This is a genomic window from Geodermatophilus sp. SYSU D01045 (assembly GCF_054050295.1).
The window spans coordinates 1-42,924 of the sequence record NZ_JBJGZB010000033.1; the positions used below are offsets into that span (position 1 = coordinate 1).

Below are 42,924 nucleotides of genomic sequence, written 5' to 3' on the forward strand. Positions count from 1 at the left end.
GAGGCGGGCCGGCCGCGCCACCGGCCCGCCCCCCCGGGGTCGCCGTGGGGGGCAAGCCCCCCCGGGCCTCCCCGCGTGGGGTGAGTGACGGGGCTCGAACCCGCGAGTGAGGCCGGTCCCGGGCCTGGTGGCCCGGCGGATGCGCAGGCTACGCGTGCGCTCGGACGTCGTGGAGCGGTCCTGAGCGGCCTGCAGCGGTCCTGAGCGGTCAGTTGCCCCCGATCTACCCCCCAGGTCATCGGCGGTCCCCGGTTGCTCCTGGGGCAGCCTGCAGGCGGACCTGGCCCGCTCGCCTCCCAGGGCACCCGGGGCGGATCCGCGGCATGCCGACGGTCACGGCCGATCCGCGACGCGTCGAACGCTCTCCGGGTAGGCGCGGCGGCCTGCGGCGAGCACGACGAGCACGACGAGGGAGACGGCCGGTGCCAGGAGCATCGCGGTGGGCAGGCCCAGGCGGTCGGCGAGCACTCCCACGACCAGCGGCCCGGTGGAGAGACCGAGCAGGTTGTAGGCCAGGGCGAGCACGCCGAGCGCGCTGGCCCGCACCTGCGCGGGGGCCAGGCCGGCCACCAGAGCCCCGGCCGGGCCGGTGGTGCCGGCGGCGAAGAAGGCGCCGGCCCCGATGAGAGCGAGCTGCGCCGGGCCAGGCGGCAGAGCGAAACCGACGCCGAGCAGCAGCAGTGATGCCGCCGCATAGGTCATCGCCGTGGTCCAGGTGCGGATGGGTGCGCCACGGGCGAGGCGGTCGGTGAGCAGCCCGCAGCCGATCATGCCGACGGCCATGCCCAGGAGCAGCAGCGAGGCGAGCCCCGCCGCGGCGCCGAGGGGCAGGTCGTAGGCCCGGTGCAGGTAGCTGGGCAGCCAGGCGAGCAGGGTGCCCGCGACGAACAGTTGCAGCCCGCCGCCGAGGTAGGCCCACAGCAGGGCGGGCGGGGACAGGAGGGGGGTCAGCCGTGGTCGAACGGTCGTGGCGGGGCGGGTGCCGGGCTCGGGGCAGGCGTGCCGGGCGAGCTCTGCGTCGGTGACCATCTGCCGGTAGAGCACGGTCAGGGCGAGCCCGATCACGGCCATCGCGGCGACCGACCAGCGCCAGCCGTAGCGGGCGGCCAGCGCGCCGCCGAGCGCGACGCCGAGCACGGAGCCGAACGAGCCGCCGGCGCTGAACGCCCCGGACAGTGCCGCCCGGCGATGCGCGGGGAAGACCGACAGCACCACGGCCAGGCCGACGCTGCCGTAGGCGGCCTCGCCGACCCCGATGAACACGCGCGCGGTGAGCAGCTGGGCGTAGCCGGCGGCCAGCGCCGAGGCGAGTGTCGCCAGGCTCCACACCACGGCCATGCCCACGATCGCCCGGCGGCGCCCGAAGCGGTCGGCGAGCATCGACAGAGGCACCGTCAGCACGCCCACGGTCAGGGCGACGACGCTCGAGAGCGTGCCGAGCTGGGTGTCCGAGAGCGCCCACTGGACCTTGAGGGACGGGAAGACCGCGACCAGCACCTGCCGGCACATGTAGTCCGACAGCAGCAGCGCGAACGACAGGCCCAGCACCAGCCACGGGAAGAGCCGACGGCCTCCGGTCGGCGGAGCCGGGACGGTGGGAGGCGCTGAGCCGGCCGGCTCTCGCTCACCCACCCCGGCCGACCTCGACCTCCGACCGGTCCTCGACCGCGGGCACGGTGCGGATGCGGGTGCGGGCGCGCCACTCCCTGGCGCTGGTGCCGAAGTGCTGGCGGAACCACGCGGAGAAGGCGCTGGGCGTGGCGAAGCCGAGCAGGCCGGAGATCTCGGTGACCGAGTACCGCTCGTTGGCCAGGTGGTGCGCGGCGAGCCGGACGCGAGTGGTCTGCACTATCGCTGAGAAGCTCCGCCCCTCGGCGATCAGACGCCGGTGCAGGGTGCGTGGCTGCACGCCGAGCTCACGGCTGACGTGGGCCATCGAGCAGCGGCCGAGCGGCAGCAGGAACTCCACGAGCGAGCCGACCTCGTCGGCCGTGGTCGCGGTGCGGGGAGCCGGCAGCGACCGCAACAACTGCCTCGCGTAGGGCCGGAACTCCGGGTCGGCGGTCACCGTCGCGGTGTCCAGGTCGCCGGTGGGGAAGACCACGCCGGTGAACTCGTGGTCGAACCGCAGTGCACCCCCGAACACCTGGTGGAACGCGGTGAGGTCGGCCGGGGCGGGATGGGAGAAGCAGACGACCCGGGGCTCCCAGTCGGCTCGCATGAGCGCGCGGATGGTGGACAGCAGCGTCCCGGTGGTGAGATCCAGGCACTGCCGGAGGGGGACCGGCCGGCCGATCTCCAGCCACACCTGCACCGTGGCGAGGTCATCGGCCTCCACCAGCCGCAGGTCGATGACGCCGTTGTAGGCGTACTGGTAGCGGATCAGGAGATCCAGTGCGCTGCGCAGGTCGGGCTCCTCCCGGAGCACCAGGCCGATCGGACCGAGACCGGAGAACCGGCGCCACCTGTTCAGCCGGACGGCGAAGTCCTCGCAGCCCGACTCGGCCGCCGCCCGCTCCAGCACCAGGGCGACCGGAGCGGCGGGGATCCACCTGTCCTGGTCGGCGAGTTCCCCGATGCGCAGGCCCACCTCCGCGAGCAGCCGTTCCGCGTCCAGGCCGAGGGACCGAGCCAGTTCCGGGAAGCCGATCAGCGCCGCACAGCGCACGAACCGGTCCATCGACGTCTCCCAGCGGTGTCCGCAGACCGCAAGTGAATCGTCCGAAACCGAAAAGCGGGGACTCCCTTCCGGACCTACTGTCGTGACACCCCGGCGCGCCACGACGAAGGGTCCCATCCGTCTGGCGGGGCGTGACCGATCCGCCGAATCGAGGCGGCGGCGCCGGATCCTCGACGGGCCCCGAGGAGGGGGCGACATGCCCAGACCGCCACCGCCGGCGACGACGACCGGTGCTCCCACCTCGGTGTCGCTGACCGGGCGCGACCTCGAGCTGCTGCACCACCTCGCCTCCGGTCGGTCCACCGCAACCATCGCCGCGGCCATGTCCATCTCGACCAACACGGTCCGCACCCGCATCCACCGCCTGCAGAACATGCTCGGCGCGCCTGCCCGGGCCGACGTGGTTCCTCGGGCCCGCTTGCTCGGGCTGCTTCACGGGCGGGAGGACCCCGCGGGATGCGGCGGCGCGATCCCTCGGCAGCGTGGAGGGGAGCACGCCTCCTGATCCCCCGCTCCACGTCTCAGCTCGGTTCCTCACTCGTCCCCCGACACCAGCACCACGAAGAGGTCACCCTCAGAGCCCGCGCCGCCGGCTGCGGGCGAGGAAGGAAGGGCCCCATGTCCGAGCTGCTCACCGCGCCCGGCGAGCAGGGCAGGGCCGCAGCGGCAGGTGCTCCCACCCGCTTCCACGCCGTCGTGCTGGAGACGAAGCTGGCCCCGCCGCCGCTGGGATTCCCCCCGGTGCCCCGGCCGCGGCTGCTGACCCTGCTCTCCCGTGGCGTGGCCACCACACCGGTGACGCTGCTCAGCGGGCCGGCCGGCGCGGGGAAGACGGTGCTCGCCGCGTCCTGGCTACGCGCGCAGGACGGTCGGCAACGCCAGGACGATCGGCAACGCGTCGCCTGGCTGTCCCTGGAGGAGGCCGACGACGTCCCGGCCGCCTTCTGGGCCCAGGTCACCGCGGCGCTGCGCCGGACCGGGGTCGAGCTGCCCGAGCCGGCCGGACCGGGGCAGGCGGCCCCCACCCGCCTGGCCGCGGCCCTGCTCGCGCTGCCCGCGCCGGTCGTGCTGGTCCTCGACAACGCCGACTGCCTGACCCGCCGGGACCTCCTCGACGCGCTCGACCGGCTCATCCGCTACGCCGGGACGCGGCTGCGGCTGGTGCTGTGCGCCCGCTCCGACCCGCTGCTGCCGCTGCACCGGTACCGCCTCACCGACGCGCTGACCGAGATCCGCGCCGACCGGTTGGCGTTCACCGCCGAGGAGGCCGGCGCCCTGTTCGCCGCGCTCGGTGCCCCCGTCTCCGCGGACGTCGCCGCCGCACTGTGCGCCGCCACGGAGGGCTGGGCGGTCGCGCTGCGGCTGGCCGCGGCACCGCTCACCCAGGGCACCCCGCCGGAGGAGCTGCTCACCGCCCTCGCCGCCGACGACGGCAGCGTCGCCCAGTACCTGTCCGCGGAGGTGCTGGGGCGCCAGTCCGCGGCGGTGCGCCGGTTCCTGCTGCGGATCAGCGTCACCGACCAGCTGTGGCCCGACCTGCTGGAGCGGCTGACCGGCCGGCCCGACGGCCGCCGGGTGCTGGCGTCGCTGACCGCCGCGAACGCCTTCGTCGAGCGTGCCGCCGGCGCGGCCGGTGGCTACCGGATCCACGCCCTCTTCCGCGAGATCCTGCAGGCCCAGCTGGCCTACGACCACCCCGGCGACGTCGCCGCCCTGCACCGGACCTGCGCCGCCTGGTATGCCGCCGCCGGGGACCTGCCGCGGGCGATCGCGCACGCGGACACCGCGGGCGACCGGCAGCTCAACGCCCGCCTGCTGATCGACGACCTGGCCGTCGCCGGGTTGCTGGCGGACGGGACCGCCGCCGGTCCCGTGCCGGCCGGGGCGGACGGGGTGGACGGGGCGGTGCTGCGCGCCGCGGCGACGCTCGGCTCCGGAGCCGCGGCAAGCCCGGCCGACCTGACTCTGACCGCAGCCGCCGCCGCCGACGCCGGGAACCGCCCCGCACTGCGCGTCGCCGCCGCAGCCACCTGTGCCGCCGCCGCGGCCGCCGGCCCGACCGGCGAGGACGTGCGGGCCGCTGCTGCCGACGCGGAGCCCCTCCTGGCCGACCTGCGAGGGGCCCCGGAGCCGCGGCGGGCTGTGCTGGCTGCCGTCCTCGCCGCCGCCGGAGCGGCCGCGCTGCTGCACACCGACGCTTCTGACGACACGCTGCTCGACGCCGTCCGGGGCGCGCTGACCACGGCCACCGCCACGGACGCCGCCCCTCGGCTGCGCGCCCACTGCCTGGCCGACCTCGCACTGCTGGAAGCGCTGGCCGGACGGCTGCGGCACGCCGCGGACCTGGTGGAGGACCACGAGGAGCTCGCCGAGCAACTCCGGCTGCCTCAGAACCGGCGGGCGGCTGCCGCGGCGACCGCCGCCGCCTGGACGTGCCTCGAACGCCACGAGCCCGGCGAGGCCTGCCGCTGGCTCACCCGCGCCGAGGAACGGCAGCAGGACGCCGCCGTCACCGGCCCGCTCCAGGCCGTGCTGCACGGCCGGCTGCGGCGAGCACGCGGGAAACCCGACGCCGCCGACCAGGCGCTGCGACCCGTCCTCGACATCGTCGCCCTGCCGCGCTGGGTGCGGGAGCAGGTCGTCGCCGAGGCCGCGCGCATCCGTCTCGCCCGCCGCGACGGGCCCGGCTACCGGCGACTGCTCGACCGGCTGCCCGCCGCCTCACCCCGGTCCGCGCTGCTGCGTGCCACCGCCGGTGCCCTCGGCCTCGACGAGGACCCGCCCGAGTCGGTCGCCACCACGAGCGGCCCGCTGCTGCCGGTGCTCGCCATCGAGGACGCCGTCGTCCGGGCCTGCCTGCGCGCCCGGGTCGCGGACACCTCCGGCGCCGTCACCGTCCTCGAGCGGGCGCTGCGCCTGGCCGCCCCCGAGCGGCTGCGTCGCCCCTTCCTCGACGCGCCACCGCAGTTGCGTCCGCTGCTGCGCACCGACCCGGTACTGGCCGCCGCCGGTGCCTGGCTGAGCCCGACCGCGCCGCCGGTGCCTCCCGTGCCGGCACCACGGCGGTCCGTTGCGGCGCCCGATGCCCCATCGGCGGGCACTCCCGCCCCGGTGGTCATCGGCGCGCTCAGCCCTCGGGAGAGGGAGGTCCTGCGGCACCTCACGGAGATGCTCTCCACGACCGAGATCGCCGCGGCGATGTTCGTCTCCATCAACACCGTGAGGACCCACGTCCGGAGCATCCTCCGCAAGCTCGGGGCCACCCGACGCAACGAGGCGGTTCGCCGGGCCCGCGAGCTCGGGATCCTCTGATGGCCGCGGCGATGACGCCGGTTCTCGCGGCGCCCCGAGTGTCCCGCTGGCAGGACCTCGTCACCGGCAGCAGGCGGGCTCCGGCTCGCGGGCAGGCGCGGTGGTCCTCCGGTGCGGTGCGGACGGCGATCGCCTCGCCGGACCGGGAGTCTCGCGGGGGTCCGCTGCAGCCGTCGCCCGACGAGCCCACGCGCCGGCCGTTCCCGGGCGCAGGACCGGAGTGGGACCACCGGAAACCGGGCGACCCATGACGCAGGGCGCCTGGGCGCGCCGCTCCTGGCCGGTGCCCGGCTCCGATACACACCTGGTCGGCCGATGGGAACCGGCCACCCCCGCTGAGCTGACCGTGCACCGGCGGGAACTAGCCGCCGCTCTGCACGACGGTGGCCGCCCGTCTGACGCCGACGAGGGAGCCGTCGAGCGGCTGGTGCTGGTCTTCGAGGAACTGGTGAGCAACGCACTGCGCCACGGCAGTCTGCCGGTCTGCGTGGAGATCACCGCCTTCGGCCACTTCTGGCTGCTCGACGTCAGTGACGCCGCCGTCGCCCGGCCACCGGCAGTCGCCGTCGGCCGCGACGCCGCACACGGTGGCCTGGGTCTCCACCTGGTCGCGAGCCTGTGCGGAGCTCATGGCTGGACAGTCGCCCACAACCGCAAGCACGTCTGGGCGCGGATCGACTACACCCACCCGGAAGCACGCGAGGCGGATCCCCGAGTCCGACACGGCTGAACGGTTCTCCCCCCGATGGAGGGGTGGTCACCACTCGGTGCATCCCTCATCAGCGCGGTGGCCACCCAGACGGCGCACTCCCACCCGGGGCGCTCGGTCGTCAGGTGGGAGGCCCTGGTCGTCGTGGTGCTACTGACGTGGTGGCCGTCGGGAGCTGTCTGGGGTGCGCAGTCGCCCCGCCACTGCCCCCCGATCCTGCCCCGATCGAGGGGCAAGCGGATGCCGATTGCCGTCGCGAACGGCGCCCGAACGGATGGAGGCCCTGGTCAGTCGCCTGGCCAGGGCCTCCACCGCGTGGGGTGAGTGACGGGGCTCGAACCCGCGACACCCAGGATCACAACCTGGTGCTCTACCAGCTGAGCTACACCCACCGCGTGCGCCCCGGCGGCGTGCTCGCGCCGGAGGCAGGGACGAGGATACCGGAGCCGGTCAGCTCCCCGACGCAGCCGGGGGTGTGCCGTCCTCCACGGGCGCCACGGGCGGGGTGGCGTCGGCCGCGGAGAGCACGTCGGCGAAGCCGGCGACGACCTCCCCGGCGGCCCGCTGCGCCTGCGACGTCGACGGGCCGGGGGTGTCGACGAACAGGGTCCGACGGTAGTAGGCCAGCTCGCGGATCGACTCGACGATGTCGGCCAGGGCGCGGTGGGCCAGGCCCTTGGGCGGCTGGGCGAAGTAGACCCGCGGGAACCAGCGGCGGGCCAGCTCCTTGATCGAGCTGACGTCGACCATCCGGTAGTGCAGGTGGTCGTCGAGCTCGGGCATGTCGCGGGCGAGGAAGCCGCGGTCGGTGCCGATCGAGTTGCCGCACAGCGGAGCGGTCCGCCGCTCGGGCACCCACCGCTTCACGTAGGCCAGCAGCTGCTGCTCGGCCTCGGCCACGGTGAGCGTCGAGGCGCGCACCGCGTCGGTCAGCCCCGACTTCGCGTGCATCTCGGTGACGACGTCGGCCATGTCCTCCAGGTCGGCGTCGTCGGCGGAGATCACGAGGTCCAGGCCGGGGTCGAGGACCCGCAGCTCCGAGTCGGTCACGACGACGGCGACCTCGATGAGCTTGTCCCGGGTGAGGTCCAGCCCGGTCATCTCGCAGTCGATCCAGACCAGGTGCCCGCCGTTGTCCGCCACGTCGGCCGACCCTACGTCCCGTCCGTCCCGCACGCCTCGCGTGTCGGCCCACTACTCCATGCGCCACACCGGCGCCACTCGAGGGGTCGGCTTCGGCGACCTGCGCCGTTACGGTGGGTCCATCCCGTCAGCGAGACCAGGGAGTCCTCCCGTGCCCCACCCCGCCCCCGCCGCTCCCGCCCGAGCGGTCCCCCCGGCACCGGGCTCGCTGGCGGCCGGGCTGCGGCACCCCGTCGCGCTGCTGCGCTGGCTGTGGCTGGCGTACACGACGCCGGGCCGGCCCGGGCGCCCGACGGGGGAGACCGAGCTGCGCTGGATCTACGGCGCCTGGCTCGGGGCCTTCCTGCTCAAGATGCTCGGCTCGTCCTGGGACGTCTCCTGGCACTTCAAGTGGCTGCGCGACGACCTGGCGCCCCCGCACCTGCTCAACTCGGCCGGCACCGCGGTGGTGATCGCGCTGGTGGTCTTCCACAGCTACAGCGGCTACGGCGTCGACCGCCGGGCGCTGCGCCTCATGCAGTGGGGGATCGGCACCTTCCTCGTCGCCGTCCCGGTCGACATCGTCAACCACCGGATCAACGGGCTGGACATCACCAGCTGGAGCCCGAGCCACGCGCTGCTCTACGTCGGGACGGCGGTCATGCTGGCCGGCGCGATCCGCGGCTGGTGGCTGTACGCCGCGCCCGGCCGGATCCGCACGCTCGTCTCGCTGGGCCTGTGGCTGTTCTTCGTCGAGAACGTGGTCTTCCCCAACCAGCACCAGGAGTACGGCGTCCTGTCGCTGCGGGCCTACGAGGCCGGGCGGACGACGGCGGAGCCGCAGCTGCTGGACTTCGCCGCCTCGCAGGGGCAGACGCCCACGATGTTCATGCTGCCGGTGCCCTCCTGGGTGCACCCGGCGTGGCTGGTCTGCGCCGGCCTGCTCTCCCTGGTCGTGGCGCGCAAGGTCGTCGGATTCCGCTGGACCGCGACCGTCGTCGCCGGCACCTACCTCGCCTACCGCGCCGTGATGTGGGCGGGGCTGGTGGCGATCGGCTTCCCGCCGTCGGTGCTGCCGCTGGTGCTGCTGGCCGGCGCTGTCTGCGTCGACCTCGCGGTCACCCGCGGGCTGCCCGGCTGGAGCGCCGCGCCCGCCACCGCCGTCGTGGTCTACGCCGCCGGGTGGGTGCAGGACGCCGCGGGGGTCCTGCCGCCGTGGAACTGGTCCTGGTGGTCGATCGTGCTGGTCGTCGCGGCGTTCACCGGCCTGTGGTCGGCGGTCGACCTGGTCGGCCGCAGCGCCCGGTTCGCCGCCTGGCGCCGTCCCGTCGAGCCGGGCCGCCCGGCCGGCGCCGTCCCGGCCGGCGTGGCCGACGGCGGCGCGTCGACCCGCTGAGGAGCGGGACCGGCCCGTCACCTGACGTAACGTCGGACGGGCCGCCCGCCCGGATCGCGCTGCCGGGCCCCCCGCGCCCTCGCGCGCGTCCGGCCCACCCCTGACCCCCACCCGCCCCCGGAGGACGACGTGCTGGCCCTGACGCCCGTGCCGCCGCAGACGGCGGGGGAGCGTGCGCTCTTCGCCGAGCTGACCCGCTGGGACCGCGGCGGAGCCGTCCGGGGCGCCGTCGTGGCCTCCCTCCCGGTCGTCGACGGCCCCATGGAGCGGCGCCTGTCCGACGCCGTGGTCTTTGTCCCCGAGGGCCTGGCCGTCGTCCGCGTGGTCGAGGTGGTCCGGCAGACCGGCGTCGTCACCGCGACCCCGGAGGGCTCCTGGACCATCGGCCCGGGCGCCGGTCCCGGCGAGGTGCTGCAGCTGGCCGGCGGCGGCTCGACGCCGCTGGACGGTCTCATGCGGGCCGGCATGGACGCCGCGGTCCGGCTGCGCCGGGCCGGCCTGGAGCCCGGCCGCATCGCCCGGCTCACCGTCCTGGCCGGCGACCTCACCGGCCTGGTCCCGGCCGACGGCGACCTCGGCGACGGCGACCAGGTCGCGCTGCTGGAACCCCGCTCGCTGCTGCTCGGCATCTCGCGGGCAGCCCGCTACGCCGGGGTGGACAACCCGCGGCTGTGGACCACTGCCGACGTCCGCGCCGCGCTGACCGCGCTCGGCCTCGAGGGCCGCGGGCCCGCGGTCGAGGAGCTCAACGGCGAGGGCTTCCCGTACTCGCCCTACGTGCTGAGGAGGCGGGAGCTGCTCGCGCCCGCGGCGATGGCCGCCTCGGCCGCCCCCGCGGCGCCGCCCGCCCCGCCGGTCCCGGCACCGCCCCCCGTGGCCGTCCCGCCGCCCACCCCGGCCCCGGCCGGCCCGCTGGTCGACCCGGTCGCGGCCGCCGCCGTCGCCGCCGCCGCGATCCGGGCGGACGAGGAGGCCGCGGCGCGTGCCGCGGCCGCCGGCCCGGCCGTCCCCGTCGCGCCCGTCCCCGTCGCGCCCGTCCCCGTCGCGCCCGTCCCCGTCGTCGCGCCCGTCCCCGTCGAACCCGCGTTCGCGGCGCCCGCCCCGGCGCACAGGGCCACCGCGCGTTTCGAGGCGCCCGCCGTCCAGTCCGGGGGCGGTGCCCCGGACGCCCCGGCCGAGGAGACCGGCGGCATCGGCGGGCTGTTCGGCGACGCCGACACCGACGCCGGCACCGACGCCGGGCACGAGCCGCCGCCGGCCGCCCCGCCGGTCGTGCCGCCGGCCGCGGCCCCCGTCCCGCCGGTGCCGTCGATCCCCCTGGTGGGCCCGCGCCGCCGCTCGCCGGCCGCGCGGCGCCGGCTGGCACTGCTGACCGCCGCCGCGCTGGCCGTGGTCGTCGTCGCGGTGGTCGCGCTGGTGAGCCTCACCGGCGGCGGGGGCGACGCCTCCGCGGCCGCGCCGCCGAGCACCAGCGCCCCGGCCTCCGCCCCGGGGGCGCAGGAGGCCGGCCCGCAGCCGGGCGAGCGCACGGTCCTCGACGGCCGGGAGTTCGTCCTGCAGCGGGTGCAGGTCGAGGACACCTGCGTCGGCAACTCCTACGGGGACGTCGCGGACTCCTTCGAGCGGGCCGACTGCACGGGCCTGGCGCGGGCGCTGTGGTCGACCGACGTGGACGGCCGGGCGGTGGTGGTCTCGGTCTCCACCGTGGACATGGGCGACACCACCGCGGCCCGCGGCCTGCGCGACCTGGCCGACCGCAACGGCAGCGGCAACGTCAGCGACCTGCTGCGCGAGGGCGTGACCTACCCGGGGGCGCCCGCGGAGCTGTCCGGCGCGGAGTACGCCAGCGCCGTCCGGGGCTCGGTGGTCACCATCGTGGAGACCGCCTGGACCGGTCCCGGCGACGGCGGCACCGCCGACCTCGACCTGGTCGCCGGCACCGGCCTGAGCCTGCCGATGCCGGACCCGTCCGCCGGCTGAGGGCGCCGCGTCAGGCGGTCGCGGCGGCCTCGGCCATCGCGGCCAGCAGCGCGGCCGTCCGCGCGCGCGGAAGCCGGCCGGCGCTGTGCGGCGTGGAGTTGACCAGCCCGAACACGGCGTGGGCGCGGGCCCGGCTGGCGTCGGTGCCCTCCTCGGGCCGCAGCCGGGCCAGCACGTCCACCCACACCTCGACGTAGCGGCGCTGCAGCCGGCGCACCGCGGCCGCGTCGTCCGGCGGCAGGGAGCCGAGGTCGCGGTCCTGCACGGTGATCAGCGCGGGGTTGTCCAGCGCGAAGTCCACCTGGAAGGCGATCAGCGCCCGCAGCTGCGCGGCGGGGTCGGGACCGGCGGCGGCCACCTGCTCGCGCGCGCCGGCCAGCAGCCGCTGGCTGATGCCCTCGAGCATCTCGGCCAGCATCGCGTCCTTGCTGGCGAAGTGCCGGTAAATGGCCGGGCCGGTCACCCCGACCGCGGCGCCGACGTCGTCGACGCCGACCGCCCGCGAGCCGCGCTCGGCGAACAGCTGCGCGGCCGCCCGCAGGATCTGCTCCCGCCGGGAGGGCCGGGCGGCGTCCGCCGTCAGCGCCGAGTCGGGCTGGCTGGCGGTCACGCCGCGGATGCTAGCCGCCGCCGTCTGGACCCTGATGTGAACCGTCGTTAACATCGGGCGGGAGCGGCCGGCCGACCGGTGCGGCCGCAGGCGGGCCCCGGGGAGGACCCCACCGGCGCCCCGGCACCAGGGAGCACACCGTGCTGGACTACCGGCTCGACGACGAGACCGAGGCCCTGCGGAGGACCGTCCGCGAGTTCGCGCTCGAGGTGGTGGCCCCCCAGATCGGCGGCTTCTACGAGCGCGACGAGTTCCCCACCGCGATCGTGCGGCAGATGGGCGACCTCGGGCTGTTCGGCCTGCCCTTCCCCGAGGAGTACGGCGGCTCGGGCGGGACCTACTTCGACCTGTGTGTGGCGATCGAGGAGCTGGCCCGGGTGGACAGCTCGGTGGCCATCACGCTGGAGGCCGGCGTCTCGCTGGGCGCCATGCCGCTCTACCGGTTCGGCAGCGAGGAGCAGAAGAAGCGCTGGCTGCCGCGGCTGTGCACGGGCGAGGCGCTGGCCGCCTTCGGCCTGACCGAGCCCGGCGGCGGCTCCGACGCCGGCGCCACCCGCACCACCGCGCGCCTGGAGGACGGCCACTGGGTGGTCAACGGCTCCAAGGCCTTCATCACCAACTCCGGCACCGACCTCACCGAGCTGGTCACCGTCACCGCCGTCACCGGCACCCGGCCCGACGGCGGCAAGGAGATCTCCGCGATCGCGATCCCGTCGGGGACGCCCGGGTTCGGCGTGGGCCCGCGGTACTCGAAGGTCGGCTGGAACGCCTCGGACACCCGCGAGCTGTCCTTCAGCGACTGCCGGGTGCCGGAGGACTCGCTGGTGGGGGAGCGCGGCCGCGGCTACGCGCAGTTCCTGTCGATCCTCGACGAGGGGCGGGTCGCCATCTCCGCGCTGGCCACCGGCCTCGCGCAGGGCTGCGTGGACGAGTCGGTGCGCTACGCCGGCACGCGCGAGGCGTTCGGCCGGCCGATCGGCCGCAACCAGGCGGTCCAGTTCATGATCGCCGACATGGAGGTGCGGGCCTCCACCGCGCGGCTGGCCTACTACCGCGCCGCCGAGAAGATGCTGCGCGGCGAGCCGTTCCGCCGCGAGGCCTCGATCGCCAAGCTCTACAGCTCCGAGGTCGCGATGGACAACGCCCGTGCGGCCACCCAGGTGCACGGCGGGTACGGCTTCATGAACGAGACGCCGGTCGGGCGCTTCTACCGCGACGCGAAGATCCTCGAGATCGGCGAGGGCACCAGCGAGGTGCAGCGGATGCTCATCGCCAAGGACCTCGGCGTCGGCTAGGCCGTCACGTCGACCAGCACCTTGCCGACGGCGCCGTCCTGCACGGCCCGGTGCGCCTGCGCGGTCTCCGCCAGCGGGAAGACGTGCAGCGGCAGGCCGGCGTCCTCGCCCACGCGCAGCGCGCCGTCGAGCAGGGCGGCGTCGACGTCCTCGACGCCGAGGACCTTGGCCCGCTCGGGCTGGGTGTAGACGAGCACGAAGTTCCAGCGGGCGTTGGGGCTCATCTGCGCGCGCACCGGGATGGTGAGCTCGGCGCCGCCGTCGTCGGCGTACACCGCGACCGCGCCGTGCATGCCGACGACCTGCGCGTCGACGGCGGCGTTGCGGGCCGCGGACACCTCCACGACCGTGTCGACGCCCTCCGGCGCGATCTTCCGGACCTCGGCGACGACGTCCTGCTGCCGGTAGTCGACGACGTGCGAGGCGCCCGCCGCCGCGGCCAGCTGCGCCTTGCGCGGGCTGCTCACCGTGGCGATCACCGTGGCGTCGGCCCAGCGCGCCAGCTGGATCGCCGCGTTGCCCACGGCGCCGGCGCCGCCCTGCACGAGCACGGTGCGCCCGGTCAGCGAGCCGGGGCCCATCCGGTCGGGCACGGACTCGCCGAGGGTGAGGCAGCGGTGCGCGGTGAGGAACGGGATGCCCAGCGCCGCGCCGAGCTCGAACGAGGGCTTCGGGCCCATGGGCACCGCCTGGCGCGCGGGCACGACGGTGTACTCCGCCGCCGTCCCCCAGGGACGCTGCCAGGCCGCCTCCCACACCCACACCCGCTCGCCGCGGATCGCGGGGTCCACGCCCTGCCCGACCGCCTCCACCGTGCCGGCGCCGTCCTGGCCGGGCACCTGGCCGCCGGGTCCGGGCTGCGCGTTGCTGCGGGACTTCCAGTCGGTCGGGTTGACGCCGGCCAGCGCGAGCCGGACGAGGACCTCGCCGGGGCCGGGGTCGGGGGTGGGCCGGTCGGTCAGCTGCAGGACCTCGGGGCCGCCGGGCCGGGTGTAGGTGATGGCACGCACGCCGCGGCCCTACCCCGTCCGGCGGGCCCGTTGCGCACGGAGCCGTTCCGGTCGGCGCAGGTTCGGCCTCACCCCCCGGGGTGACCGCCGCGGAACGGAACTGATCCGAAACGGATACGCGGCCGAAGAGGGCTCCATGGAGCTCCCCGTCATCGGCAGACTCCGCCGCGCGCTGCCCGAGGGGCGGCCCCTGCCGGACGAGGTGTGGCAGCGGCGGCACGCGCTGCTGCTGCGGCTGGCCGCGGTGCAGGCCGTGGTGATCGCCGTCCTCGCGGTGGCCCGGGGCTGGGCTCCGGCCGCGGCGGGCGGCGCCGCCCTCGCCGTCGTCTACCCGCTGTCGTTCAGCCTGCTGCCGAACGCCGGCCGCACGCTGCGGGCCGCGGGGGTGACCGGGAGCCTGCTGGCCGCCTCGGTGCTGCTCGTGCACGTCTGCGACGGGCTGACCGAGGCGCACTTCCACTTCTTCGTCGTCGTCGGCCTGGTGTCGCTCTACCAGGACTGGGTGCCCTTCGGGCTGGCCCTCGTGGTCGTCATCGGGCACCACGGCGCCGTCGGGACGCTCTTCCCGCACTCGGTGTTCGACCACGAGGCCGCCTACCGCGACCCCTGGCTGTGGGCGCTCGTGCACGGCGGGTTCGTGCTGGCCGCGAGCCTGGCGCACCTGTCCTCCTGGCGGCTCAACGAGCGGCAGGGGCTGCACGACCCGCTCACGGGGCTGGCCAACCGCACCCGCCTGCTGCAGACCACCGCCGCGCTGCTGGCCCGCCGCACCGGCCCGGTCAGCGTGCTGTTCCTGGACCTGGACGACTTCAAGGACGTCAACGACACCCGCGGGCACGCGGCCGGCGACGTCCTGCTCACCACGGTGGGCGACCGGCTGCGGGCCTGCGTCCGGGAGGGCGACGAGGTGGGCCGGCTGGGCGGCGACGAGTTCGCCGTCGTGGTCGACGGCGACGCCGACGAGGCGGCGGCCGTCGGCGAGCGGGTCCTGGCCGCGCTCGCCGAGCCGGTCGACGTCGGCGGGCGTCCGCTGGCCGTGCACGTCAGCATCGGCGTCGCGGACACCGCGACCGCCGGCGACCGGCGGCCCGGGACGCTGCTGCGCAACGCCGACCTGGCCATGTACCGCGCCAAGGCGCTGGGGAAGAACCGGCTGGTCTGCTACGCGCCGGGCATGGCCGAGGCGGCGGAGGACGAGGTCACCCTGCTGCAGGACCTGGCCGCCGCGGTCCGGGCCGGCCAGCTGGAGGTCCACTACCAGCCCACCGTCGACCTGGCCGACGGCCGCACCACCGGCTACGAGGCGCTGCTGCGCTGGCACCACCCGGAGCGCGGGCTGGTGCCGCCGGCGGAGTTCGTGCCCCTGGCGGAGCAGAGCGGCGCGATCCTCGAGATCGGCCGCTGGGTGCTCGAGCAGGCGGTCGGGCAGGCGGCGGCGTGGACGGCGGAGGCCGGCCGGCCGGTCGGCATCGCGGTCAACCTCTCCCCGCGCCAGCTGACCGACGACGACGTCGTCGCCATGGTGTCCGCCGTCCTCGCCGGGACCGGCCTGCCGGCGGCGCAGCTCACGCTGGAGGTCACCGAGGGGGTGCTGCTGCGCGACGTCGACCGGGTGGCCGGCCAGCTGCACGCGCTCCGGGGGCTCGGCGTGCGGATCGCGATCGACGACTTCGGCACCGGTTACGCGACCCTGTCCTACCTGCGCCGGCTGCCCGCGGACGTCCTCAAGATCGACCGCAGCTTCGTGCAGGAGCTCGGCAGCGACGGCCGCTCGACCGCGCTGGTGGCCTCGATGATCGAGCTGGCGCACAACCTGCGGCTGGAGGTCGTCGCGGAGGGCGTGGAGACCAGCGAGCAGCACGCCGTCCTCGACGGCCTGGCCTGCTCGCACGCCCAGGGCTTCCTCTTCGGCCGCCCGCTGCCCGCGCCCGCGCACGACCCCGCGCAGCCGGCGGCCGTGGCCGTCGTCCCCGCGCCGCGGGAGCCGGTCGCCACCGCCTGACCTGCGCGGGCGCCCGGGGTGGGTGCGAGTGGAACGGATCGGTCCCCTAACCTGTGAGCGCTCCGTGACAGCAGTCACACCGTGCGCATCCCCCTCGACGATGAGGACGTCCGTGCAGCCAGCCTCCCTCCCCGCCGCCCGCCGCCGTCTCGGCGCCGCGCTCGCCGTCGCGACCGCCCTGTCCGTCTCCCCCCTCGCGGTGGGCGCGGCCTCCGCCGCCCCGCCGCCCGCCACCGACCCGACCGCGCCGGACCTCGGCGTGAACGTCACCGTCTTCGACCCGTCCATGCCGGTCAGCGAGATCCAGGCCGAACTCGACGCGACCTTCGCCGCCCAGCGCGACGACGAGATGGGCAGCGAGCGGTACGCCTACCTCTTCAGGCCGGGCACCTACGGCACCGACGCGCAGCCGCTGCAGATCAAGGTCGGCTACTACACCGAGGTCACCGGCCTCGGCGACTCGCCGTCCGACGTGGTCATCAACGGCAAGGTCGAGAGCTACAACCGCTGCCTCGGCGACGGCGGCACGAGCAACTGCATCGCGCTGAACAACTTCTGGCGGACCGTCTCCAACCTGACGATCGACGTCAACGCCGCCGGCCAGGACGGCTGCCGGCAGAGCGCCAACTTCTGGGCCGTGTCCCAGGCGGTCTCGCTGCGCCGGGTGGACGTCACCGGCGGCAACCTGTCGCTGATGGACTACTGCACCGCCGGACCGCAGTACGCCAGCGGCGGGTTCATCGCCGACTCCCGGGCGGGCACGGTCGTCAACGGCTCGCAGCAGCAGTGGCTGATCCGCGACAGCACCATCGGCAGCTGGTCCAACGGCGTGTGGAACCAGGTGTTCTCCGGCGTCGAGGGCGCGCCGTCGGAGGGCGGGTTCCCGAACCCGCCCTACACCACGCTGGACACCACCCCGGTCAGCCGGGAGAAGCCGTTCCTGTACCTCGACGACGCCGGCCACTGGACCGTCCGGGTGCCCGCGGCGCAGCAGGACTCCCGCGGGGTCAGCTGGGACGGCGGGCTCACGCCGGGCCGCAGCATCCCGATCAGCGAGTTCCTCGTCGCGACGCCGTCGACGCCGGTGCAGCAGATCAACAACCACCTCGCCCGTGGCGGGCACCTGCTGCTCACGCCGGGGGTGTACGACGTCGCGCGCAGCATCGACGTCAAGCGCGCCGGCACCGTGGTGCTCGGCCTCGGGCACGCCACGCTCACCGCGGTCGGCGGGGCGGTCCCGGTGACCGTCGCCGACGTCCCCGGCGTCGTGGTCGCCGGCGTGACGATCGACGCGGGCGCCGTCGAGTCGCCCGCGCTGCTGCAGGTGGGCAAGCCCCACGGCGACGGCGGCCGCTCGGACGCCGCGGACCCGACGACGCTGTCGGACGTCTACTTCCGCGTCGGCGGCCCGCACGTCGGCAAGGTGGACACCGCGCTCGAGGTCAACAGCGACGACGTGCTCGTCGACCACACCTGGGTGTGGCGGGCCGACCACGGCCTCGAGCCCTTCACCGAGGGGTACCTGGGCGACACCGACCGCTGGCGGACCAACACCGGCCGCGTGGGCGCGGAGGTCAACGGCGACCGGGTGACCGCGACCGGCCTGTTCGTCGAGCACTTCCAGACCCACAACACGATCTGGAACGGGGAGCAGGGGACGACGGTGCTCTACCAGAACGAGCTGCCCTACGACCCGCCGTCGCAGGCCGACTGGCAGCAGCCCGACGGCACCCTCGGCTGGGCCGGCTACAAGGTCGCCGACGACGTGCAGCAGCACCGCCTCCACGGCGGCGGCGTGTACGGCTACCAGCGCAACGCCGGCCCGATCGTCACCGAGAGCGGCTTCGAGGTGCCGACGACGCCGGGCGTGCGGCTGCACCACGTGCTGACCGTGCACCTGGACGAGGCGGCCCCGGGGGTCATCGAGCACGTGGTCAACGACGTGGGCGGCCGGTCCGACCCGACCACGGCCGGCACGGCGCAGTACGTCGTCGACTACCCGACGGCCTGACCCAGCGAGCCCGGTGGGCCGTCGCGGGACTCCCGCGGTGGCCCACCGGTACGTCCGGTCGCCGGCGGTGCTGGTTCACCCGAGGCGACAGGGAACGGCGCGACGGTCGACGGGGCGCCGTGGCATCACAGGCAGTAGGGACAGCCCGTGCCGCCGACGGCGACCGTGCGCACGCAGCGGAGCAGCGCGTGGAGACGGGTGCCCTTCGGCACCAGCGCGTGGGCACCGGCGGCCCGGGCCTCGAGTCGTGCCTCGCGGGCTTCCGCGGTCAGCACGACGACCCGGGCCTCGGGTTGAGCGGCACGCAGCGCTGCCGTGGCCGCCAACCCGTCCATCACCGGCATGGACAGGTCCATGCACACGACGTCAGGACGCAGGCGTGCAGCGGCCTCCACCACCTGTGACCCGTCCTCGCACTCGCCGACGACGACGAGGTCGCCCTCCTCGGACAGTGCTTCCGACAGGGTCCTGCGCAGGTGCGGGTGGTCGTCGACGAGGAGCACGCGGATCTCGGCGGGGACGTCACCGCCGTGCTTCGCTCCGGTCATCCGTGTACCTCCTGACCGTGCGGCGAGGGCCCTGCGGTGACCTGGTCGCCGTGACACCCCGAACGGTGAGGCGATGATCCTGGGAGACGTCGGCGCTCACGGCAAGACCGACGGGCTCGCCTCCCCGGGCGGCGGCCGGTGCGTCCTCGACGGGCCCGTCCGACGGCCGTGACCCGGTCAGTCGTCCCGGGCGGCCCGCCGCGCCACCCGGCGGCGGTGCCGGCGCAGCACACCGAGTCCGAGCCACAGGATCGCTCCCAGGAACGCGTCCACCAGGGTGAACAGCCACAGCGGCCACGTGAAGCTCCAGAAGAGGAACTCCAGCGTGACGTCCTGCCGGTTCTGCAGCATGAACACGAGCAGCAGCCCCCCGCCGGCGAGGGCCGCGACGACCCCGCCGCTGAGACGGGCGCTGCCGGGTGCACCGCCGGTCCCGCCGGTGCTCGCGGGGCCGGGGCTCTGCTGCTGGACCATGACCGCCTCCTCCGCCGCGACCGGACCGTAGGTGCCGTCGGTGCGGACGCGGATCACCCCGCGGGGACGATCCGCCGGCGGGGGGCTCAGACGGGGGTGATCGAGAGGGTCAGCGCGCGGCGGCCGGCCTCGGACCGGGCCGTGGCCAGCCTCTCCTCCGAGGGTGTGCCGTAGTCGGTGGTGCGCTGCCGGGCCGGCCGGCCGATCGCCGCGGCCACGGCCTCGAGCTCGGCGATCGTCTTCAGCGAGCCGTTCTCGCTGCCGGCCATCCGGCTGATGGTCTCCTCCATCAGCGTGCCGCCGAGGTCGTTGGCCCCGCCCTGCAGCACCGCCTGGGTGCCGGCGTCGCCGAGCTTCACCCACGAGGTCTGGACGTTCGGGATGCGGCCGTGCAGCAGCAGCCGGGCGACGGCGTGCACCGCCCGGTTCTCCCGCACCGTCGGGCCCGGCCGCGCGACGCCGGCCAGGTAGATCGGCGCGTTGTGGTGGACGAACGGCAGCAGCACGAACTCGGTGAACCCGCCGGTCTCGTCCTGCTGGCGGGCGATCGTGCGCAGGTGCGCCACCCAGTGCGCCGGGGTGTCGACGTGGCCGTACATCATCGTCGACGTCGTCGGGAGGCCCACCCGGTGCGCGGTGCCGATGATCTCCAGCCAGGTCGCCGCGGGCAGCTTGCCCTTGGTCAGCACCCAGCGGACGTCGTCGTCGAGGATCTCCGCCGCCGTGCCGGGGACCGAGTCGAGCCCGGCCTCCTTCGCGGCGGTCAGGAAGTCCGCGAACGACAGCCCGGTCCGCGCGGCGGCGTTGACGATCTCCATGGGGCTGAACGCGTGCAGGTGGATGCCGGGCTGCCGGCGCTTCACCTCACCGATCAGGTCGAGGTAGGCCGAGCCCGGCAGGTCGGGGTGGATGCCGCCCTGCATGCAGATCTCGGTGGCGCCGGCGGCCCACGCGCGGTCGACCCGGTCGCCGACCTCGGTCAGCGACAGCGTGTAGGCGTCGGCGTCGGTGCGCCGCTGGGCGAAGGCGCAGAACCGGCAGCCGGTGTAGCAGACGTTGGTGAAGTTGACGTTCCGGTTGACGACGTAGGTGACGTCGTCGCCGGTGACGTCGCGGCGGACGGCGTCGGCCAGGGCGCACAGCGCCTCGAGGTCGGGGCCGTCGGCGCCGAGCAGCGCCAGGTACTCCGCGTCGGACAGGCCGGCGGGGTCGCGCTCGGCGGCGCGCAGGGCGGCGTGCACCTCGGGGTCGCCCACGGCCAGGGCGGTGGAGGAGCCGTCGCGGGCGGACTCGGTGCGCGCCCGCAGGTCGGCCCAGTCGCCGTAGACGGCGTCGAAGTCGCCGCGCCGGTCGCCGGTGCGCCCGACGGTGTCCACCTCGACGTGCAGGTCGGTGCGGCCGGAGGACACCCACGCCTCGTCGGGCTCCTGCCACGGCAGCCCGGCGGGGACCCGCTCCTCGACGGCGAGGCCGTCGGGCCCGGCCAGCGCGGCCACGTGCGGGCGCACCCGCGGGTCGAGCCACGGCTCGGGCTCGAGCACGTAGCGGGGCTGGGCGGCCAGCCGCTCGCGCAGGGTGAACCCGCCCTCGGCGGTGAGGGCGGCGAGCTTGTCGGTGTTGGGCCAGGGGCGCTCGGGGTTGACGTGGTCGGGCGTCAGCGGGGAGACCCCGCCCCAGTCGTCGACGCCGGCGCGCAGCAGCAGCCCGAGCTCGGTGGAGTCGGACAGGTTCGGCGGCGCCTGCACCCGGGCCCGCGGGCCGAGCAGCAGCCGGGTGACGGCGACGGCGGCCACGTACTCCTGCAGCGCGAGGTCGTCGTGGGCGGCCATCGCGGTGCGCGGCTTGGCGCGGAAGTTCTGGACGATGACCTCCTGCACGTGCCCGTGCCGTTGGTGCGCGGCGCGGATCCGCAGGACGGCGTCGACCCGCTCGGCCGGCGTCTCGCCGATGCCGAGCAGCACGCCGGTGGTGAACGGGACCGCGGAGCGGCCGGCGTCCTCGAGCACCCGCAGCCGCACCGCCGGCTCCTTGTCGGGGGAGCCGTAGTGCGGGCCGCCGCGCTCGGACCACAGCCGGGTCGCCGTCGTCTCGAGCATCATCCCCATCGACGCCGCGACCGGCTTGAGCCGCTGGACCTCCTCCCAGGTCATCACCCCGGGGTTGAGGTGCGGCAGCAGCCCGGTCTCCTCCAGCACCCGGATCGCCATCGCGCGCAGGTAGGCCAGGGTCGAGTCGAAGCCGTGCGCCTCCAGCCACCCCGCGGCGACCGGCCAGCGGTCCTCGGGCCGGTCGCCGAGGGTGAACAGCGCCTCCTTGCAGCCCAGCGCCGCGCCGGCCCGGGCGATCTCGAGCACCTCGTCGGGGGAGAGGAACGGCGCCTTCCCCTGGGCGCGCAGCTGCCCGGGCGTCGTCACGAACGTGCAGTAGTGGCAGCGGTCGCGGCACAGGTGGGTGAGCGGGATGAACACCTTGCGGCTGTAGGTGACCACGCCGGGGCGGCCGGCCGAGGCCAGGCCGGCGTCGCGGACCCGCGCGGCGGCGGTGAGCAGGCGGTCCAGCGGCTCGCCGTCGCCCAGCCCGCGGGCCGACAGCAGGGTCTCGGCCTCGCCGGCGTCGAGGGTCACGCCCCGCTCGGCGCGGGCGAGGGCCCGGCGCAGCGCGGACGGCACGGGGGTCTGCGGCTCGGTCATCACCCCGAACGCTAGACCCGGACCCTGCGCGGGGTGCCGATCCGTCCGTCAGGGGGCGTCGACGTAGCGGCCGCGCAGCCGGAGCAGCGGCGTGGCGCCGTCGCGCAGCACCGGCACGTCCTCGACGGCGAGCAGCGCCAGCACGTGGTCGCCGGCCGGCACCAGCCGGTCGAGCCGGCAGTCCAGCGCGACGACGCCGCCGTCGAGCACGATCGCGCCGCTTCCGGCCGCCCGCGACCACGGCACCGACTCGAGCAGGTGCCGCGCCGAGGGCCGGCCCGCGGAGGAGAACCGGCTGGCGAGGATCGCCTGCCCGGCGGAGAGCACGCTGAGCCCGCAGGTGCCCACGGTCTCCAGCACCTCGGCCGGGTAACCGTCGGCGGTCAGCCCGACGGCGACCAGCGGCGGGTCGGCCGACACGCTCATGACCGAGGTGACCGTCGTCCCGACGTCGTCGATGTCGTCCCGGACGGTCAGCAGCGCCACCCCCGCGGCGTACTGCCGCAGGGCGGCGCTGAACTCGGAGGGTGACACCGGCATGGCGGCCAGTCGACCACACCGCCAGGATGGCCCGGTGAGCAGCGCAGACGAGAAGACCTACGACGTCGTCGTGGTGGGAGCCGGCTCGACCGGGGAGAACGTCGCCGACGTCGTCGTCCGGGGCGGGCTGTCGGCGGCGCTGGTCGAGGAGCACCTCGTCGGCGGGGAGTGCTCGTACTACGCGTGCATGCCGAGCAAGGCGCTGCTGCGCGGCACGGAGGCGATCGGGGAGGCGCGCGCGGTCAGGGGTGCCGCGGCCGCGGTCACCGGCGAGCAGGACGTCGCCGCCACCCTCGAGCGCCGCGACTCCTTCGCGAGCCACTGGGACGACGCGGGCCAGGTGCGCTGGGTCGAGGGCGCCGGCATCGACCTGGTCCGCGGCACCGCCCGGCTCGACGGGGAGCGCACCGTCGTCGTCACCCGGCCCGACGGTGGGGAGACGCGGCTGACCGCGCGGCACGCCGTCGCCGTCTGCACCGGGTCGGAGCCGGCGGTGCCGCCGGTCGAGGGCCTGCCCGACGTCGAGCCGTGGACCCCGCGCGAGGCCACGAGCGGGAAGGAGCCCCCGCGCCGGCTGCTGGTGGTCGGCGGCGGCTACGTCGGCTGCGAGATGTCCTTCGCCTGGAACGCCCTGGGCTCGCAGGTGACGCTCCTCCAGCAGGGCGACCGGCTGCTGCCCGGCGCCGAGCCGCAGGCCGGCGACGCGGTGCTCGCCTCGCTGCGCGACCGCGGCGTCGACGTCCGCCTCGGCGCCGAGGTCCGCACGGCCCGCCGCGAGCACGACGAGGTGGTGCTCACGACCGCCGAGGGCGAGGTCCGCGGCGACGAGGTCCTCGTCGCCGCCGGGCGGCAGGCGCGGACTACGGCCATCGGCGTGGACACCGTCGGCCTCGAGCCGGGGGAGTACCTCGACGTCGACGACACCCTGCAGGTGCGCGGGCTGCCGTGGCTCTACGGCGTCGGCGACGTCAACGGCCGCCGGCAGCTCACCCACATGGGCAAGTACCAGGCCCGCCAGGCCGGGGCGGCGATCGTCGCCCGCGCCCGCGGCGAGGAGGTGCGGGTCGAGGACTGGTCGCCGCACACGGCCACCGCCGACCGCGCCGCCACGCCGTCGGTCGTGTTCACCGACCCGCAGGTGGCCAGCGTCGGGCTGACCGGCGCCCAGGCGGAGGAGCGCGGCCTGCCGCACCGCGTCGTCGAGTACCCGATCGGCTCGGTCGCCGGCGCGAAGCTGTTCGCCGACGGCTACGAGGGGACGGCGGTCGCCGTCGTCGACACCGAGCGCGAGGTGCTGCTCGGGGTGACCTTCGTCGGCCCGGCGGTGGCCGAGCTGCTGCACGCGGCGACGGTCGCCGTCGTCGGGGAGGTGCCGATCGCGCGGCTGTGGCACGCGGTCCCGGCCTACCCGACGGTCAGCGAGGTCTGGCTGCGGCTGCTCGAGACCTGGCGCGGCTGACGCGGGCGGCCCGTGCTGAGGTGGGACCCGTGCCCGCCTCGTCCCGCACCTCCTGGCGCCGCTACGTCGCCCTCGGCGACTCCTTCACCGAGGGGCTCAGCGACCCCGACCCGGCCCGCCCCGGCGAGTACCGCGGCTGGGCCGACCGGCTGGCCGAGCACCTCGCCGCAGCCTCGCCGGGCGCCGACGTCGAGTACGCCAACCTCGCCGTCCGCGGCCGGCTGCTGCCGCAGGTGCTCGCCGAGCAGGTCCCGGTCGCCCGCGCGGCGCGGCCGGACCTGGTGAGCCTGGTGGCCGGCGGCAACGACCTGCTCCGCCCCGGCGCCGATCCCGACGTGCTGGCCGCCGCGCTGGAGGAGGCGGTGGCCGGCTTCCGCGCCGACGGCGCCGACGTGCTGCTCGCCACCGGCGTGGACCCGCGGCTGACGCCGATCATCCGGCGCACCCGCGGCCGGGTCGCGGTGTTCAACGCCTCGCTGTGGTCGATCGCCGCGCGGCACGGCGCCGTCGTCCTCGACCAGTGGGGCGCGGACTGGCTGCTGGACTGGCGGCTGTGGGACAGCGACCGCATCCACCTCACCGCCGAGGGGCACCGGCGGATGGCGCTGGCCGCGGCCGACGCGCTCGGCGTCCCGGTGCCCGGCGACGGCGAGTGGCGCACCCCGCTGCCGCCGGCGCCGCCGCGGGCGCTGCGCGCGGCGCTGGCCGAGGAGGCCGCGTGGGTGCGCGGGTTCGTCGCGCCGTGGATCGCCCGCCGCCTGCGCGGCCGGTCCTCCGGTGACGGCCGGGCCCCGAAGCGGCCGGTGCCGCTGGCGCTGCCCCGCGCCTGAGTCGCCCCTCAGTCCCGGGGGGTGTCCCCGTCGTCCGCCCGCGCGGCGTCGTCCCCGTCCTCGTCGTCGTCGGCGCGGTCCTCGACGACCACGAGGAACGGCCGCGGGGCCGGGGGCTCCTCGGCGTCCTCCAGCGGGAACAGGTCGACGCCGTCGCCGCCGGCCGGGTCCGGCACCGGGGGCAGCTCGCCGGTGACCGCCTCGAGTTCGCCGGTCACCGCCTCGAGGACGGCGGCGGCCTCCTCGGCGGCCTGCTCGACGAGCACCTCGGCCATCAGCGCCTCCGCGCGGCTGGGCAGCGGCGCGGGCCGGCCGAACGCGTACCCCTGCGCCATCGCGCAGCCGTGCCGGCGCAGCCACTCGGCCTGCTCGAGGTCCTCGATGCCCTCGGCGATCACCTGCAGGCCCATGCCCTGCCCGAGCTGCAGCAGGCCCTGGACCAGGGCGGCGGTGGAGGGCCGGGTGACGACGTCGGAGACGAACGACCGGTCGATCTTCACGGTGTGGATCGGCAGCCGGTGCAGCGCGGTGATGGCCGAGTAGCCGGTGCCGAAGTCGTCGAGCGCCAGCGTCACCCCGCGCGCGGTCACCTCCGACACCGCCTGGAGCGTGGCCTCGGCGGCGAACAGCGCCGTCGACTCGGTGATCTCCAGCTCCAGCCGCTCGGGCGGCAGGCCGGACTCCTCCAGCGCGGCGGCGACCAGGTCGCTGAACCCCTCCTCGGCCAGGTGGCGCGCGGAGACGTTGACGTGCACCCGCAGCCCGGCCGGCCACCCGGCGGCGTCGGTGCACGCCTGCCGCAGCACCCAGGCGCCCAGGCGGGAGGTGAGCCGGTTGTTCTCCGCGGCGTCGAGGAAGGCGCCCGGCGGCAGCAGCCCGCGGGTGGGGTGCTGCCAGCGGATGAGCGCCTCGTAGCCGAGCAGCGTCTCGTCGGCCAGGGAGACGATCGGCTGGTAGAACAGCCGCAGCTCGTCGCCGTCCAGCGCGCGCCGCAGGTCGGTCTCCAGCTGCAGCAGGTCGACCTCGTCCTCGGTCAGGCCGCCGTCGTGCACCTCGATCCGCGCGCGGCTGCCGTCCCGCTTGGCGCGGGTGAGCGCGCTGTGCGCCTGGCGCAGCAGGTCGTCGGGGGCGACGTCGGAGCCCATGGTCAGCCCGACGCTCGCCGACAGCACGATCTCGCGGTTGCCGAGCTGGAACGGGTCGTCGAGCACCGACAGCAGCCGGTCGGCCAGGGCCCGCAGGCCGTCGAGGTCCTCGACGTCCTCGGCGAGGATGAGGAACTCGTCGGCGCCGAGCCGGACCGCGGTGTCCTCCACGCGGGTGCTCCAGCGCAGCCGGTCGGCGACCTGGCTGAGCAGCTGGTCGCCGGCCTCGGTGCCGAGGGTGTCGTTGACCGCCTGGAACCGGTCGAGGTCCAGGTGCACCAGGCCCACCTGCAGCCCGCGGCGGCGGGACAGCGCGAGGGCGTGCGCGAGCCGGTCGGTCAGCGCGCGGCGGTTGGGCAGCCCGGTGAGCTGGTCGGTGAAGGCCCGGCGGACCAGGTCCTCCTCGGCGCGGCGCCGGTCGGTGACGTCGACCAGCGACAGGACGACGAAGTGCGGCTCGCCGGTGGTCCGGTGGACGACGGTGTGCGACTGCTGCACCCACAGCTCGGTGCCGTCGGCGCGGCGCAGGCGGCGCTCGCCGTCCCGGCGCAGCCACGGGTCCAGGCCGGCCTCGCCGCCGTCGCCGTCGGGGATCGGGGCCTCGTCGGGGTGGGCGAGCAGGTCGACGTGACGGCCGACCACGTCGTCGATGCCGCGGCCGGACAGCGCGCACAGCGCGTCGTTGACGACGAGCAGGTGGCCGTCGAGTCCGACGAGGGCCTTGGGCACCGGCGAGTTGAGGAACAGGGCGCGGAACACCTGGCCGCGGTCGGCCAGCAGCGTGTCGATGGCCCGCAGCCTCGTCCCCGCCGGTGCGCCGCTCGGCTCGCCGGGCTGGTCGGCCCGGGGCCGGGGCACGTGGGCGGCGCTGAGAGTCACCTGCACAGGGTGGCCGACCGGATGCCCGGAGCCGGGGAACCCGCACACGGAGAGTCGTGGTCGGTCGCTCACCGTGTGTCACGGTTCGAGGCTGCCGTGTCGTCCGGTGCGCGTGGGGCGGTGCCGTGAGCAGCGCCTCTGCCCGACGCCACGGCGTCCGGACGTCCGGGCCTCCGCCACGGGCGCCCGGGAGGGGTGCCCGCGCACCCCTCCCGGGAGCAGGGTGGGCACCCCGAGCGGAGGAGCGCGTCATGGACTGGAAGCTCGAGCTGGTCGCCGTGCCGGTGAGCGACGTCGACCGGGCGATCGCCTTCTACACCGAGGGCGCCGGGTTCCACCTCGACCACGACCACCGGGTGAGCGACGAGGTCCGGTTCGTCCAGCTCACCCCGCCGGGCTCGGCGTGCTCGATCGCGATCGGCACCGGCCTGCTCGACGTGCCGCCCGGAGCCGCGCAGGGGCTGCAGCTCGTCGTCGACGACGTCGAGGTCGCGCACAAGGAGCTGACCGAGCGCGGCGTGGAGGTCAGCGAGGTCCAGCACCTGCCCTGGGGGTCGTTCGTGTTCTTCAGCGACCCCGACGGCAACGGCTGGGCGGTCCAGCAGCTGCCACCGCGCTGACCGCCGGGAATCCCGCGCCCCGCGCGTGCGCTGTGCCGGACATGGACGCCGGCAAGCGCATCGGGTTCCTGTCGTTCGGTCACGGGCAGCCTCTGCCCGGCTCGCAGGTGCGCACGGCGCGGGACGCGCTGGTGCAGACCGTCGAGCTCGCCGTCGCCGCCGAGGAGCTCGGCCTGGACGGCGCGTTCGTCCGGGTGCACCACTTCGCGCGGCAGCTCGCCTCGCCGTTCCCGCTGTTGGCCGCCATGGCCGCGCGGACCTCGCGGATCGAGCTCGGCACCGGCGTCATCGACATGCGCTACGAGAACCCGCTGTACATGGCCGAGGAGGCCGCGGCCACCGACCTGCTCGCCGGCGGCCGGCTGCAGCTCGGCGTGAGCCGGGGCTCACCGGAGACGGCGCTGCGCGCCTCGGAGGCGTTCGGGTACGTCCCGCCGGAGGGGTCCTCGGACGCCGACCTGGCGCGGGAGAAGACGGCGCTGTTCCTCGCCGCGGCCCGGGGCGCGACCGTCGTCGACGCCGACCCCGGGATGACCGGCGGCGCGCGCGGCCGGCTCGCCGTGCAGCCGCAGTCGCCGGGGCTGGCCGACCGGATCTGGTGGGGCGCCGGCACCCGGGCGACGGGGGAGTGGGCCGCCCGCCAGGGGCTGAACCTCATGAGCTCGACGCTGCTGTCCGAGGACACCGGGGTGCCGTTCGACGAGCTGCAGGCCGAGCAGATCGCCCGCTACCGCGCCGCCTGGGCCGAGGCCGGGTGGGACCGCGAGCCGCGGGTGTCGGTGAGCCGCAGCGTCATCCCGATCGTGTCCGACCTCGACCGCGCCTACTTCGGCGACGAGCGCCGCTCGTCCGACCAGGTCGGCCTGCTCGAGGGCGTGCGGGCCCGCTTCGGCCGCAGCTACGCCGGCGAGCCCGACCAGGTCGCCGAGGAGCTGGCCAAGGACGCCGCCGTCCGCGAGGCCGACACCCTGCTGCTCACGGTGCCGAACATGCTCGGCGTCGAGTACAACGCCCGGCTGCTGGAGAACGTCGCGCGCCACGTCGCGCCGGCGCTGGGCTGGACGCCCGCCGCCGCACGCTGACGCGCGCACGCGAGAGGCCCGGGACCGCAGCGGTCCCGGGCCTCTCGCGTGTGGTGGGGTCAGTTCTCCAGGAAGGTGACGTTGCCCTCGGCGTCGATCTCGGCGACGACCTCGCCGTTCTGGCTCGGGTCGTCGACCAGCGCGACGGTGCAGACCAGCTGCAGGCCGTCCTCGGCGACGAGCACGGAGCGGTCGCCGCCGTCGCAGGTGGCGGTGATGTCGAAACCGCCGTCGAGGGCGAACTGGCTGACCAGCGCCGACTCGACGTCGGCCACGTGCACGTAGACCTGGTCGCTGTCGATGGTCACGTTGCCCTCGTCGTCGGTCTGCTCGACGGTGAAGGTGACCTCCTGGCCCTCCAGCTGCGCGGTGCAGGTGGTGACCGTGCCGGCGGCGAGCTCGACGTCGTCGGGGCAGGTCACGTCGGTGACGGTGACGCCGGCCTGCTCCTCGGCGATGGCGGCGATCTGCCGCTCGGCCTCGGCGGTGTCGAGGACCTTGCTGCCGAGGAGGAAGAAGGCGCCGACGCCGAGCCCGGCGACCACGAGCACCGCGAGGATGCTGCCGACGATGGCGCCGGTGCGCTTCTTCGGGGGCTGCTGGCCGTAGGGGGCGCCCGGGGTGGAGCCGGGGCCGTCCCAGCCGGTGGGGGCGGGGAAGGGCGCCGGCGCGTAGGGGCCCTGCGGGGCGTACGGCTGGGCGTTGCGGGGGTCGTGGACCTGGGTCACGGGGCGCTCCTCGGTGCGGTCCCGGGGCCGTCCCCGGGTGCTCGGGAGCACCGTGCCGCCGCCCGCTTGCAGCGCCCTTCGATCGCACTTGCAGCGCGGTGCCAGCGCCGGTGACACGGGCATCGACCCGCGCCGTCGGCGTCTGGTGGGAGACGAGGGTCGGGGCGCAGGCCGCGCGGCGGTGTCACCCGGGACGGGCGCTCGTCGTCGCCGAGGTCATCCGGTCGACCCGGCGCCTCCTCTCCCCGGATGCCAGAATGGCCGTACCGACGTCGGACCAGCCGACAGCCGGACGCGGCCGAGACAGCAGCTGCCTTGCGCCAGCGATCGCACGCCGCACGCTGCACCCCCAGCCTGCCGGCGCGTTCCACGGCGCCTCCGTGATGGGCGACAGGGACTGCCATGACAACCCCACGACAAGAAGCGCCCGCTCTCGACCGTCGGTCGCTGCGCAAGCTCATGGCCGCAGGGCTCATCGGGAGCTCGATCGAGTGGTACGACTTCTTCATCTACGCCACTGCGGCGGCATTGGTGTTCGGTGAGCTGTTCTTCCCCAACGCCTCTCCGCTCGTCGGCACGTTGCTGGCCTTCAGCACCTTCTGGGCCGGCTTCATCGCCCGTCCCATCGGCGGCCTGGTCTTCGGCCACTTCGGGGACAAGGTCGGCCGCAAGCCCGCCCTGGTCACGTGCCTGATCCTGATGGGGTCGGCGACCTTCCTCATCGGCTTGCTGCCGACGGCCGACTCGATCGGCGTGCTCGCCCCGATCGCGCTCGTCGCGCTGCGCTTCCTGCAGGGCATCGCGGTCGGCGGACAGTGGGGCGGGGTCATCCTCCTGCTCACCGAGAACGCCGGGCGGGACCACCAGGGGCGCGCGGGCACCTTCGGGCAGATGGGCGTCCCCATCGGCGTCATCCTGGGCAACGTCGTCTTCCTGGCGGTGAGCGCCGCGGTGAGCCCCGAGGCCTTCGTCTCCTGGGGCTGGCGCATCCCGTTCCTGGCCAGCGCCGTGCTGCTCCCCGTGGTCATGTTCATCCAGTTGCGGGTCGAGGACACCCCGGTCTTCCGTCAGCTCCAGGACCGCCACGACCACGCTGCCGGGGCCCAGGTGGCGCAGGCACCGCTCAAGGAGGTCGTGCGCAAGCACCGCCGGCCGGTGCTGCTCGGCGCGGGGCTGCTGTTCGGCACCAACGCGATCTTCTACATCAGCATCGCCGGAGTCCTGGACTACGCCACCCGCGAGCTCGGCGTCGACCGCGACGACCTGCTCTCCATCACGCTCGCCGCCTCGGCGATCTCCGTGTTCGTCATCTACTTCAGCGGAGCGGCGTCGGACCGGATAGGCCGCCGGCCCCCCATCCTGCTGGGCGCCGCGGTCATCGCCCTGTGGGCGTTCCCGTTCTTCTGGCTCATCGACACCGGGTCGCTGCCACTGATCTTCCTGGCGCTCCTCGGCGGGCTGATCGGGTCCTCCCTCACCTACGGCCCCCTGGCCGCCTTCCTGGCCGAGCTGTTCGAGCCGCGGATCCGCTACTCGGGGGCCTCTCTGGCCTATCAGCTGGCCGCCATCCTGGTGAGCGGAGCCACGCCCTTCCTCATGACCGCGCTCCTGGCCGCCACGGGCACATCCGCCTCGGTGTCGGCCTACATCGCCCTGATGGGCTTGATCACGTTCCTCTCGGCGCTCGCCCTGCGCGAGACGCGCACCAGGAGTGAGATCCGGGGCGGGTCGGGCCCCGGCACCGGGAGGGCGGAGCCGACGACCGGGGTGGCCACGGGCGACCCGCGGCCCAGGACCTGACGGTCAGACGCGCACAGCGCGCCCGGCAGGGATCGAACCTGCGACCAAGTGCTTAGAAGCTGTCCCAGCGTGAGCGCTGTGCGACAGACCGTGGCGAACGGGGCTCACGCGAGCTGAGGTGCCGGAGTTATCCGGTCACTGACAGAGCGGCCCCGTGCCGGTGTTGCGAGCACCAGCCCGGGGCCTTGGCCCCGACGCCACTGGGAGGCGCGAGACCTGTGCACGACCGTATCCCCGTCCGCCGGCGCCCGGTGCTCGGCGCGCTGTCGACGCTCCTGCTGCCTGGTGCGGTGCTGCGGTGAGCGTGGCCTGCATGTCGTGGGTGTTTGCGCACTCGACGGCGGCCGGCGCCGACCGGCTGCTGTTGCTGGCCATCGCCGACCATGCCGGCGACGACGGCGGCGACGCCTGGCCGTCGGTTCCGACGCTGGCGCGCAAGACCGGCACGTCCGAGCGGTCGGTGCAGCGCGGTATCGCGCGCCTGCAGGCCGGCGGTCACCTCGTCATCGAGCGGTGCAGCGGGCGTGGCGGCACCAACCTCTACCGCGTAGTCATGGCGCCGGCAGGGGGTGTCAGCCTGTCACCGCCGGCGCCGGACCCTGCAGCGCCGCAGGGGTGCCAGCCTGTCACCGGTGACGATCTGACACCGGTGACACAGCCGCGTCACCGCAGGGGTGACAGCCAGGTGTCACCCGAACGTCCTAGAACGTCCTTGACCCCCCAACCCCCCGCCAGCGGGGGGCGGTCGACGACTCACCGCGCACAGCCGGCGGCCAACCGCCGCGCCGCCGGCACCAATCCCCGGGCGGTGCAGGCCGCCGTCGACGCCGACCGGCGCGGCCGGAAGCTGGACGCGCAGGCAGCCGAGCGCGCCATCCGCCGGTCGGCCATCGCCGGCTGTCGGCGGTGCGACGCGGCCGGCTACGTCGGCGGGCTGGTGTGCACCCACGACGACGCGCCGGCACGGGCGCGCGCGGCCTGGCGCTGGTGCGGGCCGAGCTGGCGGGGCGCGGTGGCCGACGCGGTCAGCGGTCGGCGAGCAGCGCCACGCCGGCGTCGGTGACGACGTAGGCGGCTCGGCAGTGCCGGAACACCTCGGCGCGGCGGGCCAGCCCCCGGTGTTCCAGCACGCCGGTGACGACGGTTGCCACGTTGGCGCCCACCAACGTTCGTTGCAGACATGATTCACTCGGCCAGCGGCGGCCCTGCTGCAACGTATGGACGGGACTACCTCCCAGGGAGTCCCCCCTGGTCGGCTTCGATGATTTGCCTACGACCCCGACGAGCGCGGGCCTACCCTGCCCTGCGACCGACGGATCACTCGCCGTGGTTCGTCGTCGATGGACGATTCGTGCGGCACGTATGTGTCCCTCTGCATCTTCAGCGAGGCGTGCAGTACTGGGATATCGCCATTCGAGGCAGCTTCCCGGAAGTGCTTAACAGTGGTTGACTCGATCAGTTTACCGATCACCGCCTCAACAAGTTCCGATCTAGCCTCCTTACGGGCGGACCCAGACAAGATTAGGAGGAGCACTGGAACCACCAAGGCAGCGAACCAGAGCCAAGACACGTTAATCGCAAGGACGACAATCAATACGCCGAGCGGAAGCGATACCGCCTGGCGAAAATTCGCCTCCGCGACCTTTGCATCGTAGGACTGGTACACCTCTTGGTTGCTCTGCATCCGCAGGCGGTTCGCAAGAGCGGCTTCTTCTCGATACAAGTCATAGGCGATCTCTGTACTTAGCGTTTCCTTCGTCCGGTCATCACGCCACGAGGCAGGCGAGTCCATAAGAGCGGCCGCGAGAGGTTGATCGGTTTTCCCCGACTTCCACTCCCCATGCTGGTTCATCTCCTTTACAGCACTCTGCAGATCCTGAGCCAAATGACTCTTCAGATGGTCGTACGTAGACGACGCCATCAGTTGAGTAACCTTGCCGGGGACTTGCCCAAAGCGCACGCGCTCGAACGCCAAAATGATGCCCACGAGGTACGCGCTAAACAGGATGGCCCCGACCGCTCCACCGGTGCCAAAAAAGTCGACGAGCCGGTGGATGCGCGCAAGGAAGGTTCCCGACTCCGGCGCTTCGTCGGGGAAGCGAGGTTCAAGCACCAGCCAAGCAGCAAACAACCACAGCAAGCCAGAAGCCAACGGGACTCGGACGTCGCGGACACCGGGGAGGACGCTGGCGAGCACGGGCGAACGCTAGAGCATGGTGGCCACACACTGGTCACAACGATGTCCCGACTCCGGACACGCGAGAGGGGCGTGCACCTAGCGCTCCAGTGCGGGCGGCACGATCAGGCAGTGATCGACCGCCTGCACGCCGTGCGCGCCGCCGACGGCTACGACCGTTGGCAGCGCCGCACGGACGGCCCGCTGCTCGGGCTGGCGCTCCTGTTTTTGTTGATCTTGCTTCTGCCACTACTCGTCCGCTTGCAGCCGTGGCAGCGGTCCGCCCTCAACATCATCAGTGGACTGATCTGGGGGGTCTTCGCCGCCGACTATGTCGTGCGACTGTTCCTGGCACCGAGGCGCTGGAGGTTCGCACGCACCCACGTGCTGGACCTGGTCGTCATCGCGCTGCCGATGCTGCGCCCCCTGCGTGCGCTTCGGCTCCTGCGGTTGCTGGCACTGGTGGGCCTTGCACACGGCCGTGCTCGCCGGTCGCTGCAGGCTCGGGTGAGCAGCTACGTCGTCGGCGCCGCAACGGTCCTGATCGCCGTCGCGGCGGTGGCAATGCGCGAGGTGGAGCGAGAGGCCACTGACGCCAACATCCAGACTATGGGTGACGCCCTTTGGTGGGCGGCCACCACCGTGACAACAGTCGGCTACGGGGACCGCTACCCAACGACCTCACTCGGTCGGCTCATTGCCGTCGCGCTGATGATCGTCGGCATTGCCCTGCTCGGCGTCATCACAGCCAGCGTCGCCGCTTGGTTCGTTGACCGGCTGCAGGCTGTTCGAGAGGCCGAGGAGCGCACCGAGGCCACGCTCGCCGACGTCCTAGATGAGCTGCGGCAAGTGCGGGCCGAGTTGCAGGAGCTTCGGCAGGCGCCCGACAGCGGGCGTGTTTAGGAGGGGCAGCCGATATTCCGGCTGCGTCAGCAGGACCGCGTGAGCCGCGCCCGCATCGCGGCACCCGAGCCGGCCGGCGGTGGGCCCGCCCATGCCCGGTAGGCGTCCCACGACTCGCCGGGCGGGGTCCGGTGGAGATCGGCCCGGTGGCCGTCGTCCATCTTGTCCAGCCGCGCGGAAGCTGTCGATCAGTGCCGCCAACGGCGCGGCTCTATCTGTAGCTACCGCCGTAGGTGCGGCAGGACGAGCCGAACGAGGAGTACGTGCACGAGTTGCTCGACGAGCTACTCGACGAGCTACTCGACGAGCGGCCGCTGCCGTAGGTGCGGCACGACGAGCCGAACGTCGAGTGGGTGCACGAGGTGCTCGACGAGCCGCCACCGCCGTAGGTGCGGCACGACGAGCCGAACGTCGAGTGGGTGCACGAGGTGCTCGACGAGCCGCCACCGCCGTAGGTGCGGCACGACGAGCCGAACATCGAGTGGGTGCACGAGGTGCTCGACGAGCGGCCGCTGCCGTAGGTGCGGCACGACGAGCCGAACGTCGAGTGGGTGCACGAGGTGCTCGACGAGCCGCCGCTGTAGCTGGAGCCGGAGCTGCTGTAACCGCCTCCCGCGCCGGTTCTGCTCGGGGCCGCCTGCGCCGCCGGCACCGAAGCGCCGAACATCACAAAGAGACTGGCCGCCACAGCAATGATCATCAGCAGGCGCCCGCGCATGGCCCGGACGCTAGATCACCGAGTGAGGCGTTACAGAGTGACAGCAGGAGCAAGATCAAGATTCACTCGATCGCGTGACGCCGCTGTTAATGCGGCACCGTGAGTCAGCCACCGCCGCATGTCCACCGTCGCCAGGTTGTGAACCTGGCGAACTAAACAGGCACCTCATGGACGGTGGACAGCGGGCCCCGGGGGGGAGGGGTGGGCCCCCAGGGGGTCGACGTCGACGCGCACCTCGTCGGCGACGTCGCATGGTCACCGGCGTCAGCGGCGCCGGCAGCGGCGGCGACGTCGCGTCGTCTCGCTGCTGTCGTCGCCGCGACAGCCGGCGGCGTGTTGTCGGTGGTGGCGGGCGCCTGGCGCTTGCCGTCCTGGCCGGCGCCGTCCTGCCGTTGCCGGGCGGCCGGGGTGCTGCTGGCCGTCGCCGCACGCCGTCGAGCAGCGAGCAGCGGCTACAGGTCGACCGCCGTCAGCACCCACCCGTCGCCGGGAGTCAGGCCGCCCCGGTCGATCAGGGCGCCGTTGGCCACGCCGTCGTCGACCGGCGCGCGGCGGCTCGGCGCGGTGTAGGGCTGACCCGTCTCGACGTCGACGACGGTCTGGGCGCCGGTGCGCAGGTCCCTGGTCACCCGCACCCGCCGGCCCTCGGGGGTGGTCGTCTCGGTCGTCTCCGTGCCGGTGGTGTCGGGGGCCGGGGTGCCCTCGTCGCCGGCGCCGGCGGCCTCGCGGGCGGCGTCGTAGGCGTCGGCAACGTCGGCGGCCCGGTTGCTGGCCTCGCGGGTGGCGATGGCCAGCGCCTCCTCGGTCAGCGACTCGTGGCCCCACCGCTCGGTCGTGCGGTGCTCGGGCCGGCCCAGCCGGTGGGCGATGCCGCTCAGCTCCCTGTCGAGGTGAAAGCGGGCGCCGGTGGCCGCGCGCATCCGCACCCAGGCGTCGTACATCGGATCGGCCAGGACGGCGGCGCGGAAGTCCTCGGCGGCCTGGGCCTCCTCGGCGCGCAGCTGCTCCATGCGCTCGGTGATGGTGTCGACGGCGGCGGCGTCGAACTCGGCCAACCGGCGCTCGCGGGCGGCCAGGGCCTCGGCGGCGCGGGTCTCGACGTCGGCGCGCAGCTGGGCGGCGGCGGCCTCGGCGTCGGCCAGCTGGCGGCGGGCGGTGTCGAGGTCGGCGGGGCTGGTCGTCTCGGCGCTCACTGCTGGGTCTCCTTGCCGGTGGCGTGGTCGAGGTCGTATTGGCCGAGGGTCATGCGCATGGCCGGGGTGACCGGCTCGCCGCGCGCGATGGCGGCGCGGATGGCCTCGGCGTGCTTGGTCTCGGCGGGCGTGGGAGTGCGCCGGCTGGCCGTCGAGCTGGTGGCGTGGCCGGCGGCCAGCCGGCCACGGACGCTGCCGTCGGGATGGGTCGGCCAGCTGGCGCGGCCGGTGTCGTCGTGGGTCATGTCGGTGTCTCCTGTCGGTGTCAGCTGGCCGGCGGCAGCTCGATGGGCTGCCCGGCGGTGTCGGTGGGGGTCAGGTCGACCGGCACCGGCTGGCCGTCGGGGCCGGGCTGCAGGTGCACGCCGGTGGGCATCCGGGTGCCGGCGGCGTCGGTGCGGGGCCAGAACGGGTAGGTGCCGTCGGTGCCGGGGTCGAGCGCGTCGGTGGTCATCGGGTCGTCTCCTCGTGGTGGTCGGTGGTCGGTGGGGGTGCCGGGCCGGCGCTGGTCGGATCACTGCCGCGGAAAAGGACGCAGGCTCCCCGCCATACGTGCCGGACTGCTGCCCATGGCCCAGCAGCCAGCTGCGCTTCACGCCGGCCCGGCGGGCTACACGTGCGCCCAGGCCAGGCGCACCGGCTCGGCCGGCGGGCGGCGCCGGCGCCGGGTCCGCTGACGGACGGGCCGGCAGGTGTCGGGGCACCGGCCCTCGCGGGCGTGCACGGGCACGCGGGACGGCTCGTGGCAGTCGGGGCAGACGGTGGTCGTCACGGCGGTGCTCCTCGTGGTCGGTGGGGCGGTAGGCGGTGAGCTCCGGCCGAGGGGCCGGCACGGGCGTGGGTCCCTCTCGGCCCGGCTGTCAGGCGGGGCCTCCCCGCCCTTCTGGCCCTCGATGGCCGTGTCCCGACTGCCCGTGTCCGGCCCTAACGGGCCGGACAAACGGACGGACATGTCCGAGGTCGGTGGACACCAGCGGACAGACGGACAAGATCACTGAGCACCGGCCTTGTAGAACGGCCGCTCATCGGTCTTGGTGTTGACCAGCGCACCCGTGTTGAGCAGGACATTCAGCGACCGGTGGAAGGTCGCCGGCGCCATGCCGGCGGCGGCCCGCAGCTCGGCCTTGCTGGCCCCGGTGGAGTCAAACGCGGACATGAACACGGACATGAGCTGGTCGGCGCTCGGGGTCATGTCCGCACCTATCGCGGACACTACGACGGCCGAGTCGAGCACCTGGGAGAGCCTGAGCTGCAGGGTGTCCTCGCGCGGACCTCCCTTGCGCTTGGTGCGGCTCATCTTCATCAGCCGGGCGTCGCCCTCGACGAGGTAGACGGTGTCGACGCCGGCCTCCAGCGCGCTGCTGCCGCGCGTGGTGGTGCGGTCCTTGCCGGTGTGGTGGACGAACACGACCGTGCCGTCGCCGGTGGCGTCGCGCAGTCGGTAGAGGGCGTCGACGACGATGCCCATGTCCTTGGCGCTGTTCTCGTCACCGCCGACCATGCACCGGGCGAGGGTGTCGACGACGACCAGCTCGTGCCCGGTGACCAGCTCGCACAGCTCGTCGACGGCCCCGGCGTCGAGCAGGTTCACCGGGGCCGGCAGCACCGTCAGGTGCTGCTCGGGGATGATGCGCCCGCCGCCGGGGATGGTGTGCCGCCAGCCGGCTTCCCAGGACGCGAAGCGGGCGTCGAGGCCGTGGGCGCCCTCGGCCGCCAGGTAGAACGCCCGACCAGGCAGCACCGAGCGGCCCAGCCACGAGGCGCCGGTGGCGACGCTGGCCGCCCATGCCTGGGTGATGAACGACTTGCCGGTGCCCCAGTTGCCGACAACGCCGGCGACGGTGCGCCGGTCGATAGTGCCGTCGACCAGCGGCTCGGGGCGGGGCAGCTGGGCCAGCTGGGCGCGACTGAGCAGCCGGTCGCGCAGCGGCGACCGCGCCGGCTTGGTCGCGGGCAGGGCGACCGACTCGGCGCCGGCGTACACCAGCCCGAGGGCGGCGCCGACGTCGGGCAGCGTGCACGACTCGGTGCAGCAGACGTCCCACCGCTGCGTCGTCGTCGCGTAGTGGGTGAGCGCCAGCGGCATGTCGGCGTTCCGGTGACCGGCGCTCGGACACCGGTAGCGCCGGACGATCCGGCCGTCGTGGCGGTCCTCGCTGATCGGGTCATGACCGGCGACCTGCAGGCCCTTGACGAGCAGCTGTTCCTCGGCGTCCTCGACCCTCGTAACCCTGCTCACCGGGCGCCCCCTCCTCGCCGGCGCCACGCGCGGCGCATGGCCGACGGCGGCGCCGACACGCAGTTGTCGGGGAGGCGCCCACCGTGCGGCAGCCGCCAGCGGGCCAGCGCCTCGGCCAGCGCCCGATCGCCGCCAGGACAGCCGGGGCGGTGGTAGCAGCGCGGCACACCGAGCGGCTGGCAGCACGGCAGCGTGTGCCGGCGGGTGCTCTTGTCGCCGTACAGCTGCTCGGCGCCGCACGGGCAGCGGCCGTGCAGGGCGGCGTGCTGCCGGCGGGCGACACCCTCGCGCACGTCGTCGGGGGCGTCGGCCGGCACGTCGGCCAGCCACCAGCCGACGACGAGGCCGTCAGGCTCGGCCAGCGGCAGCGGTGGCAGCAGGGTCGTCGACGACCGCGCGGGGCCGGTCACGCGGTCACCGCCAGGACGTCGGCCAGCGCCAGCCGGTACGGGCCACGCCGGCACCGGCTCTCGCGCACCACCGGCTCGGCCGAGTCGAGCGGGATGACGTGCTGGTGCAGCTGGCCGCAGCCGGCCACACAGCGCACGACCACGCCCAGGCTGGCGGGCCGGCGCCAGCTGACCAGCACGGCGGCGCTGGCGCTACGGTGGTCGTCGAGCTTGTGCTGCTTGGGGGCGGCGTCAACCTCGGAGGGGCCGGTCACCCGTGGCGCGGGGGCCGGCCCTTCGTACGTCGTCACGCGGCTGCACCGCCCGGCGTGGTGCGCCGGTCTGCGGCGCCGCCAGCGGACGTCCGGCGCCGGGCCTTGGCGCGCCGGGCCTCGGCCGACTTGAGGGCCATCTCCAGGTAGTGCGCCTTACGGGCGTGCTCGGCGCGCCGGCGACGCTCGTCCTCGGGCAGCACGCGGTCGGGGTCGACGAGGTCGTCGAACCGGCGGTCGGCGGCAGCCCGTGCCGCCGCCGTGCGGGCGGCACGGTCCTCGGTCATTGACCATGAGCGGTGGGCGGCGATGCGGCAGCGCAGCGCGCGGCCGGCAGCGGGGCTCGCAGAGCGGTGAGAGGTCACGCCCGCACGATGACTCAGGCTCCTGACCTGCGAGAACGTCCCTCAGCGCCTGCGCGTCGCGCCTGTCGGCCGCTGTCGTCTGCTGTCGCGTATGTCGGTTTCTGGCGCCTCCTCACGGTGTGCCATCTCACAAGATTCATCCTGCAGAGTCGGCCGGACAGCGCGCGTGGTCCCTACAGCCGGTCGCCGAGGCCGAGTCGGCGGTGCGCCTCGCGGGCCCGTTGGTCGGCCATCGAGGCGCCGTAGCGGCGCAGCATCTGCGGGGACTTCCAGCCCATCAGCCGCATGAGGTCGGTCTCGCTGCCCTCGGCGGCCAGCCACTGGTGCGCGGCGGTGTGCCGGAACTGGTGGGCGTGCAGGCCGGGGATGCCGGCGGCGTCGCCGCGTCGGCCGAGCATCTGCGCGATGCCGTTGCTCGACAGCGGGCCCCGGTTCTTCTCGGCCAACCACAGCTCGGGGCGGCCGGCCAGCTTCTCCTTGGCGCGGGCACGCAGGTAGCGGCCGAGCGCCAGGCCGGTCTGCTGGCCGAACGGCAGCGCGCGGGGGCGGCGGCCCTTGCCGAGCACGTGCGCGACGTCGTGGTCGAAGTCCAGGTCGTCGACGGCCAGGCCGGCGACCTCCGACAGTCGGCCGCCGGTGTCGAGCAGCAGCCGCAGGATGGCGTTGTCGCGGCGGTCGACGAAGCTGTTGCCCTTGGCGCCGGCCAGCAGGGTGCGCAGCTGGTCCTCGGTCAGCACCGGCACCGGCTTCTCGGGGACGATCGGCGGGCGCATCCGCTCCATGGGGGACCGGTCGATCTCCTCTTCGTCGAGCAGCCAGCGGATGAACTGCTGCAGCGCCCGGTAGACGACGTTGGCCGTCGACGCCGACCGGGTCTCGATCAGGTGCGCCATGTAGCCCTCGACGTGCCGGCGGGTCAGCTTGTCCGGCGCCGGCAGGTCACCGGCGGCGGCCAGGTGCTCGACCAGCCCGACGGCAGCCCGCCGGTAGATCTTCTGCGTGTTCTCGGCCCGGTTGGTGCCCTTCAGGTGCCGGCCGAAGTCGCGGATGAGGCTGTCCCAGGTGTCGCGCACCGGACAAAATTATCGCGTGTCTGAGCGGTGTGCGTGTGTCTCACCCGTCGGTGTGCCACTATCGACGCAGGTCAGCGACCTGAGCGCGCCCGGCAGGACTCGAACCTGCGACCAAGTGCTTAGAAGGCACCTGCTCTATCCGCTGAGCTACGGGCGCTCGGCCGCAAGGATGACACCTCCGCGGCGTCGGGCGTGAGCCGGTGACGGCCGGACCGGCCACCGTCCACAGGCGCCGGGTACTCCACAGGTCGCTCCCGGCGCCGCCACGGGCTCCTGGGCGGGGCGAGGGTCGGGTCCGCGACCGGCACCGTGCCGGCCTGCCAGACCCGAGGAGCACCGTGAGCGCCACCGAGATCACCGTCATCGGCAACGTCGTCACCTCACCCAGCCGCGTGCGCACCCAGAGCGGCACCGTCACCAACTTCCGCGTCGCCTCCACCGAGCGGCGCTGGGACGGCACCGCGCAGGGCTTCGTCGACGGCGCGTCGTTCTTCGTCGACGTCGAGTGCTGGAACGAGCTGAGCGGCAACGTGTCGCACAGCGTCAGCAAGGGCGACCCGGTCATCGTCCGGGGCACGCTGCGCACCGACGAGTGGGAGAACGACACGGGTCGCCACAGCCGGCCGCGGGTCCGGGCCCGGACCGTGGGCTTCGACCTGAGCAAGGGCACCGCGGAGTTCCGCAAGACCCGGCGGACGACGGCCGCGCCCCCGCCGGCCGAGCCGGTCGACGACGCCGCCGGCGAGCGGGACTATCCGGAGCCTGTCGAGCCGTTGTACGAGCTGGACCCCGACTCGTCCGCGGCCGGCGCGGCGCTCGACGCCCTGCCGGAACCGGCTCTCCGCTAGCCGCCGCGAACTGGGAGGATCGGGGCCGAGAACGCACGGGGGCCGGGCCGGAGCAGACACCGGCCCGCCCCTCCTCGCGCACCGACGGAAGGCTCGAACGCCCAGTGGCTCAGTACATCTACTCCATGGTCCGTGCCCGCAAGGCGCACGGCGACAAGGTGATCCTGGACGACGTCACCCTGTCCTTCCTGCCCGGCGCCAAGATCGGTGTCGTCGGGCCCAACGGCGCCGGGAAGTCCACCGTCCTCAAGATCATGGCCGGGCTCGACCAGCCCTCCAACGGCGACGCGACGCTGGCGCCGGAGGCCACGGTCGGCATCCTGCTGCAGGAGCCGCCGCTCAACGAGGAGCTCGACGTGCGCGGCAACGTCGAGGAGGCCGTCAAGCCGATCCGCGACGCGCTGACCCGCTTCGAGGAGGTCAGCGCGGCGATGGGCGAGCCCGACGCCGACTTCGACGCGCTGCTGGCCGAGCAGGGCGAGCTCATGGAGGTCATCGAGAACGCCGACGGGTGGGAGCTCGACGCCCGCATCGAGCAGGCCATGGACGCGCTGCGCTGCCCGCCCGGCGACGCCGACGTCACCGTCCTGTCCGGTGGTGAGCGCCGCCGCGTCGCCCTGTGCCGCCTGCTGCTCGAGGCGCCCGACCTGCTGCTGCTCGACGAGCCCACCAACCACCTCGACGCCGAGAGCGTCGCGTGGCTGGAGCAGCACCTCGAGAAGTACGCCGGCACCGTCGTCGCCGTCACCCACGACCGGTACTTCCTCGACAACGTCGCCCAGTGGATCCTCGAGCTCGACCGCGGCCGGGCCTACCCCTACGAGGGCAACTACTCCACCTACCTGGAGACCAAGGCGGCCCGTCTCAAGGTCGAGGGCGCCAAGGACGCCAAGCGGCAGAAGCGGCTGGCCGAGGAGCTGGAGTGGGTCCGCTCCAACACCAAGGCCCGGCAGGCCAAGAGCAAGGCGCGCCTGGCCCGCTACGAGGAGATGGCGGCCGAGGCCGACAAGTTCCGCAAGCTGGACTTCGAGGAGATCCAGATCCCGCCGGGCCCGCGGCTGGGCAACGTGGTCGTCGAGAGCCGCGACCTCACCAAGGGCTTCGGCGACCGCATCCTCATCGACGATCTGTCGTTCACGCTGCCGCGCAACGGCATCGTCGGCGTCGTCGGGCCGAACGGCGCCGGCAAGACCACGCTGTTCAAGATGCTGGTCGGCGAGGAGAAGCCGGACGACGGCGAGATCAAGGTCGGCGAGACCGTGAAGGTCTCCTACGTCGAGCAGACCCGCAGCGGCATCGACCCCAAGAAGACGCTGTGGGAGGTCGTCTCCGACGGGCTGGACCACATCAAGGTCGGCAACGTGGAGATGCCGTCGCGGGCCTACGTCGCGGCGTTCGGCTTCAAGGGCCCGGACCAGCAGAAGCCGGCCGGCGTGCTCTCCGGCGGTGAGCGCAACCGGCTGAACCTCGCGCTCACCCTCAAGCAGGGCGGCAACCTGCTCCTGCTCGACGAGCCGACCAACGACCTCGACGTCGAGACGCTGACCAGCCTGGAGTCGGCGCTGCTGGAGTTCCCCGGCTGCGCCGTGGTGGTCAGCCACGACCGGTGGTTCCTCGACCGCGTGGCGACCCACATCCTCGCCTACGAGGGCGAGTCGAAGTGGTTCTGGTTCGAGGGCAACTTCGCCGACTACGAGAAGAACAAGGTCGAGCGGCTGGGTCCCGAGGCCGCCCGCCCGCACCGCGCGACCTACCGCAAGCTGGCCCGCGACTAGTCCGCGGTCACACCCCGCCGACGGCCGGCCGGAGCACCTGCTCCGGCCGGC

The 42,924-nt window shown here is 74.4% G+C and carries 40 protein-coding genes and 2 tRNA genes; 17 read left to right on the forward strand and 25 right to left on the reverse strand.

Features of this window, described 5'->3' with window-relative positions; genetic code table 11:
* Positions 1-333 precede the first annotated feature (333 nt).
* Complete coding sequence (locus tag ACI798_RS20400) at positions 334-1,548, reverse strand: MFS transporter (protein WP_457048802.1); 1,215 nt, start codon at positions 1,546-1,548, stop codon at positions 334-336.
* Between the two features lie 76 nt (positions 1,549-1,624).
* Entirely contained in the window at positions 1,625-2,680 is a 1,056-nt protein-coding gene (locus ACI798_RS20405; RefSeq protein ID WP_456940803.1) for an AraC family transcriptional regulator, read from the reverse strand.
* A 196-nt stretch (positions 2,681-2,876) separates the two neighbouring features.
* On the opposite strand from ACI798_RS20405, the gene ACI798_RS20410 reads away from it, so the two are divergent.
* From ACI798_RS20410 to ACI798_RS20420, 3 genes are all read left to right on the forward strand, one after another.
* Positions 2,877-3,185, forward strand: a complete 309-nt coding sequence (locus tag ACI798_RS20410) for a response regulator transcription factor (protein ID WP_457048803.1) — start codon at positions 2,877-2,879, stop codon at positions 3,183-3,185.
* Between the two features lie 113 nt (positions 3,186-3,298).
* Complete coding sequence (locus ACI798_RS20415) at positions 3,299-5,992, forward strand: LuxR C-terminal-related transcriptional regulator (protein WP_457048804.1); 2,694 nt, start codon at positions 3,299-3,301, stop codon at positions 5,990-5,992.
* 247 nt (positions 5,993-6,239) lie between these two features.
* Complete coding sequence (locus ACI798_RS20420; RefSeq protein ID WP_457048805.1) at positions 6,240-6,722, forward strand: ATP-binding protein; 483 nt, start codon at positions 6,240-6,242, stop codon at positions 6,720-6,722.
* Between the two features lie 295 nt (positions 6,723-7,017).
* On the opposite strand, the gene ACI798_RS20425 is transcribed toward ACI798_RS20420, so the two are convergent.
* Positions 7,018-7,093 (reverse strand) — tRNA-His (locus tag ACI798_RS20425).
* Positions 7,094-7,151: 58 nt separating this feature from the next.
* On the reverse strand, positions 7,152-7,844 hold the full coding sequence (orn, locus tag ACI798_RS20430) for an oligoribonuclease (RefSeq protein ID WP_456940799.1): 693 nt from the start codon (positions 7,842-7,844) through the stop codon (positions 7,152-7,154).
* A gap of 151 nt (positions 7,845-7,995) precedes the next feature.
* On the opposite strand from orn, the gene ACI798_RS20435 reads away from it, so the two are divergent.
* Both ACI798_RS20435 and ACI798_RS20440 read left to right on the forward strand, forming a co-directional pair.
* Complete coding sequence (locus ACI798_RS20435; protein ID WP_457048806.1) at positions 7,996-9,219, forward strand: hypothetical protein; 1,224 nt, start codon at positions 7,996-7,998, stop codon at positions 9,217-9,219.
* A 129-nt stretch (positions 9,220-9,348) separates the two neighbouring features.
* Positions 9,349-11,199: a hypothetical protein gene (locus ACI798_RS20440; RefSeq protein ID WP_457048807.1), complete on the forward strand. Its 1,851-nt coding sequence runs from the start codon at positions 9,349-9,351 to the stop codon at positions 11,197-11,199.
* A 10-nt stretch (positions 11,200-11,209) separates the two neighbouring features.
* Here the strand turns inward: ACI798_RS20440 and ACI798_RS20445 are convergent, their stop codons facing one another.
* Positions 11,210-11,809: an SACE_7040 family transcriptional regulator gene (locus ACI798_RS20445; protein WP_456940796.1), complete on the reverse strand. Its 600-nt coding sequence runs from the start codon at positions 11,807-11,809 to the stop codon at positions 11,210-11,212.
* 140 nt (positions 11,810-11,949) lie between these two features.
* Between ACI798_RS20445 and ACI798_RS20450 the strand changes: the two genes are divergently transcribed.
* Positions 11,950-13,104: an acyl-CoA dehydrogenase family protein gene (locus ACI798_RS20450; protein WP_456940795.1), complete on the forward strand. Its 1,155-nt coding sequence runs from the start codon at positions 11,950-11,952 to the stop codon at positions 13,102-13,104.
* Here ACI798_RS20450 and ACI798_RS20455 read toward each other — a convergent pair.
* The gene (locus ACI798_RS20455) at positions 13,101-14,114 is read right to left on the reverse strand and encodes an NADPH:quinone reductase (RefSeq protein WP_457048808.1); all 1,014 of its coding nucleotides are present in this window, start codon (positions 14,112-14,114) and stop codon (positions 13,101-13,103) included. The two genes, ACI798_RS20450 and ACI798_RS20455, sit on opposite strands and share 4 nt — an antisense overlap.
* Positions 14,115-14,250: 136 nt before the next feature.
* On the opposite strand from ACI798_RS20455, the gene ACI798_RS20460 reads away from it, so the two are divergent.
* Both ACI798_RS20460 and ACI798_RS20465 read left to right on the forward strand, forming a co-directional pair.
* Positions 14,251-16,116, forward strand: coding sequence for a putative bifunctional diguanylate cyclase/phosphodiesterase (locus tag ACI798_RS20460; protein WP_457048809.1), 1,866 nt, complete (start codon positions 14,251-14,253; stop codon positions 16,114-16,116).
* A 112-nt stretch (positions 16,117-16,228) separates the two neighbouring features.
* Entirely contained in the window at positions 16,229-18,127 is a 1,899-nt protein-coding gene (locus tag ACI798_RS20465; RefSeq protein WP_457048810.1) for a glycosyl hydrolase family 28-related protein, read from the forward strand.
* Between the two features lie 125 nt (positions 18,128-18,252).
* On the opposite strand, the gene ACI798_RS20470 is transcribed toward ACI798_RS20465, so the two are convergent.
* The 4 genes from ACI798_RS20470 to ACI798_RS20485 form a co-directional block, all read right to left on the reverse strand.
* Positions 18,253-18,675, reverse strand: a complete 423-nt coding sequence (locus tag ACI798_RS20470; RefSeq protein ID WP_457048811.1) for a response regulator — start codon at positions 18,673-18,675, stop codon at positions 18,253-18,255.
* Positions 18,676-18,852: 177 nt separating this feature from the next.
* Entirely contained in the window at positions 18,853-19,149 is a 297-nt protein-coding gene (locus ACI798_RS20475; RefSeq protein WP_456940790.1) for a lipopolysaccharide assembly protein LapA domain-containing protein, read from the reverse strand.
* Between the two features lie 86 nt (positions 19,150-19,235).
* Complete coding sequence (locus ACI798_RS20480; RefSeq protein WP_457048812.1) at positions 19,236-21,839, reverse strand: bifunctional FO biosynthesis protein CofGH; 2,604 nt, start codon at positions 21,837-21,839, stop codon at positions 19,236-19,238.
* 48 nt (positions 21,840-21,887) lie between these two features.
* Positions 21,888-22,379: a flavin reductase family protein gene (locus tag ACI798_RS20485; RefSeq protein WP_456940788.1), complete on the reverse strand. Its 492-nt coding sequence runs from the start codon at positions 22,377-22,379 to the stop codon at positions 21,888-21,890.
* Positions 22,380-22,413: 34 nt separating this feature from the next.
* Here ACI798_RS20485 and ACI798_RS20490 point away from each other — a divergent pair, with 34 nt between their 5' ends.
* Together ACI798_RS20490 and ACI798_RS20495 are read left to right on the forward strand one after the other, a co-directional pair.
* Positions 22,414-23,838 carry a dihydrolipoyl dehydrogenase family protein gene (locus ACI798_RS20490; protein WP_457048813.1) on the forward strand — a complete coding sequence of 475 codons (1,425 nt, stop codon included), beginning with the start codon at positions 22,414-22,416 and terminating at the stop codon, positions 23,836-23,838.
* A 29-nt stretch (positions 23,839-23,867) separates the two neighbouring features.
* Positions 23,868-24,668 (forward strand): SGNH/GDSL hydrolase family protein, encoded by an 801-nt coding sequence (locus ACI798_RS20495; RefSeq protein WP_456940786.1) that lies wholly within the window; start codon positions 23,868-23,870, stop codon positions 24,666-24,668.
* 8 nt (positions 24,669-24,676) lie between these two features.
* Here the strand turns inward: ACI798_RS20495 and ACI798_RS20500 are convergent, their stop codons facing one another.
* Positions 24,677-26,692, reverse strand: a complete 2,016-nt coding sequence (locus ACI798_RS20500; RefSeq protein ID WP_457048814.1) for a putative bifunctional diguanylate cyclase/phosphodiesterase — start codon at positions 26,690-26,692, stop codon at positions 24,677-24,679.
* Between the two features lie 251 nt (positions 26,693-26,943).
* Between ACI798_RS20500 and ACI798_RS20505 the strand changes: the two genes are divergently transcribed.
* A complete protein-coding gene (locus tag ACI798_RS20505; protein ID WP_456940784.1) occupies positions 26,944-27,312 on the forward strand; it encodes a VOC family protein in 369 nt (122 codons plus the stop codon).
* A gap of 41 nt (positions 27,313-27,353) precedes the next feature.
* Positions 27,354-28,394, forward strand: a complete 1,041-nt coding sequence (locus tag ACI798_RS20510) for an LLM class flavin-dependent oxidoreductase (RefSeq protein ID WP_457048815.1) — start codon at positions 27,354-27,356, stop codon at positions 28,392-28,394.
* A gap of 59 nt (positions 28,395-28,453) precedes the next feature.
* Here ACI798_RS20510 and ACI798_RS20515 read toward each other — a convergent pair whose 3' ends face one another.
* Positions 28,454-29,122 (reverse strand): DUF4333 domain-containing protein, encoded by a 669-nt coding sequence (locus tag ACI798_RS20515; RefSeq protein WP_456940782.1) that lies wholly within the window; start codon positions 29,120-29,122, stop codon positions 28,454-28,456.
* A gap of 402 nt (positions 29,123-29,524) precedes the next feature.
* Between ACI798_RS20515 and ACI798_RS20520 the strand changes: the two genes are divergently transcribed.
* Together ACI798_RS20520 and ACI798_RS20525 are read left to right on the forward strand one after the other, a co-directional pair.
* Positions 29,525-30,922, forward strand: a complete 1,398-nt coding sequence (locus ACI798_RS20520; protein ID WP_457048816.1) for an MFS transporter — start codon at positions 29,525-29,527, stop codon at positions 30,920-30,922.
* A gap of 298 nt (positions 30,923-31,220) precedes the next feature.
* The gene (locus ACI798_RS20525; RefSeq protein WP_457048817.1) at positions 31,221-31,985 is read left to right on the forward strand and encodes a helix-turn-helix domain-containing protein; all 765 of its coding nucleotides are present in this window, start codon (positions 31,221-31,223) and stop codon (positions 31,983-31,985) included.
* Here ACI798_RS20525 and ACI798_RS20530 read toward each other — a convergent pair.
* Together ACI798_RS20530 and ACI798_RS20535 are read right to left on the reverse strand one after the other, a co-directional pair.
* Complete coding sequence (locus ACI798_RS20530) at positions 31,948-32,073, reverse strand: hypothetical protein (protein WP_457048818.1); 126 nt, start codon at positions 32,071-32,073, stop codon at positions 31,948-31,950. The genes ACI798_RS20525 and ACI798_RS20530 overlap by 38 nt on opposite strands.
* Positions 32,074-32,192: 119 nt before the next feature.
* The gene (locus ACI798_RS20535; RefSeq protein ID WP_457048819.1) at positions 32,193-33,119 is read right to left on the reverse strand and encodes a hypothetical protein; all 927 of its coding nucleotides are present in this window, start codon (positions 33,117-33,119) and stop codon (positions 32,193-32,195) included.
* A gap of 111 nt (positions 33,120-33,230) precedes the next feature.
* Here ACI798_RS20535 and ACI798_RS20540 point away from each other — a divergent pair, with 111 nt between their 5' ends.
* Positions 33,231-34,001: a potassium channel family protein gene (locus ACI798_RS20540; RefSeq protein WP_457048820.1), complete on the forward strand. Its 771-nt coding sequence runs from the start codon at positions 33,231-33,233 to the stop codon at positions 33,999-34,001.
* A 211-nt stretch (positions 34,002-34,212) separates the two neighbouring features.
* Here the strand turns inward: ACI798_RS20540 and ACI798_RS20545 are convergent, their stop codons facing one another.
* From ACI798_RS20545 to ACI798_RS20595, 11 genes are all read right to left on the reverse strand, one after another.
* Positions 34,213-34,719: a hypothetical protein gene (locus ACI798_RS20545; protein WP_457048821.1), complete on the reverse strand. Its 507-nt coding sequence runs from the start codon at positions 34,717-34,719 to the stop codon at positions 34,213-34,215.
* Positions 34,720-35,171: 452 nt separating this feature from the next.
* On the reverse strand, positions 35,172-35,912 hold the full coding sequence (locus ACI798_RS20550) for a hypothetical protein (RefSeq protein WP_457048822.1): 741 nt from the start codon (positions 35,910-35,912) through the stop codon (positions 35,172-35,174).
* A complete protein-coding gene (locus ACI798_RS20555; RefSeq protein ID WP_457048823.1) occupies positions 35,909-36,157 on the reverse strand; it encodes a hypothetical protein in 249 nt (82 codons plus the stop codon). Before ACI798_RS20555 ends, ACI798_RS20550 begins: the two co-directional genes overlap by 4 nt.
* Positions 36,158-36,177: 20 nt before the next feature.
* Entirely contained in the window at positions 36,178-36,366 is a 189-nt protein-coding gene (locus ACI798_RS20560) for a hypothetical protein (protein WP_457048824.1), read from the reverse strand.
* 156 nt (positions 36,367-36,522) lie between these two features.
* Complete coding sequence (locus ACI798_RS20565) at positions 36,523-36,684, reverse strand: hypothetical protein (RefSeq protein WP_457048825.1); 162 nt, start codon at positions 36,682-36,684, stop codon at positions 36,523-36,525.
* Positions 36,685-36,903: 219 nt separating this feature from the next.
* On the reverse strand, positions 36,904-38,151 hold the full coding sequence (locus ACI798_RS20570; protein ID WP_457048826.1) for an AAA family ATPase: 1,248 nt from the start codon (positions 38,149-38,151) through the stop codon (positions 36,904-36,906).
* A complete protein-coding gene (locus tag ACI798_RS20575) occupies positions 38,148-38,561 on the reverse strand; it encodes a hypothetical protein (RefSeq protein WP_457048827.1) in 414 nt (137 codons plus the stop codon). The genes ACI798_RS20570 and ACI798_RS20575 overlap by 4 nt, the downstream gene beginning before the upstream one ends.
* Entirely contained in the window at positions 38,558-38,851 is a 294-nt protein-coding gene (locus ACI798_RS20580) for a hypothetical protein (RefSeq protein ID WP_457048828.1), read from the reverse strand. The genes ACI798_RS20575 and ACI798_RS20580 overlap by 4 nt, the downstream gene beginning before the upstream one ends.
* Positions 38,848-39,099, reverse strand: coding sequence for a hypothetical protein (locus ACI798_RS20585; RefSeq protein ID WP_457048829.1), 252 nt, complete (start codon positions 39,097-39,099; stop codon positions 38,848-38,850). Before ACI798_RS20585 ends, ACI798_RS20580 begins: the two co-directional genes overlap by 4 nt.
* 251 nt (positions 39,100-39,350) lie before the next feature.
* On the reverse strand, positions 39,351-40,250 hold the full coding sequence (locus ACI798_RS20590; protein ID WP_457048830.1) for a tyrosine-type recombinase/integrase: 900 nt from the start codon (positions 40,248-40,250) through the stop codon (positions 39,351-39,353).
* A gap of 84 nt (positions 40,251-40,334) precedes the next feature.
* A tRNA-Arg gene (locus ACI798_RS20595) sits at positions 40,335-40,407 on the reverse strand.
* A 181-nt stretch (positions 40,408-40,588) separates the two neighbouring features.
* Here ACI798_RS20595 and ACI798_RS20600 point away from each other — a divergent pair.
* Together ACI798_RS20600 and ettA are read left to right on the forward strand one after the other, a co-directional pair.
* A complete protein-coding gene (locus tag ACI798_RS20600) occupies positions 40,589-41,098 on the forward strand; it encodes a single-stranded DNA-binding protein (RefSeq protein ID WP_456940780.1) in 510 nt (169 codons plus the stop codon).
* A 104-nt stretch (positions 41,099-41,202) separates the two neighbouring features.
* Positions 41,203-42,873: an energy-dependent translational throttle protein EttA gene (ettA, locus tag ACI798_RS20605; protein ID WP_456940779.1), complete on the forward strand. Its 1,671-nt coding sequence runs from the start codon at positions 41,203-41,205 to the stop codon at positions 42,871-42,873.
* The last annotated feature ends 51 nt before the right edge of the window (positions 42,874-42,924 follow it).

Excerpts from the sequence above, each read along its gene's own strand:
- ACI798_RS20480 (WP_457048812.1), bottom strand. The coding sequence starts at position 21,839 with ATGACCGAGCCGCAGACCCCCGTGCCGTCCGCGCTGCGCCGGGCCCTC.
- ACI798_RS20485 (WP_456940788.1), bottom strand. The coding sequence starts at position 22,379 with ATGCCGGTGTCACCCTCCGAGTTCAGCGCCGCCCTGCGGCAGTACGCC.
- ACI798_RS20460 (WP_457048809.1), top strand. The coding sequence starts at position 14,251 with ATGGAGCTCCCCGTCATCGGCAGACTCCGCCGCGCGCTGCCCGAGGGG.
- ACI798_RS20585 (WP_457048829.1), bottom strand. The coding sequence starts at position 39,099 with ATGACCGAGGACCGTGCCGCCCGCACGGCGGCGGCACGGGCTGCCGCC.
- ACI798_RS20470 (WP_457048811.1), bottom strand. The coding sequence starts at position 18,675 with ATGACCGGAGCGAAGCACGGCGGTGACGTCCCCGCCGAGATCCGCGTG.
- ACI798_RS20520 (WP_457048816.1), top strand. The coding sequence starts at position 29,525 with ATGACAACCCCACGACAAGAAGCGCCCGCTCTCGACCGTCGGTCGCTG.
- ACI798_RS20420 (WP_457048805.1), top strand. The coding sequence starts at position 6,240 with ATGACGCAGGGCGCCTGGGCGCGCCGCTCCTGGCCGGTGCCCGGCTCC.
- ACI798_RS20510 (WP_457048815.1), top strand. The coding sequence starts at position 27,354 with ATGGACGCCGGCAAGCGCATCGGGTTCCTGTCGTTCGGTCACGGGCAG.
- ACI798_RS20475 (WP_456940790.1), bottom strand. The coding sequence starts at position 19,149 with ATGGTCCAGCAGCAGAGCCCCGGCCCCGCGAGCACCGGCGGGACCGGC.
- ACI798_RS20555 (WP_457048823.1), bottom strand. The coding sequence starts at position 36,157 with ATGACCCACGACGACACCGGCCGCGCCAGCTGGCCGACCCATCCCGAC.
- ACI798_RS20545 (WP_457048821.1), bottom strand. The coding sequence starts at position 34,719 with ATGCGCGGGCGCCTGCTGATGATCATTGCTGTGGCGGCCAGTCTCTTT.
- ACI798_RS20415 (WP_457048804.1), top strand. The coding sequence starts at position 3,299 with ATGTCCGAGCTGCTCACCGCGCCCGGCGAGCAGGGCAGGGCCGCAGCG.
- ACI798_RS20405 (WP_456940803.1), bottom strand. The coding sequence starts at position 2,680 with ATGGACCGGTTCGTGCGCTGTGCGGCGCTGATCGGCTTCCCGGAACTG.
- ACI798_RS20560 (WP_457048824.1), bottom strand. The coding sequence starts at position 36,366 with ATGACCACCGACGCGCTCGACCCCGGCACCGACGGCACCTACCCGTTC.
- ACI798_RS20505 (WP_456940784.1), top strand. The coding sequence starts at position 26,944 with ATGGACTGGAAGCTCGAGCTGGTCGCCGTGCCGGTGAGCGACGTCGAC.
- ACI798_RS20410 (WP_457048803.1), top strand. The coding sequence starts at position 2,877 with ATGCCCAGACCGCCACCGCCGGCGACGACGACCGGTGCTCCCACCTCG.